The 56,173-nt window shown below is 72.4% G+C and carries 51 protein-coding genes and 3 pseudogenes (2 of these 54 running past the window's edge); 26 read left to right on the forward strand and 28 right to left on the reverse strand.

Translation table 11 applies throughout. The features are described from left to right. Positions 1-1,074, forward strand: partial view of a PP2C family protein-serine/threonine phosphatase gene (locus ACGFYV_RS02990; protein ID WP_393876561.1) — the 3' portion only. Its footprint begins 111 nt before the window's first position; the window shows 1,074 of its 1,185 coding nt (coding positions 112-1,185); its start codon lies beyond the left edge, outside the window; its stop codon occupies positions 1,072-1,074. Positions 1,075-1,229: 155 nt separating this feature from the next. Beyond that, positions 1,230-2,309, forward strand: a complete 1,080-nt coding sequence (locus tag ACGFYV_RS02995; RefSeq protein ID WP_393876562.1) for a glycerophosphodiester phosphodiesterase family protein — start codon at positions 1,230-1,232, stop codon at positions 2,307-2,309. A gap of 133 nt (positions 2,310-2,442) precedes the next feature. Here the strand turns inward: ACGFYV_RS02995 and ACGFYV_RS03000 are convergent, their stop codons facing one another. The 7 genes from ACGFYV_RS03000 to ACGFYV_RS03030 all read right to left on the reverse strand — a co-directional run bounded on the left by ACGFYV_RS03000 (position 2,443) and on the right by ACGFYV_RS03030 (position 9,584). After that, positions 2,443-2,943, reverse strand: coding sequence for a hypothetical protein (locus tag ACGFYV_RS03000; RefSeq protein WP_393876563.1), 501 nt, complete (start codon positions 2,941-2,943; stop codon positions 2,443-2,445). 271 nt (positions 2,944-3,214) lie between these two features. Beyond that, positions 3,215-3,691, reverse strand: coding sequence for an SRPBCC domain-containing protein (locus ACGFYV_RS03005; protein ID WP_393876564.1), 477 nt, complete (start codon positions 3,689-3,691; stop codon positions 3,215-3,217). A gap of 4 nt (positions 3,692-3,695) precedes the next feature. Continuing rightward, positions 3,696-4,715, reverse strand: coding sequence for an acyl-CoA desaturase (locus ACGFYV_RS03010; RefSeq protein WP_393876735.1), 1,020 nt, complete (start codon positions 4,713-4,715; stop codon positions 3,696-3,698). A gap of 151 nt (positions 4,716-4,866) precedes the next feature. Next, positions 4,867-6,153: a beta-ketoacyl-[acyl-carrier-protein] synthase family protein gene (locus tag ACGFYV_RS03015; protein WP_393876565.1), complete on the reverse strand. Its 1,287-nt coding sequence runs from the start codon at positions 6,151-6,153 to the stop codon at positions 4,867-4,869. A gap of 101 nt (positions 6,154-6,254) precedes the next feature. Further along, positions 6,255-6,515 carry a hypothetical protein gene (locus tag ACGFYV_RS03020; protein WP_393876566.1) on the reverse strand — a complete coding sequence of 87 codons (261 nt, stop codon included), beginning with the start codon at positions 6,513-6,515 and terminating at the stop codon, positions 6,255-6,257. A gap of 164 nt (positions 6,516-6,679) precedes the next feature. Continuing rightward, on the reverse strand, positions 6,680-8,875 hold the full coding sequence (locus ACGFYV_RS03025) for a hypothetical protein (protein WP_393876567.1): 2,196 nt from the start codon (positions 8,873-8,875) through the stop codon (positions 6,680-6,682). A gap of 250 nt (positions 8,876-9,125) precedes the next feature. Beyond that, a complete protein-coding gene (locus tag ACGFYV_RS03030; protein WP_393876568.1) occupies positions 9,126-9,584 on the reverse strand; it encodes a flavodoxin family protein in 459 nt (152 codons plus the stop codon). A 208-nt stretch (positions 9,585-9,792) separates the two neighbouring features. Between ACGFYV_RS03030 and ACGFYV_RS03035 the strand changes: the two genes are divergently transcribed. The 4 genes from ACGFYV_RS03035 to ACGFYV_RS03050 all read left to right on the forward strand — a co-directional run bounded on the left by ACGFYV_RS03035 (position 9,793) and on the right by ACGFYV_RS03050 (position 14,091). Continuing rightward, positions 9,793-10,434 carry a class I SAM-dependent methyltransferase gene (locus tag ACGFYV_RS03035; RefSeq protein ID WP_393876569.1) on the forward strand — a complete coding sequence of 214 codons (642 nt, stop codon included), beginning with the start codon at positions 9,793-9,795 and terminating at the stop codon, positions 10,432-10,434. Positions 10,435-10,525: 91 nt separating this feature from the next. Continuing rightward, complete coding sequence (locus tag ACGFYV_RS03040) at positions 10,526-11,230, forward strand: lipoprotein (protein ID WP_393876570.1); 705 nt, start codon at positions 10,526-10,528, stop codon at positions 11,228-11,230. A gap of 149 nt (positions 11,231-11,379) precedes the next feature. Next, on the forward strand, positions 11,380-12,483 hold the full coding sequence (locus tag ACGFYV_RS03045; protein ID WP_393876571.1) for an NlpC/P60 family protein: 1,104 nt from the start codon (positions 11,380-11,382) through the stop codon (positions 12,481-12,483). Between the two features lie 243 nt (positions 12,484-12,726). Continuing rightward, entirely contained in the window at positions 12,727-14,091 is a 1,365-nt protein-coding gene (locus ACGFYV_RS03050; protein WP_393876572.1) for an FAD-dependent oxidoreductase, read from the forward strand. Between the two features lie 279 nt (positions 14,092-14,370). On the opposite strand, the gene ACGFYV_RS03055 is transcribed toward ACGFYV_RS03050, so the two are convergent. Then, complete coding sequence (locus ACGFYV_RS03055; protein WP_393876573.1) at positions 14,371-14,589, reverse strand: helix-turn-helix transcriptional regulator; 219 nt, start codon at positions 14,587-14,589, stop codon at positions 14,371-14,373. A 9-nt stretch (positions 14,590-14,598) separates the two neighbouring features. After that, the gene (locus ACGFYV_RS03060) at positions 14,599-15,006 is read right to left on the reverse strand and encodes a hypothetical protein (protein WP_393876574.1); all 408 of its coding nucleotides are present in this window, start codon (positions 15,004-15,006) and stop codon (positions 14,599-14,601) included. Between the two features lie 160 nt (positions 15,007-15,166). On the opposite strand from ACGFYV_RS03060, the gene ACGFYV_RS03065 reads away from it, so the two are divergent. After that, positions 15,167-16,333, forward strand: a complete 1,167-nt coding sequence (locus tag ACGFYV_RS03065) for an alpha/beta hydrolase family protein (protein WP_393876575.1) — start codon at positions 15,167-15,169, stop codon at positions 16,331-16,333. Between the two features lie 65 nt (positions 16,334-16,398). Here ACGFYV_RS03065 and ACGFYV_RS03070 read toward each other — a convergent pair whose 3' ends face one another. Both ACGFYV_RS03070 and ACGFYV_RS03075 read right to left on the reverse strand, forming a co-directional pair. Beyond that, positions 16,399-17,475: a hypothetical protein gene (locus tag ACGFYV_RS03070; RefSeq protein ID WP_393876576.1), complete on the reverse strand. Its 1,077-nt coding sequence runs from the start codon at positions 17,473-17,475 to the stop codon at positions 16,399-16,401. Further along, the gene (locus ACGFYV_RS03075) at positions 17,472-17,918 is read right to left on the reverse strand and encodes a PadR family transcriptional regulator (RefSeq protein WP_393876577.1); all 447 of its coding nucleotides are present in this window, start codon (positions 17,916-17,918) and stop codon (positions 17,472-17,474) included. Before ACGFYV_RS03075 ends, ACGFYV_RS03070 begins: the two co-directional genes overlap by 4 nt. A gap of 153 nt (positions 17,919-18,071) precedes the next feature. On the opposite strand from ACGFYV_RS03075, the gene ACGFYV_RS03080 reads away from it, so the two are divergent. The 3 genes from ACGFYV_RS03080 (at position 18,072) to ACGFYV_RS03090 (ending at position 23,004) form a co-directional block, all read left to right on the forward strand. Continuing rightward, on the forward strand, positions 18,072-19,259 hold the full coding sequence (locus tag ACGFYV_RS03080) for a hypothetical protein (RefSeq protein WP_393876578.1): 1,188 nt from the start codon (positions 18,072-18,074) through the stop codon (positions 19,257-19,259). A gap of 78 nt (positions 19,260-19,337) precedes the next feature. Continuing rightward, entirely contained in the window at positions 19,338-19,631 is a 294-nt protein-coding gene (locus ACGFYV_RS03085; RefSeq protein ID WP_393876579.1) for a DUF1232 domain-containing protein, read from the forward strand. 604 nt (positions 19,632-20,235) lie between these two features. Further along, positions 20,236-23,004, forward strand: coding sequence for a SpoIIE family protein phosphatase (locus tag ACGFYV_RS03090; protein WP_393876580.1), 2,769 nt, complete (start codon positions 20,236-20,238; stop codon positions 23,002-23,004). Positions 23,005-23,071: 67 nt separating this feature from the next. Here ACGFYV_RS03090 and ACGFYV_RS03095 read toward each other — a convergent pair whose 3' ends face one another. Next, positions 23,072-24,910, reverse strand: coding sequence for a glycoside hydrolase family 15 protein (locus tag ACGFYV_RS03095; protein ID WP_393876581.1), 1,839 nt, complete (start codon positions 24,908-24,910; stop codon positions 23,072-23,074). A 205-nt stretch (positions 24,911-25,115) separates the two neighbouring features. Between ACGFYV_RS03095 and ACGFYV_RS03100 the strand changes: the two genes are divergently transcribed. Beyond that, a complete protein-coding gene (locus ACGFYV_RS03100) occupies positions 25,116-25,322 on the forward strand; it encodes a hypothetical protein (protein WP_393876582.1) in 207 nt (68 codons plus the stop codon). A gap of 512 nt (positions 25,323-25,834) precedes the next feature. Next, complete coding sequence (sthA, locus tag ACGFYV_RS03105) at positions 25,835-27,241, forward strand: Si-specific NAD(P)(+) transhydrogenase (RefSeq protein ID WP_393876583.1); 1,407 nt, start codon at positions 25,835-25,837, stop codon at positions 27,239-27,241. A 69-nt stretch (positions 27,242-27,310) separates the two neighbouring features. Here the strand turns inward: sthA and ACGFYV_RS03110 are convergent, their stop codons facing one another. After that, positions 27,311-28,489 (reverse strand): HoxN/HupN/NixA family nickel/cobalt transporter, encoded by a 1,179-nt coding sequence (locus tag ACGFYV_RS03110; RefSeq protein WP_393876584.1) that lies wholly within the window; start codon positions 28,487-28,489, stop codon positions 27,311-27,313. A 347-nt stretch (positions 28,490-28,836) separates the two neighbouring features. On the opposite strand from ACGFYV_RS03110, the gene ACGFYV_RS03115 reads away from it, so the two are divergent. The 4 genes from ACGFYV_RS03115 to ACGFYV_RS03130 all read left to right on the forward strand — a co-directional run bounded on the left by ACGFYV_RS03115 (position 28,837) and on the right by ACGFYV_RS03130 (position 32,554). Beyond that, a complete protein-coding gene (locus ACGFYV_RS03115; RefSeq protein ID WP_393876585.1) occupies positions 28,837-29,496 on the forward strand; it encodes a DedA family protein in 660 nt (219 codons plus the stop codon). A gap of 118 nt (positions 29,497-29,614) precedes the next feature. Next, the gene (locus tag ACGFYV_RS03120) at positions 29,615-30,448 is read left to right on the forward strand and encodes a phosphatase PAP2 family protein (RefSeq protein ID WP_393876586.1); all 834 of its coding nucleotides are present in this window, start codon (positions 29,615-29,617) and stop codon (positions 30,446-30,448) included. Then, positions 30,402-31,067 (forward strand): response regulator transcription factor, encoded by a 666-nt coding sequence (locus ACGFYV_RS03125; protein WP_393876587.1) that lies wholly within the window; start codon positions 30,402-30,404, stop codon positions 31,065-31,067. The genes ACGFYV_RS03120 and ACGFYV_RS03125 overlap by 47 nt, the downstream gene beginning before the upstream one ends. A gap of 158 nt (positions 31,068-31,225) precedes the next feature. Continuing rightward, complete coding sequence (locus tag ACGFYV_RS03130; protein ID WP_393876588.1) at positions 31,226-32,554, forward strand: sensor histidine kinase; 1,329 nt, start codon at positions 31,226-31,228, stop codon at positions 32,552-32,554. A gap of 6 nt (positions 32,555-32,560) precedes the next feature. On the opposite strand, the gene ACGFYV_RS03135 is transcribed toward ACGFYV_RS03130, so the two are convergent. The 3 genes from ACGFYV_RS03135 to ACGFYV_RS03145 all read right to left on the reverse strand — a co-directional run bounded on the left by ACGFYV_RS03135 (position 32,561) and on the right by ACGFYV_RS03145 (position 34,695). Continuing rightward, entirely contained in the window at positions 32,561-32,701 is a 141-nt protein-coding gene (locus ACGFYV_RS03135) for a hypothetical protein (RefSeq protein ID WP_393876589.1), read from the reverse strand. Between the two features lie 56 nt (positions 32,702-32,757). Next, on the reverse strand, positions 32,758-33,612 hold the full coding sequence (prcB, locus tag ACGFYV_RS03140) for a proteasome subunit beta (RefSeq protein WP_393876590.1): 855 nt from the start codon (positions 33,610-33,612) through the stop codon (positions 32,758-32,760). A 75-nt stretch (positions 33,613-33,687) separates the two neighbouring features. Next, positions 33,688-34,695, reverse strand: a complete 1,008-nt coding sequence (locus ACGFYV_RS03145) for a lysylphosphatidylglycerol synthase domain-containing protein (RefSeq protein WP_393876591.1) — start codon at positions 34,693-34,695, stop codon at positions 33,688-33,690. A 296-nt stretch (positions 34,696-34,991) separates the two neighbouring features. Here ACGFYV_RS03145 and ACGFYV_RS03150 point away from each other — a divergent pair, with 296 nt between their 5' ends. Both ACGFYV_RS03150 and ACGFYV_RS03155 read left to right on the forward strand, forming a co-directional pair. Beyond that, a complete protein-coding gene (locus ACGFYV_RS03150) occupies positions 34,992-35,375 on the forward strand; it encodes a BlaI/MecI/CopY family transcriptional regulator (protein ID WP_393876592.1) in 384 nt (127 codons plus the stop codon). Continuing rightward, a complete protein-coding gene (locus ACGFYV_RS03155) occupies positions 35,372-36,265 on the forward strand; it encodes a M56 family metallopeptidase (protein ID WP_393876593.1) in 894 nt (297 codons plus the stop codon). The genes ACGFYV_RS03150 and ACGFYV_RS03155 overlap by 4 nt, the downstream gene beginning before the upstream one ends. Positions 36,266-36,459: 194 nt before the next feature. Here ACGFYV_RS03155 and ACGFYV_RS03160 read toward each other — a convergent pair whose 3' ends face one another. Continuing rightward, on the reverse strand, positions 36,460-38,802 hold the full coding sequence (locus ACGFYV_RS03160; RefSeq protein WP_393876594.1) for a glycoside hydrolase family 65 protein: 2,343 nt from the start codon (positions 38,800-38,802) through the stop codon (positions 36,460-36,462). Continuing rightward, positions 38,799-39,539, reverse strand: a complete 741-nt coding sequence (locus tag ACGFYV_RS03165; RefSeq protein ID WP_393876595.1) for an HAD family hydrolase — start codon at positions 39,537-39,539, stop codon at positions 38,799-38,801. Before ACGFYV_RS03165 ends, ACGFYV_RS03160 begins: the two co-directional genes overlap by 4 nt. 210 nt (positions 39,540-39,749) lie before the next feature. Between ACGFYV_RS03165 and ACGFYV_RS03170 the strand changes: the two genes are divergently transcribed. Beyond that, positions 39,750-40,421, forward strand: coding sequence for a nucleoside/nucleotide kinase family protein (locus tag ACGFYV_RS03170; RefSeq protein WP_393876596.1), 672 nt, complete (start codon positions 39,750-39,752; stop codon positions 40,419-40,421). A 250-nt stretch (positions 40,422-40,671) separates the two neighbouring features. On the opposite strand, the gene ACGFYV_RS03175 is transcribed toward ACGFYV_RS03170, so the two are convergent. Then, on the reverse strand, positions 40,672-40,893 hold the full coding sequence (locus tag ACGFYV_RS03175; protein ID WP_109497023.1) for a hypothetical protein: 222 nt from the start codon (positions 40,891-40,893) through the stop codon (positions 40,672-40,674). Between the two features lie 186 nt (positions 40,894-41,079). Between ACGFYV_RS03175 and ACGFYV_RS03180 the strand changes: the two genes are divergently transcribed. From ACGFYV_RS03180 to ACGFYV_RS03200, 5 genes and pseudogenes are all read left to right on the forward strand, one after another. Continuing rightward, positions 41,080-41,631 (forward strand): hypothetical protein, encoded by a 552-nt coding sequence (locus ACGFYV_RS03180; RefSeq protein WP_393876597.1) that lies wholly within the window; start codon positions 41,080-41,082, stop codon positions 41,629-41,631. A 321-nt stretch (positions 41,632-41,952) separates the two neighbouring features. Next, positions 41,953-43,500 (forward strand): ArnT family glycosyltransferase, encoded by a 1,548-nt coding sequence (locus tag ACGFYV_RS03185; protein WP_393876736.1) that lies wholly within the window; start codon positions 41,953-41,955, stop codon positions 43,498-43,500. Positions 43,501-43,559: 59 nt separating this feature from the next. Beyond that, complete coding sequence (locus ACGFYV_RS03190) at positions 43,560-44,501, forward strand: MurR/RpiR family transcriptional regulator (RefSeq protein ID WP_393876598.1); 942 nt, start codon at positions 43,560-43,562, stop codon at positions 44,499-44,501. A 428-nt stretch (positions 44,502-44,929) separates the two neighbouring features. Next, the gene (locus tag ACGFYV_RS03195) at positions 44,930-45,310 is read left to right on the forward strand and encodes a hypothetical protein (protein WP_393876599.1); all 381 of its coding nucleotides are present in this window, start codon (positions 44,930-44,932) and stop codon (positions 45,308-45,310) included. A gap of 103 nt (positions 45,311-45,413) precedes the next feature. Beyond that, positions 45,414-46,919: pseudogene (locus tag ACGFYV_RS03200) on the forward strand (polysaccharide lyase 8 family protein); the annotation flags it as partial. On the opposite strand, the gene ACGFYV_RS03205 reads toward ACGFYV_RS03200, so the two are convergent. The 7 genes and pseudogenes from ACGFYV_RS03205 to ACGFYV_RS03235 form a co-directional block, all read right to left on the reverse strand. After that, on the reverse strand, positions 46,906-47,754 hold the full coding sequence (locus ACGFYV_RS03205) for a hypothetical protein (RefSeq protein ID WP_393876600.1): 849 nt from the start codon (positions 47,752-47,754) through the stop codon (positions 46,906-46,908). The pseudogene ACGFYV_RS03200 and the gene ACGFYV_RS03205 overlap by 14 nt on opposite strands. A 119-nt stretch (positions 47,755-47,873) precedes the next feature. Continuing rightward, the gene (locus tag ACGFYV_RS03210) at positions 47,874-48,851 is read right to left on the reverse strand and encodes a hydroxyacid dehydrogenase (protein WP_393876737.1); all 978 of its coding nucleotides are present in this window, start codon (positions 48,849-48,851) and stop codon (positions 47,874-47,876) included. A 53-nt stretch (positions 48,852-48,904) separates the two neighbouring features. Continuing rightward, positions 48,905-49,870 carry a carbohydrate ABC transporter permease gene (locus ACGFYV_RS03215; protein ID WP_393876601.1) on the reverse strand — a complete coding sequence of 322 codons (966 nt, stop codon included), beginning with the start codon at positions 49,868-49,870 and terminating at the stop codon, positions 48,905-48,907. Beyond that, positions 49,867-50,721: a carbohydrate ABC transporter permease gene (locus ACGFYV_RS03220; RefSeq protein ID WP_393876738.1), complete on the reverse strand. Its 855-nt coding sequence runs from the start codon at positions 50,719-50,721 to the stop codon at positions 49,867-49,869. Before ACGFYV_RS03220 ends, ACGFYV_RS03215 begins: the two co-directional genes overlap by 4 nt. A gap of 267 nt (positions 50,722-50,988) precedes the next feature. Beyond that, positions 50,989-51,879 carry an extracellular solute-binding protein gene (locus ACGFYV_RS03225; protein WP_393876739.1) on the reverse strand — a complete coding sequence of 297 codons (891 nt, stop codon included), beginning with the start codon at positions 51,877-51,879 and terminating at the stop codon, positions 50,989-50,991. Further along, a pseudogene (locus ACGFYV_RS03230) lies at positions 51,855-52,304 on the reverse strand (ABC transporter substrate-binding protein); the annotation flags it as partial. The gene ACGFYV_RS03225 and the pseudogene ACGFYV_RS03230, both read right to left, overlap by 25 nt. Positions 52,305-52,497: 193 nt before the next feature. Next, positions 52,498-53,598, reverse strand: a complete 1,101-nt coding sequence (locus tag ACGFYV_RS03235) for a substrate-binding domain-containing protein (RefSeq protein ID WP_393876602.1) — start codon at positions 53,596-53,598, stop codon at positions 52,498-52,500. 230 nt (positions 53,599-53,828) lie between these two features. Between ACGFYV_RS03235 and ACGFYV_RS03240 the strand changes: the two genes are divergently transcribed. Next, positions 53,829-54,623 carry a TetR family transcriptional regulator gene (locus ACGFYV_RS03240; protein WP_393876603.1) on the forward strand — a complete coding sequence of 265 codons (795 nt, stop codon included), beginning with the start codon at positions 53,829-53,831 and terminating at the stop codon, positions 54,621-54,623. A gap of 194 nt (positions 54,624-54,817) precedes the next feature. Then, on the forward strand, positions 54,818-55,234 hold the full coding sequence (locus ACGFYV_RS03245) for a Zn-ribbon domain-containing OB-fold protein (RefSeq protein ID WP_393876604.1): 417 nt from the start codon (positions 54,818-54,820) through the stop codon (positions 55,232-55,234). Between the two features lie 72 nt (positions 55,235-55,306). On the opposite strand, the gene ACGFYV_RS03250 is transcribed toward ACGFYV_RS03245, so the two are convergent. Then, positions 55,307-55,696, reverse strand: coding sequence for a PPOX class F420-dependent oxidoreductase (locus ACGFYV_RS03250; protein ID WP_393876605.1), 390 nt, complete (start codon positions 55,694-55,696; stop codon positions 55,307-55,309). 93 nt (positions 55,697-55,789) lie between these two features. Continuing rightward, positions 55,790-56,173 (reverse strand): annotated as a pseudogene (locus tag ACGFYV_RS03255) (pyridoxal phosphate-dependent aminotransferase); its annotated part runs 54 nt beyond the window's last position; the annotation flags it as partial.

Raw genomic sequence — 56,173 nt, forward strand, 5'->3', positions numbered from 1 at the left:
ACGCCCACGGACGTCCACCTGGGCCCGGCCCTGGTCATCGCACCGGCCCTGACCCCCTCGTTCGCCGGCCCGCGGACCACCGCCTTCGTCGGCGCCCTCGCGGTCGCCGCCCAGACGCTCATCGCCGTCACCCACGGCGGGATCGCCACGACCAACCACATCGTGCAGATCATCACCCTCGCCGTGCTCTCGGCGATGTGCGTCGTCTACAGCGTCGTACGCCAACGCCGGCTGGCCCAGCTGGCGCAGGTCCGCACGGTCGCCGAGGCGGCGCAGCACGTGCTGATGTGGCCGCTGCCGGAACAGATCGGGCAGCTGCGGATCGCGTCCCTCTACCTCGCCGCCGAGGACGAGGCGCAGATCGGCGGCGACCTCTACGCGGCGACCCAGTGCGACGAGGGGATCCGGGTCCTGATCGGCGACGTACGCGGCAAGGGCCTGTCCGCCATCGGGGAGGCCGCGCTGCTGCTCGGCGCGTTCCGCGAGAGCGCCCACCGCCATCTGGAGCTGACGGATCTGGCCTCGACGCTGGACCAGAGCATCACCCGGTACGCCGCCGAGCTGGAGCCCGCGGAGGAGGCGGGCGAGCGGTTCGCCACCGCGCTGCTGGTGGAGATCCCGGACCACAGCCCGATCACCCTGATGACCAGCTGCGGCCACCCCCCGCCCCTGCTGCTGAGCCCCGGGAACGCGGTCACCGTCCCGAGCCTGCACCCCTCGCCGCCCCTCGGGGTGTACGGGACCGCCGAGCACACCCTGGACGTGTTCGCCTTCGAACCCGGGGACACGCTGCTGCTGTACACGGACGGCGTCATCGAGGCCCGCGACGCGCACGGCCGGTTCTATCCGCTGGCCGACCGGGTCGCCCGGTGGACGGACAACTCCCCCGAGGCGCTCATGCACCATCTGCGCCGGGACCTGCTCGCCCACGCCGGCGGCCGGCTCGGCGACGACGCCGCGCTCATCGCCCTGCACCGCACCGCCACCACGGAGCGGCGCCGCCACCACCACGGCCGCGACCACTCCGGCGACACCCTGCGGCACAACAGCGGGACTCCGTCCGGGGCGGGGTGAGGGGGCGGGACGGGACGGACAGGGTGACGGGGCGGGCGGGACGACGGGGCGGGTGGGGTGACGGGGCGGGCGATGCCACGCGCGTTCAACTGCCTTTGCGTCAAAGTTCAGTTCGTGAGCGGCCCGGCTGTCCCGGGCGTTGCGAAAATCCGCGCATGTCCCTACGCCATCTGCTCACCGGTCTGGCCCTGCTGCCGGCCCTCGCGCTCCCGGTCACCGCACACGCGGCACAGGACGACCCGCCGCAGGCCCGTTTCGGCCCCCAGGCCCGTTTCGACCTCCAGGCACACCGCGGCGGCCTCGGCATGACCACCGAGGAGTCGCTGGAGGGCTTCGGCAAGGCCCTGCGCCTCGGGGTGTCCACGCTGGAGCTGGACACCCATGTCACCAAGGACCTCAAGGTCGTCGTCAACCACGACCGGCAGATCAGCGGCGTCAAGTGCCGCGACACCGGCCCGGTCACCCCCGGTGACCCGCGGTACCCGTACGTCGGCAAGTTCATCAAGGACCTGACGCTCGCCCAGATCAAGACGCTGGACTGCGGCTACCAGCGACTGCCCGGGTTCCCGGACCAGGAGGTCGTCAAGGGCTTCCGCATGGTCGAGCTGAAGGACGTCCTGAACCTGGTGAAGAGCTATCACGCGCACCAGGTCGCGCTGAACATCGAGACCAAGGTCGAGGCGGGCGCGCCCGAGCAGACCGCGCCGCGCGAGCTGTTCGTCCGCCGGGTGTACGAGGAGATCCACCGCTCCGGCATCGAGCGCCAGGTCACCATCCAGTCCTTCGACTGGGGCGCGCTGAAGGCGATGCACCGCCTGGCGCCGAAGTGGCCGCTGGTCGCCCTGACCAACTACGACTTCCTGCAGGTCGGGCAGCCCGGCGCGTCCCCGTGGCTGGGCGGGATCGACGCCGACGACTACGACGGCGACTTCGTGAAGGCGGCCGCGGCTGTCCCGGGTGTCACGACCCTCTCACCCAACTACGGCTTCCCGCAGAACGGAAAGGTGGGCGACCCCGGCTTCCGCTTCTACTCGGACGCGGCGATGGTCGCCGAGGCCCACGCCCGCGGCCTCAAGGTGGTCCCCTGGACCTGCGACGACCCGGCCACCGTGGAGAAGCTGATGGGCTTCGGCGCCGACGGGATCATCACCGACTACCCCGACCGGGTACGGCAGATCATGGCCGACCGCGGAATGCGCCTGCCCCGGCCGTACGCCCCGCACGGCCGGGCCTGAGCGGAACCGGGCAGCCCCGTGTGATCCGGTGTGATCCGGTGTGATCCCGTGTGATCCCGTGTGAGGGTGAGCCGGGCGGTCGCGAGCCCCGCCCCGGGTGGGGGCGGGGCGGGAGCGCGCGTCCGTCGGCCGGTCAGCGCACCGGCTTCAGGTCGGTGATCTTCAGGGTCTTCAGGTCGGACAGGACGTCGATCCTGGTGACCTCCGGGTGACTGCCGTCGCTCCAGGTGAGGGTGACCCTGCTGGTGGCGTGGCCCGCGCCGGAACCGGTGTAGGCGACCTTCCACTTCACCGGCACGTTCTGCGCGAACAGGATGCCGTCGGCGTGGTTCTTCTTCTCGTACGCGTTGACCTTCTTCTGCGCGGCGGAGGAGAGGTAGAAGGCGCGCAGCGCCTTGGCGTTCGCGGCGGCGGCCGGGTCCTCGTCGGCCCAGACGGAGTCGATGTAGGCGCCGTAGAAGTCCGCCACGCGCTGGGTGACGTTGCGCGGGTCGCCCTGGGCGGAGGACACGGCGGCGGCGCGGGTGGTGTGGCTCGCGGCGGTGCCGGCGAGGGCGGGCGTGACGGCGCCGAGGGTCAGGCCGGCGGTCAGGGCGACAGCGGTCAGCAGGGTCTTGCGGCGACGAATGGACATGTGCGTCATTCCCCCGGATTCTTCGCGACCGGACCGATCCCGGCCGTCGACGGCCTTTAAGACCACATTCCCCTGCCCCCGGTTCCGCGTCTGCCCACCTTCTTTCCGCGCGATTCCCGCGCTTGGCGCAACGCGAAAGGTTGTGCCGGATTCCAGCCCCGTTCCCGGCCTTTCCAGCCACCTCGGCCACCTCGGCCACCTCGGCCAGAGCCTCCGGCCTGTTCCGCTCAGGCCTCCGGCCGGTTCCGCTCAGGCCCTGGGCCGGTTCCGCTCAGGCCTTCGGCGGGTTCCGTCCCTCGACCAGCCGGGCGAGATGGTCGACGGCCATGCGCATGCCCAGTTCGTTGTCGGCCGGGGGGACGCCGTCCGGGACGCCTTCGTGCACCATCTCGACCTCGGTGGCGCCGTCGTCCGTCCCGGTGAGCGTCGTCGTCATGGTCATCGTGCCGCGCACGGCCGCGTCGCCCGTCTCGAACGCGAACACCTCCACCACCTGGACGCCGGGGACGAGTTTCGCGAAGTGCCCGTGGTAGGTGTCCGTGTGCCCGCCGGACTTGCCGGTGTCGGCCGGGTCGTCGTAGGTGAGGGAGATCCGGAAGGCACCGCCCTCGCGGACCTCGAAGGTGTGCACGTGGGAGGTCATGTTCTCGGGGACCCGCCAGGCGGCGAGTGCGTCGGGATCTACCAGGGCCTCGTACACGGCTGTCGCGGGCGCCTGCACCCGCCGGGTGACTCGCGTGGTGTACATGGGCTCACGCTACCGGTCCGGGCCCGCCACCGGGGTCCGGCGAGCAGACCGCCGCCGACGCGGGCGCAGCGGTCTGCCCGGCCGGGTGCTCCTGGTGGCGGACACCGAGGCGGCGGCGGTCCGGCCAGCGCACGTCGTACGCCCAGCCGAGGCGCTCGAACCAGCGGATCAGGCGGGCGCTCGCGTCGAGTTGTCCGGTCAGCACGCCGTGCCGGGCGCTGGTGGGGTCGGCGTGGTGGAGGTTGTGCCAGGACTCGCCCAGGGACAGCGGGGCCAGCCACCACACGTTGCCCGAGCGGTCCCGGCTGCGGAAGGGCTGCGAACCGGCGGCGTGGCAGATGGAGTTGATGGACCAGGTGACATGGTGCACCAGGCAGACGCGGACCAGCCCGGCCCAGAAGAACGCGCTCAGCGCGCCCTGCCAGGAGCAGGTCAGCGCCCCGCCCAGCAGCGCCGGCAGCGCGAGCGAGACGAGGACCAGGACACCGAAGCGCCGGGAGACCAGCATCAGCGTGCGGTCCCGGACGAGGTCGGGTGCGTACCGGCGGGGCGAGGCGTGCTCGGTGTCGAAGAGCCAGCCCAGGTGGGCGTGGAGCATGCCCTTGGCGAGGGCGCGCGGGGAACGGCCGTAGCGCCAGGGCGAGTGCGGGTCGCCGTCGCGGTCGGAGTAGCGGTGGTGCTTGCGGTGGTCGGCGACCCAGGTGAGCAGCGGGCCCTGCACGGCGAGCGACCCGGCCACGGCGAGGGCGATCCGCAGCGGCCGGCGGGCCTTGAACGAGCCATGGGTGAAGTGCCGGTGGAACCCGACGGTGATGCCGAGGCCGCTGACGAGGTAGAAGGCGACGGCGAGCGCGAGGTCCGTGGGGCTCAGCCCGTGCCGCCAGGCGAGGGGCACGGCGGCGAGGAGCGCCAGGAACGGTACGCCGACGAACACTCCGATCATGAACTGCTCGCCGCTCGGCCAGGACCGCCCGCGGCCGACCGGCGCAGTGGATTGCGAGGACTCCGGCAAGGACAAGGGGATCCTTTCGGCGGGGGCATGTCCGCGGGGGCGGGGGCAGTTCACGGCGGAGGGAAGCCACGGCGGTGGGCGGGCCACGGCGGAGGGCAGTCCGCTGCGGAGGTCGGTCCACGGCAGAGGGCATCCCGCCGCGGAGGTCGGGCCACGGCGAGGGTCAGTCCACGGCGGTGAAGGCGAGCACGGCGTTCTGGCCGCCGAAACCGAAGGAGTTGCTGACAGCGGCTCGTATCCGCTGCGGGCGAGGCACCTTGGTGACGACGTCCAGGTCCATCGCCGGGTCCAGGGTGTCCAGGTTGGCGGTGGGCGGGATCAGCTGGTGGCGCAGGGTCAGTACGGTGCAGGCCGCCTCGATGGCTCCGGCGCCGCCGATGGCGTGCCCGATCGTGCCCTTGACGGCGGTGACGGGCGGGGGCCGGCGGAAGACCTGGTGCAGCGCGTTGTGCTCGGCCGCGTCGCCCTGCGGGGTGGCGGTGCCGTGCGCGTTGACGTGGTCGACGTCCTCGGGTTCCAGTCCGGCGTCGGCGAGCGCGCCGCGGATGGCGCGGGCGGCGCCGTCGCCGTCCGGGTGCGGGGCCGTGAAGTGGTGGGCGTCGCAGGAGGCGCCGAACCCGGAGAGCAGGGCCACGGGCCGGGTGCCCCGGGCGCGGGCGTCGGCCGTACGCTCCAGGACGAGGACGGCGGCGCCCTCGCCGAGGACGAAGCCGTCGCGGTCCCGGTCGAACGGCCGGGAGGCCGCGTGCGGGCTGTCGGCGCGGCGGGACAGGGCGCGCATCTGGGCGAAGCAGGCCGCGGTCATCCGCAGCCGTGCCGACTCGCTGCCTCCGGCGAGAACGAGGTCACAGGCACCGGACAGCAGCCAGTCCCGGGCCAGGCCGAGCGCGCTGGTCCCGGAGGCGCAGGCCGTGCTGACGACCATGTTGGGGCCCGTCGCGCCGAGGTCCAGGGCGATCTCGGCGGCTGCCATGTTGGGCACACTGCGCGGCAGCGCCAGCGGCGAGACCCGTTCGGGCACCTGGTCGGCGAGCCGGTCGAACTCGGCCTGCCAGCCCTGCATGGAGCCGGTGCCGACGCCCATGACGACACCGACCCGGGCGCCGTCCCAGCAGTCCGGCGGGAGCCGGGCACCGTCCCAGCCGTCGGGGACGAGCCGGGCGTCGGCGACGGCTTCCCGCGCGGCGAGCAGCGCGAAGGTGGTGAAGCGGTCCAGGCGGCGGCTGAGCCGGTGGCCGAGCAGGCCGGCCGTGTCCAGCGCGGGTACCTGGCAGGAGAAGGCCACGGGCAGCCCGTCCAGGCCCGGGTCGACGGTCGCGGTGGACTCCCCGGCACACAGGCCTGCCCACGCCGCGTCCCGGCCGACACCGGCCGGCGTGACCAGTCCCAGCCCGGTGACGGCCACCGGGGCGCGCCGCGTCGCGCGGCCTGCTGCTTTCACGAGCTGCATGAGCGGTGATTATCCGGGCGCCGACCGCCCGCGACGGGCCGCCACGACTCGTTCGGCCCAGTACGGCCCGCGCGACCACCCGTATGCGGGAACGTTCGCGGTCAGCCGCCGGCCCGCATATGGGCGAGCAACGCCTCGGCGGCGGTGCGCAGTTGCTCCGCCGCCGTGGTGCAGGCGGCCGCCTGCTGTTCCAGCGTGGGCCGGCCCCACACCGGCGCCACCGCGCGGTCGGTGAGTGCCCCGGCGGTGGCGAGCAACCGCTGCGCGTAGCCGTCCATCAGGGCGGCGTCGGTGCGCAAGGTGGCCACGCGGTCGAGGAGTTCGCCGGTCGACGGGATCGTTTCGAGGGTCTCGGTCACCATGGCTGCTCCCGGTCGCGCGTGTTGGTGGCGGTCGTATGGGCTGGTGGCGGTCGTCTGAGCTGGTGGCGGTCGTCTGAGCTGGTGGCGGTCGTCTGAGCTGGTGGCGGTCGTATGAGCTGGTGACGGTCGTATGGATTGGTGGCGATCCCGGGCCCCTCGGGGGTTCAGCGTGGCAGGACGGCGCCGGCGCTGCGGTGGGCCATGAACTGCGGGCAGGACAGGACGAAGAGCGGCCGGGCGCCGCTGATGCCCAGCCGGCGCAGGTGCCCGGCCATGGGTTCGGCGGCGGCGGTGTCCAGGCGCGGGAGCACGCCGGCTCCGGTGTGCAGCCGCAGGTGCCCGTGGGCGCGGACCAGGGTGCGTACGGTGCTCCGGTCGCGCCGCCCGTACAGGACCCAGTCCGCCTCGGGGCAGCGGATGCCCGGTCCGAGGCGGCCCTCGACGGTGATGCCGAGGTCGGGCGACATGAAGCGGAGGTCCCGGCCGATGAGGTCCGCCTCGGCCGTGGTGCGGACAGCGGGCTGGCCCCAGATCTCCCGGGCGACCGTACGGGCCTCCTCGCTGGTGACGGCGAGCGAGAGGATCTGACGGCCGGTACGGCGCAGGTCGACGCGGCGCAGCAGGTCGCCGGCGATGTCCCGTGGGCGTGGCCGCCACAGGTCGTCCACCAGGACCGACAGGGCGATCTCGGCGTACGGGCCGATGGTGGTGCACCGGTGCTCGTACAGGGAGAGCACGGCCAGCGCCCTGCCGCGCAGCCTGCTGGGCACCATCCAGGTGACGTCGGGCAGGAGAGACCGTACGGTGCCCGCGTCGACGCGATAGCACAGGTGGGCGGCGGAGGAGTCGTAGTAGCGGACCGGCACGTCGACCGGGCCGGCCGTGGTGGCGACGGAGGTGGTGGGCACGGTGAGGAAGGGGTAGCCCTCCGGCGGGCGGGCGCGGTCCTTGAGCCGGTAGGCCTGGGTGCGCACGACGGGGCCGCGGTATCCGCCGAGCGCCTCGTCGACGTCCTTGCGGGCCTCGGGGACGACGGTGCGCAGGTGCTCGATGTACTCGCGCAGCATGTGGGTGAGCGGGAACTCGTGGGTGGGGCCCGCGTAGTGGACGTCGTACCGGTTCGGGTGCGGGTCGGTCGCGGAGTCCGTGTCCCTGCCGTCGAGGACGGGCACGATGTCGTGCTGATTGGTGATGCGGGCGACCCAGGTGCGCGGATCGGCGGGCTTCCTGCCGTCGGCCGGGGCACCGACGGCGACCAGGTGGGTGACCCGGTAGGCGCGGCAGAACGCGTCGTCGCGTGCGACGTTCATCAGCGCGATGCCGCCCTCGCCGTGCCCGATCAGGGCGAGGTCGGCGCCGCGCGGGATCCCGTGGGCTTCGAGGGCCCGCAGGATGGAGCGGGTGCCGGGCGAGTCGGCCATGAAGAGGTTGCGCCAGGCGCCGACGAGGTCCGGCGGGGAGTCGTTGCGGGGGCGGCCGGGGGCCATGCCGGGGACCTGGACGACGTACCGGACGACGCCGTCCCGGCCACGCACGTTCTGTACGAGGATGCGCCCGTCGGTGGAGAGCGTCTCGATGTTGCGCAGGAAGCCCAGGAAGGAGCCTTCGGTGGCGATGGTCTGCTTCTCCTGGTCGGTGAGGTCGACGGCGTCGGCGGCACCCTCGCCTCGGGCCGTGCCCGTGTCTGTACCTGTGCCTGTGCCCGCGCCTGTGGCTGTGCCTGTGTGCACGTTTGTCTGCGCATAGCGGGAGGCGTCCGGTTCCTCGTCCAACAGGGCGCGGACGGTGAGGAGTTCGGCCATCAGCGGGGCGAGCCCGGACAGGGCTCGCTGGGCACCCGGGTCCCTGAACAGACCGCGCAGGGCGCGTACGGCCGCCGGGGGACGGTCGGTGGTGAGGGCGTTGGTCAGCCGGCGCATGCCCGGGTCGCGTTCCAGCTCGGGGTGGTCGACCAGCACGGCGGCGATCCCCAGCCGCAGCGAGGTGACCCCCACCATCGCGGCCAGGCTCTCCCTGCCCAGCACCTCCCCGGCCGCGCCGAGAACGTGCCGTATGCCCTTGGGGGCGGCGATCGCCGAGTCGCCAAGACCCCGCTTGCTCGTCAGGGCCCGCAGCAGCGCCCACTGCGCGGCCAGGCCGGTACGGGGATGCCGGCGCGCCGCCCCGGTCAGGGACGGCGCGAACAGCGTGCTGCCGGTCCGCGCGGACACCGCGCGAATGCCCTCGGCGACCTCGACGACGTCCTGCGCGCACCGGCGCAGCAGTTCCCGGGCGTCCCGCTCGTCCTTCCCGTCCTGTCCGGGCCGCCCGTCCTGCCTGGGCCGCCCTGGCCGACCGGGTGCGTGGCCGTCCGCTCGCATCCGACGCTCCTCGACTCGACGACGTGCGACAGGGTGCGACCGCGTCCTGCGGGGCGCGGCCTCGGTCCCATCGTGGGCGAGAGACACCGCGCCCGCACCTCCATCCCCCGGGCAGAGGACCCTCTCGGGAGTTCTGGTGGCATATGGCATCCGCATAACCGCCACACACTCCACCTTGCCGCCGATGGGCCGAACGGGCTACCCGCCCCCTCTCACCCCGCGCCCATCGGTTCACCTCGCCTCCGTCGCTTCACCCCACGTCCATCAGCCCGGCCGCGACCGTGGCCCCCAGTTCCCAGCAGGCCTGGACATCGTCCTTGCCGGGCTCACCGATGACGGTCACCGGCTCGGCCGCACGGCGCCATCCCAGGCCTGTGGTGATGGCCTCGATGGCGCGGACCGCGCCGGTGACGTCGTTGCCGCCGTGGACGTAGTAGCCGAAGGGCCGGCCCTGGGTCTGGTCCAGGCACGGGTAGTAGATCTGGTCGAAGAAGTGCTTGAGGGCACCGGACATATAGCCGAGGTTCGCCGGGGTGCCGAGGAGACAGCCGTCGGCGTCGAGGACGTCGGAGGCGGTGGCGGACAGGGCGGCGCGGCGCACGACGCGGACACCCTCGATCTCCGGTGTGGTCGCGCCGGACACGACGGCCTCGAACAGCGCCTGGCAGTTGGGCGACGGGGTGTGATGCACGATCAGCAAGGTAGGCACGCCCGAAACCCTGCCCTGCCGGCGCGACGGCCCGCAAACGGTGCCCGGATCGACGCACCGTTGTCGGCTCCCGGCCGGACTGCGAGGATGCCGACACCTGCCGGAACACGGTCCCCGTACGGGACGCACACCCGTACAGGACACATACCCGTACAGGACGCACACCCATCGGGGCGCGCACCCGTCGGGACGGACGAGAGGAGACGTCGTGGCCGAGGACGACCGCCGGGCACCGGCTGCCGTGGTGTTCGACGCGCTGGGACTCGACTACGAGAAGGCGTTCGCCTCCTCCGAGGCGCACCAGGCCTCGCTCCGGTGGCTGCTGGAGCGGCTCGCGCCGGGTAGCCGGGTGCTGGACGTGGGCAGCGGAACGGGACGGCCGACCGCACAGACCCTCGCGGCGGCGGGACACCGCGTGCTCGGCATCGACGTCTCACCGGTCATGGTGGACCTCGCCGCCCGGCAGGTGCCCGAAGCCGAGTTCCGGCTCGCCGACATCCGTGAACTGCCGCTTGCCGAGGGCTCGTTCGACGCGGCGTGCGTGTACTTCTCCCTGCTGCAGATGACCCGCGCCGAGCAGTCGGCCGTCGTGAGCGGGGTGGCGCGTGCGTTGCGGCCCGGCGGGCTCGCCGTGCTGGCCACCGTGCCCCTCGATCTGGAGGCCGTCGACGGGGTGTTCATGGGGCAGCCGGTGCGGGTGACAAGCTTCGCCGCCGGGGACTTCGTCCGCCTCGCGGCGCAGGCGGGCCTGACGGTGCTGGCCGAGGAACACGCCCTCTTCTCCCCGGCCCACCCCGACGCCGTCCCCGAACCCCACCTCTTCCTGCACTGCCGCCGCGAGCCGACCTGAAGCGTCCGGCATCTCGCATACGCCGCCTCGCACAGGGCGATGCCGTTCCCCTCGGTTACAGTGACCGATCCGAACAGGAGGGGAGACAACGGTGCAGGTCAGGGTAGGGTACGGGGTCGGGGTGGCGGTTCAGGCGGTGGTGCTGACGGCGGTGCTGGCAGGCTGTGGGCAGTCGTCGGACGGTGACCGGAAGGCTTCCGCGAGCGCGGCGGCGACGGCGACAGCGGACGGCGCGGGGGGCAAGGGGACGGCCGCGGAAAGCGGTGGCACGGTCGGCGCCGCGGATTCGGCCTGCGAACTGCCTGTCAGTTTCGCGGTCGCCCGGCACTGGAAGGCCGAGAGCATCGACACCGGCGAGGAGTCGGCCAAGGCGTCGGACGGACCCGATGGCGGCCTCTCCAAGGCGCTCGCCGACAGTCTGCTGCGTCAGGGCCCGGTGACCGCCGCCTGCGAGATCGACGCCAAGCCCGCAGGCCACATCGGCTTCCTGCGCGTGTGGACCGGCGAGCCGGGCGACGCGGACGCGCGGAGTGTGCTGCGCGCGTTCGTCGCCGCCGAGGACAACGTCAGCGAGGAGCGGTACCGCGACGTGAAGACGGGTGGTGGCGTCGCCGGTGTGGAGGTGGAGTACCTCTACACGAGCAAGCTCCTGGACGAGACCAAGAAGGAGCGCGCCCTCTCCGTCGCCACCCCCGACGGCCCGGTCGTGCTGCACCTCGGTGGGATGGACACCGAGGAGCACGAGGCGATGCTGCCGGCGTACGAGCTGGCCAAGCGGACTCTCCGGGTCACCTGACGAACGCAACGGCGGGCATCGCACGCACGCGTCGGGCATTCCCCTCGTCAACCTTCACACGAGGGACACGAGTTCGTTAGGTTGACGCCAGGCCGCGCGGCCGCAGGTCGGCCCGACTGCCTTACGGGGCAAGGAAGGAGACGTCTCCCATGGCGCCGGAGCACGACGAGGTGCGGCAGCGGATCGACTCCCTCTACGACCGGGCCGAGAGGGCGACGGGGAACTTCAACGCGACCCGGGCGACGGCGATGGCCACGCGCAGGAGGGCCGCGCCGCCCGCGCGTCGGCAGGACCGTCCCTCGGATCCCGTGCTCGACGCGGTGGCCCGGCAGTGGTTCGACGCGGCCCGCGCGAAGTACGGCCCCACGGTGCCCGCGGTTCTCCCGGCCGACCGACTGCCCGCCTCGACCGCCAAGCCCGACCTGGCCGCCCTGCCCGCCGCCCCCGCGGCTCCGGCTCGCGGCGGGGACCGGTCGGCCATCGGGCGCCCGGCCGGTGAGCGGGAGATCACGACGACCGATCGGCCCGCCTTGCCCGCCCCGCCCGCGAACTCCCCGGAACTCGGCGGAAGACGACCACCGCTCGCCCTGGAGGCGGGCGGCGCGGGTCTGACGGGCCGACGCCCCGCCCCGCTGCCCGCAGGGCGATCGGCAGGGCTACCGGACTTCAAGGCGGGCAACCGGCGCAAGCTCGTCGTCGCCCAGGCTCTGCTGTCCAGGCACACCACTCCACCGGGGACCCTTCCCCCAGCACCCCACACCCCGCTCGCGGAACCCACGCCCGCACAGATCCCACCCGCGCAGATCCCACCCGCGCAGGACGCGTGGACCACGCCGGACGCGTGGACCACGCCGACCACGCCGCCCGCGACGACCACCACCGCCCCCACCCCCCTCGCACGAGCCGCCAAGGCCATCGCCTTCGCACGGGCGCAGATCGGGAAGCCCTGCGTCTGGGGAGCGACCGGGCCGGACTCCTACGACTGCTCCAGCCTCACCCAGGGCGCCTGGAAGGCGGCGGGCGTCACGCTGCCGCGAGCCGCGCACCGGCAGGCGCTCGCCGGAACCCCGGTGACGCTCGAAGCGGTCCGGCCCGGTGACCTGGTGCTGTTCTTCGACGACGACCGGCACGTGGGCCTGTACGTCGGCGACGGCATGATGGTGCACGCCCCGGGCCCGGGGTCGTCCATCCGCGAGGAGTCGGTCCACGGCGCCGGCGAGCGGGCGATCCACCGGGTGATCCGGCCCGCGTGACGTGCGACGTGCGCCACCCTCCGGGGCCGGACGCCACGGCTCCGGGCAACGCCTGTTCCGCCGAACTCTGTTGACCTCCCCCGCCCGCTCCCCGTACGAACACACCCGGCCCCATAAGTGACACCTGGACATGGCATAAGATCGACTTATGAGGTCATAGACCGGACCCGCGTACTAACTTAGGGCTGCCTTAGCTTAGGGTTTCCGACGAGTCGCCTGTTTCACGCTCGAAGGGAACTGATCATGCCGCGCCCCCTGCGGGTAGCCATCGTCGGAGCCGGCCCCGCCGGGATCTACGCCGCCGACGCCCTGCTCAAGTCCGAGGTGGCCGCCGGCCCCGGCGTGTCCATCGACCTCTTCGAGCGGATGCCCGCCCCGTTCGGCCTGATCCGGTACGGCGTCGCCCCCGACCACCCGCGCATCAAGGGCATCATCACCGCCCTGCACCAGGTGCTCGACAAGCCGCAGATCCGCCTGTTCGGCAACGTCGACTACCCGACCGACATCAGCCTGGACGACCTGCGCGCGTTCTACGACGCGGTGATCTTCTCCACCGGCGCCATGGCCGACCGCCAGCTGTCCATACCCGGCATCGACCTGGCCGGCTCCCACGGCGCCGCGGACTTCGTGTCCTGGTACGACGGTCACCCGGACGTGCCGCGCACGTGGCCGCTGGAGGCCGAGAAGGTCGCCGTGCTCGGCGTCGGCAACGTGGCCCTCGACGTGGCCCGCATCCTCGCCAAGACGGCGGACGAACTGCTGCCGACCGAGATCCCGGCGAACGTCTACGACGGCCTGAAGGCGAACAAGGCGCTGGAGATCCACGTCTTCGGCCGCCGTGGTCCGGCGCAGGCGAAGTTCTCCCCGATGGAGCTGCGGGAGCTGGACCACTCCCCCACCATCGAGGTCATCGTCGACCCCGAGGACATCGACTACGACAAGGGCTCGATCGAGACCCGGCGCGGCAACAAGCAGGCCGACATGGTCGCCAAGACCCTGGAGAACTGGGCGATCCGCGACATCGGCGACCGGCCGCACAAACTGTTCCTGCACTTCTTCGAGTCGCCCGCCGAGATCCTCGGCGAGGACGGCGAGGTCGTCGGGCTGCGCACCGAGCGCACGGCCCTCGACGGCACCGGCAACGTCAAGGGCACCGGCGAGTTCAAGGACTGGGACGTCACCGCGGTCTACCGGGCCGTCGGCTACCTGTCCGAGGAACTGCCCAAACTGCCGTGGGACACCGCCTCGGGCACGGTCCCGGACGAGGGCGGCCGGGTCGTCGAGGAGAGCGGCGCGCACCTGCGGTCCACGTACGTCACCGGCTGGATCCGGCGCGGCCCGATCGGTCTCATCGGCCACACCAAGGGCGACGCCAACGAGACCGTGGCCAACCTGCTGGACGACCACGCGAACGGCCGTCTGCACACCCCCTCCTCGCCCGAGCCCGAGGCGGTCGACGCCTTCCTCGCCGAGCGCGAGGTCCGCTTCACCACCTGGGAGGGCTGGTACAAGCTGGACGCCGCCGAGCGGGCACTGGGCGAGCCGCAGGGCCGTGACCGCGTGAAGATCGTCGAGCGCGAGGACATGCTCCGGGAGAGCGGCGCGTAGGTCTCGCCTCCACCAGCCTCTCCAGCACCGCTGGACCTCGACCGGGCCCCTGGCCCGCCTTCGCCTCAGGCCTGCCTTTGGTCTGACTTTGGTCTGACTTTGGTCTGACTTGTCGGGGTCCAGCGGTGTTCTGCGTCCATGAACCCGCGGTCTGCGGCGGTGTTCTCCATCCATGAACCCGCGCGGCCTGCGAGCGCGCGCGGGCCAGGTGACTCACGGACCAGGAACCGCCCGACACCGTCCACGCCCCCCGAAGGGTCCGGCCGAGAAGACGCGATGTCAGGCCGGGTTGTCCGTCGTTTCCGTCCGGTCGGGACGGAAGATTTCCTCGATGGTCAGGCCGAAGACGTCAGCGATGGTGAACGCCAGAGGCAGGCTGGGGTCGTGCCGCTCGGTTTCGATCGCGTTGATGGCCTGCCGGGAGACTCGGCACCGGTCGGCCAGGTCGGCCTGGCTCCACCGTCGAGCCGCACGCAGTTCACGTAGTCGGTTCTTCACAGTGTGCCGTCACCGGTTCAGGCGGGTACGCGGGTCGGCGATCGTCATCCAGATGGCCACGCCGCCGAGGAGGATCACCTGCGCGAGCTGATGGAGCTGGATGATGCCAGCGGCATCGAGCAGGGTAGCCGCTTGCAGCCCCACGAGGACTGCGGCGAAGGCGATGGCCATGCTCTCCAGCTGAATCCTGCGCAGGTATTCGTCCGTGCGCCGGAAGGCCCGCAGCAGCACCCGGGCGATCGCGAGGGTGAAGACGGCGGTGGTCGCGATCCACCAGGCCTTCTGGGCGGTGCTCGGATCGGGGTTGCTACCCAGGGCCAGGGCTACCACGCCCAAGGCGGACACGGGTATGCCGTCGATGAGTACAGCGCGGCGAGCCGCGCGCGTCACCTGGTCCTGCTGTACCTGTTTTGTCATGCAACGAATGTAAGGTGACCTTTCCATCACGTCAAGCAACCTTTACTTGATGGAAAGGTCACCTTACATTTTGGCCATGTTGGACGAGAGACAGCTCCCGACCCGCCGAGCACTGCTCCGTACCGCTGCGGCGTTGGCGTCAGCCATCACTTCCGTTTCGATGGCCACCGCCGCATCCGCCCGGTCGCGCCCCTCCGCGATCTCGCCGATCGCCGCCGGCCCCACGCCGGCTCCGGTGCGGCTTCGCCTGCCCGCGCCAACCGGCCCGCACCCCCTGGGCACGGTCTCGTTGCACCTGGTCGACCGCGCGCGCGTCGACCCCTGGCAGGATTCCCGCCCGGCTCGGGAACTCATGATCCAGCTCTGGTACCCGGCACGCGCCACCCGTGGCCACCCGCCCGCGCCGTGGATGTCACCCGGCACCGTCCCCTTCTTCGAGCGGGAACAGGGCATCCCGTCCGGCACGCTGCTGTTACCGACCACGCACGCCCACCTGGCCGCACCGGTGGACCACGGCCGGCGCGGGAGGCCGATCGTCCTGTACTCGCCGGGCCTGTACGGCAACCGCAGCCTCGGCACTGTTCTGATCGAGGAACTGGCCAGCCACGGCTACCTGGTCGTGGCCATCGACCACACCTACGACGCCGACCACGTCGAGTTTCCCGGCGGCCGGGTGGAGACCTTCGCCCTTACCGGCGACATCGACGACGCCCTGATCGCCAAGGCCCTCGCTGTCCGCACCGCGGACACCCGGTTCGTGCTGGACCAGCTCACCGCGCTCGACGCCGGACACGACACCGACGCCGAACGTCGACCCCTGCCACCCACCCTCGCCGGCGCGTTCGACCTGTCCCGCGTCGGCATGCTCGGCCACTCCCTCGGCGGCGCCACAGCCGCTGCAGCCCTCCGTGCCGACCGGCGCCTGCGGGCGGGCATCGACCTGGACGGCAGCCTCCTGGCACCCGTCACCACCGGCACCGACCGGCCGTTCCTCCTCTTCGGCAGCGACCCCGGCCCAGGCCCGGAGGATCCCAGCTGGGACCGGTTCTGGATCAGCCAGTACGGCTGGAAACGCGAACTGGCCCTCATCGGCTCCACCCACACCTCGTTCACCGACCTGGAAACACTGCTGCCCCAGGCCGCGCCCGTCCTCGGGCTGACGCCGAGCCAGGTGACGCAGGCAATCGGCGCCCTCGCCCCGCACCGTGCCATCCACGCGCAACGCGACTACGTACGAGCATTCTTCGATCTTCATCTGCGCCACCTCGACAACCACCTGCTCCAGCGCCCCTCAGCCCGCTACCCGCAGATCCGGTTCATCCGATGAGGCACCGCCCACACCCGCACCGACCCGGGTCCGCCGAGTCAGCCGAGTCAGCCGAGTCAGCCGAGTCAGCGTGCGGCGAGATCCCGGCGGCCGACCACCGCCAGGGCGAGGGTGAGCAGTGCGAGCGCGGCGGCCTGGGCGAGGGCACCGCCGATGAAGGCGCCGGGTACGGGCACGTGGAGCCAGGGATAGAGGCTCACGATCCGCACGACGAGGACGAGCAGTCCGAGCGCGGCCAGCGCGAACGCGCCACCGGCCGGAGCACCGCCCGACAGAACACCGTCCGACCGAGCGCCGTCCGACGGAGCACCGCCCGGCCGAGCGCCGTCCGACGTGGTGCCTTCCTCCCGGCGGGCCCGCCACAGCAGCCAGCCGAGCGCGCCGACGACGAAGCAGTTCGCGGGCGCCCAGGCCAGGTCGGGGAAGGCGGGAAGCAGCACGATGGACATGCCCATCACCACGCAGCCGGCCATGAAGACCAGCCCGGGTGAGCCTGCGGGCAGCCGGGCCGGGGGTGCGTCGCGGTGGTGGGCGGCGCACAGGGCGAGGGCCGGCAGCCAGGCGAACAGCGCGAACACGACGGCGAACACCGGGTCCGACGGAGCCGTGTCGCTCACGAGCGGGCCGAACAGGGGCCAGAGGGTGGGCAGTGCGGCGATCAGGGCGCTGACCCCGGCGAGCCGGCGGCGGTCGTGGAGGAGGGCGAAGTACGCGACCGTCCACAGCAGCGGCAGGAACCACTGCGCGGCGTTGACCGCCCCGGCAAGGACGCCGTGGTCGGTGAAATCCGACAGGACCATGTGCCGGCCCGCCCCGCCCCGGCCGATCGCCCAGGCCACTTCCAGGACGAGTTCGACGACCGCCGAGGCCGCCTGGAGCAGGACGGCGGACAGGGCGAAAAGGCGGACGGCCGAGCCGAGGGTGGCGTAGCGGCGGGGTGCGCCCGGCGCCCCGAGCCGGCTGCGCACGGCGAGGGCCGCGATGCTCGCCACCTCGCCCACGGTGGGACGGCTCTGGTCCTGGGTGTCCTGGTCGACGTCCCACAAGTACGTCTCGACCATCTCCTCCTCCCGGTCACGCCGGTAGTAGGCGGGAAGCAGGCGGAGAACGGCCCGGTAGCGGGTTTCCAGCAGCGTGGTCATGCGAAGCCTCCCGCGAGTCCGGGCGCCGTGGGGGGTTCGAGGCCGGTCGAGGACCCGGCGGCCGGATCGACCGGATCGACTGGACCGGCCGGACCGCCCGGACGGGCCGGGGCGCCTGCGCGGCGGCCCTGGGCGATGCGCCGCTTGGCGGCTCCGGCGCCGGCGGCCATGCGTTCCGCCTCCGCGTCGAGCGCGGCCACCCCGTCCTCGGTGAGCCGGTAGTACCGCCGCAGGCGGCCCTGGCGCACCTCCTCCCGGTCCAGCACGATCAGTCCGTCGGCGGTGAGCCGGTCCAGCACCCCGTACAGGGTGCCGACCCTCAACCGCACCTCCCCGTCGGACAGTTCCTCCACCTCGCGCAGGATGCCGTAGCCGTGCCGCGGCTGGTCGGCGAGAGCGGTGAGGACGAAGAACGCCGCTCGGGTCATGTTCCTCGATGCCATACGACCATGATATCTCGGCAGCCGATATATATCGAGTGGGCGCGAAGTCCGCCGCACCCTGCGCGACGCGCCGCCCGCGGGCCCCGGCCGACCCGCCACGTCCCCGAGCGGTGATACTGGAGGACGCATCCGCCCCCATCAGCAGATTGGCTCATGTCGAACTCCGCCACCGACCGCGCCGCCATTCCCGGGACCCTGTGGGCGGCCCGCGGCCGCCACACGGGCCCCGCCACCGAGGACGTCGTCCGCCGCACCCTGCGCCGGCACAGGGAGGGCGGGGACATCGACGACTTCGCCGAGCCGCTCATGCCCGAGGGCTCCGAACACCGGATCTTCGAGGCGCGCTGGCGTGCCGTCGGCACGGTCATGGTGCGCGCCCGGCTCACCCTCGTACCGTGGCAGAGCCGCCCCGAGGGGTACGCATGGACGCTCGTCGCCGAGGCGGAGCAGCCGTGGGACGAGGCGTGGCCCTCGCCGGCCACCCTGTTCTGGCCGGAGGGCGGCTCGGCGCCGGGCTACGACGGTGACTGGGACCACCACCCCACCGTCGCCGGCCTGCGTTTCCGGCAGGCCAACGCGCTGCCCGAGGACGACAAGGAGATGCGGCGCCTGTTGCGGGAGGCCGCCCGCGAGGCCTGGTGCGTCAACCTGGTCGTGCACGAGGCGATGACCCCCGACGAGCGCGGCAGGCTGCCCCTGGCGCGACTGCTGCCGCCGGGGCTGCGCCACCGCGTGCTGGAGCACCGCGCCGCACCGCAGCAACTGCGTGCCGTGAACTGGGCGCTCAAGGTTCTGGACGTCGAGGTGCCGCGCGGTGGAGCGGTCCTGCTGGCCCCGGACCCCGCGCCGGACGGCTACGACCGCGGGACGTACAGCGTGCGCAGCGTCTTCCTCGACGGCTCCGAGCCCACCGAACTCTTCGGCGCCGTACGGCACTTCGTCGCCCTTCCCCGGCCCATGCCGCGGGACATGGCGCAGGCGCTGACGGATCTGCGCGAGAACTGGACGCTCTTGACCGTCCGGGAGGAGCTGGAGCGCGAACGCCGGCGGGTGGCGATGTACGCCGATGCGCTGGAGGCCATGACGAAGTCCCGGGACCTCTACCGGCAGGCTGCCGAGGAGGCCCACGAGGCGCTCGCCGCCTACCGCGACCAGCCCGCCCCGGCATTGCCGTTGCCGCATCAGCGTCCCGACGCCACGCGGACGCCCTCCGCGCTGCACCAGCTGACGCGGACGTTCGAGCGGCTCAAATTCTCGCCCAGGACACCACGTGCGGCACCGCCGCCGGACGACGCGCCCGGCGGCCACGACAGAACCGACGGCGCCGACCGGCCGTCGTAACCGGGACGGGCGCAGACTCGTGAGGGAGAACGGTCCGGCGCCCGCCGGACCCGAGGAAGGACCGGAGACCGGGACCGCATGGACACGACCACGATCCAGCTGTTGATCGCCGCCGCCGTCGTCGTCGCGGTACTGCTGCTGACCGGCGCCGTCGTCCTGCTGGTACGGCTGGTCCGCGCCCGGCGCACCCTGCGGCGGGCGGGGCTGCCGACCGGGCCGCGCTGGGTCTTCTGGGGCGCGGTCCTCTACCTCGTCCTGCCCACCGACCTGCTGCCCGATCCGGTCTACCTGGACGACATCGGCGTCCTCCTCCTCGCCCTGCGCAGCCTGCGCGCCGCCCGGCCGCTGCCGACGGAGACCGGCGAGTTCTGAACACCGGTACACCCCGCCTCACGGCCCCGGCCCTGCCATGCCGCATGCCGCATGCCGCATGCCGCATGCCGCATGCCGCACGATGGGCCGTTCGCCATGGCGACCGCCCGCGAGGACGGCCACCTGGTGCTGCGGCCTGCCCGTACGGACTGCGACAGGTGGCGGGTGACGGGTGACGGGTGACGGGTGACGGGCTCAACTCCCCTGGTCGCGGTGGAGGTTCGCCGCGGTGAGGCCCGTCCGCAGGAAAGGCGACCAGACGGGTGACGTCCTCCAGGCCTGACGAAGGGTGCGGTCTCGCCGGCGCCCCCGCGTCGTGCACGCGGCATCGCGTTGCGCACGCGGCATCGCGTTGCGCACGCGGCATCGCGTTGCGCACGCGGCATCGCGTTGCGCACGCGGCATCGCGTTGCGCACGCGGCGTCACGTCGTCCATGACCAGGAGTCCTTTCGGGGGCCCGCCACTCGGGTGAGGCAGTGGTGCGGGAGTGAGCCGACCGGGTCACCGTCCGCGCCCTGCTCCCCGCCTCCGGAACTCTCCGGTCCCACCCTCACCTCGGCCAACTCCCTCGCCTGACGCGGCCGGGCGGTGTAGACATGGCTCATGGTCCGAATGCCCGGCCGGCCCGACACACGGCCGCCCCGTCCGTTCGGGCGGCCGCGTCCGCCGGTCGCCGCGCCGAGACCGGGCGGGCCGGACAGACCAGACCGGCCGGACGGGGACGGTGCGAGCGGCGCCCGGCCCGGGATGCTGCGCGCGGCGGTGACCGGGCGCAGCGTCGCGGGCCAGGTGTTCGTCCTGCAAGTGGTGATCGTGCTGCTGCTGGTCGTGGCGGCCGTGGTGGCGCAGGTCCTCCAGGTACGGCACGACAGCGACCAGGAGGCCCGCAACCGCTCCCTCGCCGTCGCCGAGACGTTCGCGAACGCGCCCGGCACGGCCGCCGCGCTGAGCGCACCGGACCCGACGGCGATCCTCCAGCCGCACGCCGAGGCCGCCCGCAAGGGATCGGGGGTGGACTTCGTCGTCGTGATGAACACGGACGGCATCCGCTACACGCACCCCAAACAGGACCGGATCGGCAAGAAGTTCGTCGGCACGATCGGACCCGCCCTCGCCGGAGGCACGGTCGTCGAGGAGGTCGACGGCACCCTCGGCCCGCTCGTGCAGGTCGTGGTGCCGGTGAAGGACTCCGCCGGCAAGGTCGTCGGTCTGGTGTCGGCCGGCATCACCACCGCACACGTCGGCGGGGTCGCCGAGCAGCAGGTGCCGTTGCTGTTCGCGGCCGCTGCCGCGGCCCTCGCGCTGGCCACCGGCGGCACCGCCCTGGTCAGCAGACGGCTGTTGCGGCAGACGCACGGGCTCGGCCCGTACGAGATGACCCGGATGTACGAGCACCACGACGCGGTGCTGCACGCGGTGCGCGAGGGTGTGCTGATCGTCGGCGGCGACGGCCGGCTGCTGCTGGCCAACGACGAGGCCAGGCGGCTGCTGGAGCTGCCCGAGGACGCCGAGCGGCGGCATGTGCTGAAGCTGGGCCTGGACGACGAGACGGCCGGGCTGCTCGCCTCGGGGCGGGTCGCCACCGACGAGGTGCACCTGGTCAAGGACCGGCTGCTGGCCATCAACCAGCGCCCCACCGACCTGCGCGGCGGCCCGCCCGGCAGCGTCACCACGCTGCGCGACTCCACGGAGCTGCGCGCCCTGTCCGGGCGGGCCGAGGTGGCACGCGAGCGGCTGAACATGCTGTACGACGCCGGGGTCGGCATCGGTACCAGCCTGGACGTCACCCGGACGACCGAGGAGCTGGCGGAACTCGCCGTCCCCCGGTTCGCGGACTTCGCCACGGTGGACCTGTTCGACGCGGTGCTGAACGGGGAGGAACCCAAACCCGGCACCGCGCTGCGCCGGGCCGCCCTGACCGGTGTCCGCAAGGACGCCCCGCTGTACCCGGTGGGCGAGCGCATCCGGTTCGTGGCGACCTCGCCGCAGGCCCGCAGCCTGACGACAGGGCAGTCGGTGTCGGAGCCCAGGCTGGAGGAGGCGACCGGCTGGCAGGCGCAGGACCTGGAGCGCACCGAGCAGATCGTGGCGTACGGCATGCACTCGCTGATCACGGTGCCGCTGCGGGCGGGCAGCCTGGTCCTCGGGGTGGCGACCTTCTGGCGGTCGGAGAAGCCGCAGCCCTTCGACGCGGAGGAACTGGCCCTCGCCGAGGAACTGGCCGCGCGGGCCGCCGTGTCGATCGACAACGCCCGCCGCTACACCCGCGAGCACACCATGGCGGTGACGCTCCAGCGCAGCCTGCTGCCGCGCACGCTGCCCGAGCAGGACGCCCTGGACATCGCCTACCGGTATCTGCCGGCGCAGGCGGGAGTGGGCGGCGACTGGTTCGACGTGCTGCCGCTGTCGGGCGCCCGGGTGGCGCTCGTGGTGGGCGACGTCGTGGGGCACGGGCTGCACGCGGCGGCGACGATGGGCCGGCTGCGGACCGCGGTGCACAACTTCTCCTCGCTGGATCTCGCTCCGGACGAACTGCTCGTCCTGCTGGACGAGTTGGTGGGACGTATCGACCAGGACGAGACGCCGGCGGACGGCGAGGCCGCGGTCACCGGCGCGACCTGTCTGTACGCGGTGTACGACCCGGTGTCCCGGCGCTGCACCATCGCCCGTGCCGGTCATCCGCCGCCCGCGCTGGTGTTCCCGGACGGCCGTGTGGAGTTCCCGGACGTGCCGGCCGGGCCTCCGCTGGGCCTGGGCGGGCTGCCGTTCGAGACGGTCGACCTGGAGCTGCCGGAGGGCAGCAGGCTGGTGCTGTACACCGACGGGCTGGTGGAGGACCGGGACCGGGACATCGACGAGGGTCTGGAACTGCTGCGTGACGCGCTCGGCCGCGCGCGGGACGCCTCACCGGAGGACACCTGCCGGACGGTGCTCGACCGGCTCCCGGCCCGGCCCAGCGACGACGTCGCGCTGCTCGTGGCCCGCACCCGGGTCCTCGGCTCCGACCAGGTCGCCGAGTGGCAGGTGCCGTCCGACCCGGCGGCCGTCTCGGAGGTACGGGCCGCGGTGACCCGGAAACTGTCCGCATGGGGTCTGGAGGAGCTGTCGTTCACGACCGAGCTGATGCTGAGCGAGCTGGTCACCAACGCCATCCGCTACGCACGTCCCCCGATCGGAGTACGGCTGCTGCGCGCTCGCACGCTGATCTGCGAGGTCTCCGACCACAGCACCACCTCGCCGCATCTGCGGTACGCGGCGAGCACGGACGAGGGTGGCCGGGGGCTGTTCCTGGTCGCGCAGCTCGCCGAGCGCTGGGGCACCCGCTACACCCCGACCGGCAAGATCATCTGGGCTGAGCAGCCGCTGCCGTGAGGGCCGTTCGGCCAGGCCGGTCCGGGCTTGGTTGGGACGGTCCGGGCCGGACGGTCCGGGGCCGTGGTCAGCCGAGGGCGCGGTCGAGGTTGAAGGCGGCGCTGATCAGGGACAGGTGGGTGAAGGCCTGCGGGAAGTTGCCCTGTTGCTCACCGGTGCGGCCGATCTCCTCGGCGTACAGGCCGAGATGGTTGGCGTAGGTGAGCATCTTCTCGAAGGCGAGCCGGGCCTCGTCCAGCCGGCCGGCCCGGACCAGTGCCTCGACGTACCAGAAGGAGCAGATGGAGAAGGTGCCCTCGTCGCCGCGCAGGCCGTCGGGGCTGGCCTGCGGATCGTAGCGGTAGACGAGGGAGTCGGAGACCAGGTCCTCGGTGAGGGCGTCCAGGGTGGACAGCCACTTCGGGTCGGTGGGGGCGATGAACTTGGCGAGCGGCATCATCAGCACGGAGGCGTCGAGTACGTCGCCGCCCTCGGTCTGCATGAAGGCCCTGCGCGACTCCGACCAGCCGCGGTCCATGATCCGCCGGTAGATGGCGTCGCGTGCCTGGCGCCAGCGGCGATGGTCGGCGGGCAGCCCCCGGTGGGTGGCGAGGCGGATGGCACGCTCGATCGCGACCCAGCACATCAGGCGCGAGTACAGGAAGTTCTTGCGGCCGCCGCGGGTCTCCCACACGCCCTCGTCGGGCTGGTCCCAGTGGTCGCACACCCAGTCGACGAGCTGGCACACGTCGTCCCACTGGTCGCTGGAGATGGGCTGGGCCCACTTGTCGTAGAGGTAGATGGAGTCGATCAGGGCGCCGTAGATGTCGAGCTGGAGCTGGTCGGCGGCGGCGTTGCCGACCCGGACCGGGGCGGATCCCTCGTGTCCCTCCAGGTGGGGCAGTTCGCACTCGGGCAGCTCGGTGCGGCCGTCGATGCCGTACATGATCTGCAGCGGGCCTGAGGCGGCGCCGTCGCCGGGGCTGATGTGGGTGGTCAGGAACTTCATGAAGGCTTCCGCCTCGCCGCTGAAGCCGAGCCTCAGCAGTGCGTAGACGGCGAAGGCGGCGTCGCGCACCCAGACGTAGCGGTAGTCCCAGTTGCGCTCGCCGCCCATCTGCTCGGGCAGGCTGGTGGTGGGCGCGGCGACGATGGCGCCGGTGGGGGCGTAGGTGAGGAGCTTGAGCGTGAGCGCGGAGCGGTGGACCATCTCGCGCCAGCGGCCCCGGTAGCGGGACTGCTGGAGCCAGCGCCGCCAGTAGGCGACGGTCGCGCTGAACTCGTGCTCCGCCTCCGCGTGGGCGCAGCCGCGCGGGGCCACCTGTTCGCCGACCTGGTCCAGGGCGAGTACGGCGGTCTCGCCCTCGCTCAGCTTGAAGTCCGCCCACGTGTCCCGGCCGTCGTGCTCCAGGGCGACCGTGGAGGTCAGCGCGAGGGACAGCTTGGGGGACTCGAAGACCACCAGGCCGTCCCGCTCGGCCACGGTGTGCCGGTCGGCGCCGTAGTTGAAGCGCGGGGCGACCAGGGCGCGGAAGGGGACGGTGCCGCGGACGCACACCACGCGCCGGATCAGCCGGTGCCGGACCGCCGCGCCGCACTCCGCCCCGCTGACCGGCATGAAGTCCTGCACCTCCCCGACGCCGTCCTCGGTGAAGAACCGGGTGATCAGCACATTGGTGTCGGGGAAGTAGAACTGCTTGGTGCGTGCGGGTACGGCCGCGGCCAGCTCGAAGCGTCCGCCGCGCTCGGCGTCCAGGACGGCCGCGAAGACGCTGGGGGAGTCGAAGGACGGGCAGCAGTACCAGTCGATGGTGCCGTTGCTGCCGACCAGGGCGACCGTGCGCAGGTCGCCGATGAGGCCGTGCTCGGCGATCGGCAGGTAGCGGGGGATCCCGGACAGGTCCTGCTGGAAGCGGATGTCGGCCATCGCTGCGGCCTCCCCGGTGTGGTGGGCGGGCTGTATCCAGCTTAGGGGCGCGTGAATTCTTCCGGCCTGGGCAGGAACTCATCGCCCGGCGCGCCGCGTCCCCGTCCCCGGGATGCAGGGTGGGCCGCGGCGGGCAATGGTGAGAGTGTGCCCCGTTCGGCGGCACCGGCACGGATGCGGTCATCCGGACCGAGGAGGAGGCATCATGTCGACGTCAACACCCGAAGGATCCCGGTCGCCCGACGACCACATCACCCCGGACGCCCTGCTTCACACCGCTCCCCCGCGAGACGTCACGCTGGAGGACGTGGTGATGGCGGCAGGCAGGGACGTCACCCCGAAGAACCTCGACTGGGCGCGTCGCAAGCTGGAGACCGAGGGTCCGGCGGCCATAGAGAAGCTGCTGCCGTAGGGCAGTCCGGGAATCGCACGACAACGGGGGCCGGCCGAGCGGACGCAGGGGGTTCCGGAGAACGGGGGAACGGTTCTCCGGTTCCGGGTCCGGGTCCGCTCGGCGCATTGGTGTGCGCGGGGGCGGTCGGTGGGTGTGGGCGCCAGTAGCCGGTGACGTGTGCGCTGGTAGTCCGTCGGTGCGCGCGTCGACCGCCGGTCCATACGGTCCGTGTACGCGCCGGTAACCGGCCGGTGTGAGCGGCGGCAGCGGTCGGTGTGCGCGCCCGCAGTCGGTCCGCGCGCGTCAGCGGCCAGTCCATGGGTGGGCCGTATGCGCGGCAGCCAGTCCGTATGCCCGGCGCCAGCGGTCTCTGTTCGCGCCGGCAGGCGGTCCGTGCGCGTCGGTGGCCGGGCCATGCGGGCTCCCTGCACCGCGGCGGCAGCCGGTCCGCACGCGGGCCCGGTGCCCCGTGGGACTGTGCGGCGCAGGGGCCTTCCGTGGGGGTGTCAGCGGCTGTCAGACTCCCGAGCGTGCCCGACTTCGACATGCTCGTCATCGGATCCGGACCCGGCGGGCAGAGGGCCGCCATCGCCGCGGCCAAGCTCGGCCGCCGGGTCGCCGTCATCGACCGCCCCGACATGGTCGGCGGTGTCTCCCTGCACACCGGCACCATCCCGTCCAAGACGCTGCGCGAGGCCGTGCTGTATCTGACCGGTCTCACCCAGCGTGACATGTACGGGCAGAGCTACCGCCTCAAGGAGGAGATCACCGTCGCCGACCTGACCGCGCGCACCCGGCACGTGGTCGGCCGCGAGGTGGACGTCGTCCGCAACCAGCTCTCCCGCAACCAGGTGACCCTGTTCCCGGGGACGGCCCGGTTCACCGATCCCCACACGCTTGCCCTGCGCGACGACGTGACGGGCCACGAACGGCTGCTGAGCGCCGAGCACATCGTCATCGCCACCGGCACCCGGCCGGCCCGCCCGGACAGCGTGGCGTTCGACGGGCGGACCATCATGGACTCCGACAACGTGCTCTCGCTGGCGAGGGTGCCCCGCTCCATGGTGATCGTGGGCGCGGGCGTGATCGGCATGGAGTACGCCTCGATGTTCGCCGCGCTGGGCAGCAGGGTGACGGTCGTCGAGAAGCGGCCCGGAATGCTGGACCTGTGCGACATCGAGGTGGTGGAGTCCCTCAAGTACCACCTGCGGGACCTGGCCGTGACGTTCCGCTTCGGGGAGACCGTGGCGGCCGTCGAGCGGCATCCGCGGGGCACCCTGACCGTGCTGGAGAGCGGCAAGAAGATCCCGGCGGACACGGTCATGTACTCGGCGGGCCGGCAGGGGCTGACCGCCGGTCTCGGCCTGGACAAGGCGGGTCTCACGGCCGACGCGCGCGGCCGGATCCGCGTCGACGAGCACTACCGCACCGAGGTCGGGCACATCTACGCCGTCGGTGACGTCATCGGCTTCCCGGCGCTCGCCGCGACCTCGATGGAGCAGGGCCGGGCGGCCGCGTACCACGCCTGCGGGGAGCCGGTCAGGCAGATGCACAACCTGCAGCCGATCGGCATCTACACGATCCCCGAGATCAGCTTCGTCGGCCGGACCGAGGACCAGCTCACCGAGGACCGGGTGCCGTTCGAGGTGGGCATCGCCCGCTACCGGGAGCTGGCGCGGGGGCAGATCATCGGCGATTCCCACGGCATGCTGAAGCTGCTGGTCTCCCCGGTGGACCGGACCCTGCTCGGCGTGCACTGCTTCGGCTCCGGGGCGACGGAGCTGATCCACATCGGGCAGTCCGTGATGGGGTGCGGGGGCACGGTGGACTACTTGGTGGACGCGGTCTTCAACTATCCGACGCTCGCGGAGTCGTACAAGGTGGCCGCGCTGGACGCGACCAACAAGCTGCGGCAGATCGGCCGTCTCGAGGAGTGAAACGACCGCGACCGCCTCCGGGAAGGGGGTGTCGGCCGTCTGTGGCAGGAGGTGAGGACGCCTCCGGGGTCAGTCGGCGGGCCGCTGCTCGGCCGAGGCGGCTGCCAGGCCCGCCGTCCACTTCTCCTCGACGCGGGCCGCCTTCCACACGACCAGGGCGAGGAGCCAGGTGGCGACGAAGAGGCCGACGATGACGAAGCCGACGGTGTTGAGGTCGAGCCCGGCGATCCAGTCCCAGAACGGGCCGTGGAGGTCCAGTTCGTCGGCGAGGAGGCCGAGGAGTTCGACGGTGCCGATGAGGAGGGCGGCGGCGACGGACAGGCCGGTCACGGTGAGGTTGTAGTAGACCTTGCGGACCGGCTTGGAGAAGGCCCAGCCGTAGGCGAAGTTCATGAACGAGCCGTCGATCGTGTCCAGCAGGGACATGCCGGCCGCGAACAGCACGGGCAGGCAGAGGATCGCGTACCAGGGCAGTCCGGAGGCCGCGCCCGAGCCCGCGAGGACGAGCAGCGCGATCTCGGTCGCCGTGTCGAAGCCGAGGCCGAACAGCAGGCCGAGCGGGTACATCTGCCAGGGCTTGGTGATGGATCCGGTGACCCTGCCGAGCAGCCGGTTCATGAAGCCGCGGTTGTCGAGGTGTGCCTCCAGGGCGGCCTCGTCGTACCGGCCGGTGCGCATCCGGCGGAACACCTTCCAGATCCCGGCGAGGACGACGAGGTTGATCGCGGCGATGAGATAGAGGAAGGCGCCGGAGACCGCCGTGCCGATCAGGCCGGTGATGGCGTGCAGCCGGGAGTTGTCGTCGCGGACGGGGCCGGCCAGGGCCTTCATGCCGAGGGACAGCAGCAGGGTGAGGCCGAAGACGACGCTGGAGTGGCCGAGGGAGAACCAGAAGCCCACCGACAGCGGGCGCTGCCCCTCGCCCATCAGCTTGCGGGTGGTGTTGTCGATGGCCGCGATGTGGTCGGCGTCGAAGGCGTGCCGCATGCCCAGGGTGTAGGCGGTCACGCCGATCCCGATGCCGAAGTCCGCCGCGCCTGCGGCCGACCCACCGCCGGCTTCGAAATGCTGTGGTGCGACGATCCCGACGAGGGTGCCCCAGCCGATGAGGTGCAGGGCGAGCACGAAGGCGGCCATCCCGCCGGCCCTGGTCCACTCCTGCCGCGTCATGGAGCCCCGGACGCGTTGCCAGGCCGAGCGCTCGGCCTGGGCGGGGAGGGACGGAGCGGAACCAGGGGCGGCCGTCATCGGGTGGGTCGTCCTTCGGTGGTGTGGGTGCGGGTGGGTGTGGGTGGGTGTGGGTGCAGATGTGGGTGGTGGGTGCGGGTACGGCTGCGCGGCGCAGCTTGCGCCATCCTTCCGCACTTGCAATCTATGTGCAGTAAAGGCGGCGACAGGCCTTCCCCATGAGGAGGAAAAGACCCGCGCGCCCTCCCGCGCCCCCCGCGTCCCCCGTGCGGGTGAAGCGGCGACCGGCGGCCGAAGGACGGGAACCACGACCCGGCTCCGATCGTCTAGAGTTCAGTCGGTCGTCTACAAATGTGTAGTCGAAATCAGTCGGAGCAGGATCTAGCCGAAGGAAAGGGCGTGCGGCGATGGCCACCCCCTCAGACCTGACGTCGCAGCTCGCGGTCAACGTGCTCGACGCCAACTCGCTGCTGGCCGCCTTCGGCGTGATCGGCGTCGGCGTGGTGCTCTTCGCCGAGACCGGCCTGCTGATCGGCTTCTTCCTGCCCGGGGACTCCCTGCTGTTCACCGCCGGCCTGCTGTGCACCGGTACCTCCGACCGGAGCGTGCACCTGTCCCTCGGGCCACTGCTCGTCGCGGCGGCCGTCGGCGCCCTGGCCGGCGCGCAGTGCGGGTACCTGATCGGCCGCAAGGCCGGTGGAACGCTCCTGGCCCGCAGCCGGTCGGCCCGGCTGCACGAGGGCGCGCAACGCGCCGAGGAACTCCTTGAGCGCTACGGGTACGCGAAGGCGATCGTGCTGGCCCGCTTCGTGCCGGTGGTGCGGACGGTACTCAACCCGATGGCGGGCGCGCTCGGCGTGCCGGCCCGCACGTTCACGCTCTGGCAGGTCCTCGGCGGCCTGGTGTGGAGCCTCGGTCTCACCCTCGGCGGATACGCGCTGGGCTCCTCGATCCCGAACGTCGACAAGTACCTGCTGCCGGTCATCGCCCTCATCGTGCTCGTGTCGCTGATCCCGCTCGCCGCCGAGGTGGTGCGCTCCCGCCGGGCCGCGAAGGAGGCCCGGTGACGACGCGGCGGCGGTACGGGCCCCGGCCCGGAGGGTGGGCCGAGCCGCGGACGACGGTGGAGCGGCGGACGGCGGTCAGGCGGCGGACGGCGGCCGGGCGGCGGACGCGGTGGGTGTCATGAACCGCAAGGGCGTCGCGGAGCTGGCGGGCAGTGTCGCGCTCGGCGCCTGGGCCGCGTTCGGGGTGCTCGCGCTGGTCGTCTCCGGCCGCGGCGGCGCACCGCTCTTCCTCGATCACGGCCTGCTGAACTGGTCCGTCGGCCACCGGACTCCGGTGACGCAGGCTCTGGCCCGCGGGCTGACCGACACCGGCACCGGGGTCGTCCCCTACGCGCTGGTCGCCCTTGCCGGGCTGCTCGCGGGCCGGACCCGGCGCCGGCGCGTGGTGGCCGCGCTGTTCGGGGTCGCGTGTCTCGCCGTCGGTCAGGCGGCGCGGTACGGAGTCATGCAGTTGGTCGCCCGGACCCGCCCGCCGCACGAGTACTGGCGTACCGAGGCGTCCGGCTGGTCCTTCCCCTCCGGGCACACCACCACGTCGGCCCTGACGGCCGGTCTGGTGATCCTCGCGCTGTGCGTGCGCATGCCCCGAGGCCGGCTCCCCCTGTGCCTGGCGGTGGGCTGCTGGGGGGCGGCGGTCGGTCTGACCCGGATCTTCCTCGGCGTCCACTGGTTCACCGACGTGCTCGGCGGCTGGCTGTTCGCGATCGGCTGGCTGGGCACCTGCCTGTGCGCGGCGGCCTGGTGGCTGCCCGACCGGCTGATATTCGGCACGGACACGGGCACGGGCACAGACACTGGCAGCGTCAGTGGCAGGGGCACCAGCACCGGCACCGGCACCGGCACCGGCACGGACGAGCCCGGCCCCCTGCCCCTCACCGACTCGGCCGACGCGCCGCTGGAGAACCATGCGCCCCAAGATCCTGGTCGTCGAGGACGATCACGCCCTGCGTGACGTGCTGCGGCGCGGCCTGCACGACGAGGACTTCGACACGCTGACCGCGCCCGACGGCGCCACCGCCCTGCGGCTGGCCACCGCCGACGTGGCCGCCGCCGTGCTGGACGTCGGGCTGCCCGACGCGGACGGCCGGGACGTGTGCCAGGCGATGCGCGCGAACGGCTTCCTCGCCCCGGTGGTGTTCCTGACCGCGCGGCACGGTCTCACCGACCGGCTGTCCGGCTTCTCGGCCGGCGGGGACGACTATCTGCCCAAGCCGTTCCACCTGGCCGAGCTGGCCGCTCGGCTGCGCGCCGCTCTGCGGCGGTCCGCTCCCGCGCGGGCGTCCGCCGCCACGAGCGGCCTGGTCCTGGACGCCGTCCGCCACAGCGCGAGCGTCGACGGTACCCGGATCGAGCTGACGCCCACCGAGTTCCGGCTGCTGGCCGCGCTCGCGGCGGCCGGCGGCGAGCTCGTGCGCCGCCGTGACCTGGTACGGGCGGGCTGGCCGGAAGGAGCGCAGGTCAGCGACAACACGCTCGACCAGTACCTGACGCGACTGCGGCGCAAGCTGCGGGCCGCCGGCAGCGAGCTGACGGTCGGCACCGCACGCGGGATCGGCCACAGGCTCGTATGACATCCGCTGACACATCCCCCGATCACCTGGGGCGTCCGGCCCACTCCGGGCACGCTCCCCTCACTGGGCACGCTCCCTTCACCGGACGCGCTGTCCTCGCAGGGCACGCTCCCCTCACCGGGCGCCCTGCCCTCCTCGGCCGTCTCGCGCCGCGCACGTTGCGTGGGCGCCTCTCGCTCGTCGCGCTGACGACGGCCGCGCTGCTGATGCTGATCCTCACGGTGGCCTTCAACACCGTGGCCAGGCACCGGCTCGAACGGGAGGCGGACGACGAACTGCGCACGCGCGCCGCGGCCGTCGCCACCACGGTCGACTCGCGCGGCCCGACGGCGCACGTCCTGGAGACCGCGAACGACCGGCTCCTGGACAGCAACGCGTGGATCTACACGGGCCACAGACTCCTGGAGAGCCCGCCGTCCGTCTCCCCCACCGGCGTGCTGACCCGCACGGCCGGCACGCTCACCGCGGCGGGCGGGCGCCGTTGCGCGACCGTCGACGGCCATGACCCGGTCCGGCTGTGTGCCGAGCCCCTGCCCGGTCACGGGGCACCGGCCACCGTGGTGACGGCGCTGGACCTGTCGCCGTACCGGAGTTCGGCCGAGACGCTGCTCCTGGGCTCGTTCGCACTGGACGCGCTGATGCTGGCCTGCACCTACGCGCTGACCCGGCTCGCGGTCGGCCGGGCGCTGCGGCCGGTGCGCACGATGACGGACCAGGCGACGCAGTGGAGCGCCGTGGCCTCCGGGGAACGCTTCGCCGGCACCGGCCGGCCCGCCGAACTGGCCGCGCTGGGCTCGTCGCTGGACGCCCTGCTGGACCGTATCCGGGCCGTGCTGCGGCACGAGCGGCAGCTGACCGGCGAGTTGTCGCACGAGCTGCGCACCCCGCTGAGCCGGATCGTCGCCGAGCTGGACTGGTGGGGTTCACGGCCCCGGACGGAGGCGGAGACCCGGGCCACGCACGAGGTGGTGGCCGAGGCGGCCCACTCGATGCGGACCATCTGCGACACCCTGCTCCAGGAGGCCCGCGAGGGAGTGCCGACGGCACCCGGCACGGCCGGTGTGCTGCCCGTCCTGCACCACCTGGCCGCCGCCGTGGACTCCCCCGCCCGGGTGCGCGTCGACGTTGCCGCCGCCGACGGACAGCCGCTCGCGGCGGGCGTGCGGCCCGAGCTGCTCGAACGGATCGTCAGCCCGCTGCTCGCCAACGCCGTGCGCTACGCCCGTACGACCGTCACGCTGACGGCGCGCCGGGACGCCGACGGGATACGCCTGGAGGTGGCGGACGACGGCCCGGGGGTTCCCGAGTCCTTCGCCGGCCTGCTGTTCCAGCCGGGCAAGCGGGCCGAGCCCGGCGACGGACACGGCGGAGCGGGCCTCGGGCTGCCGCTGGCGCGACGCCTGGCCCGCTCCGCCGGCGGTGAGGTGTCCCACGACCCCGGGCACGCCCCCGGAGCGTGTTTCGTGGTCCACCTGCCCGCCGGGTGAACGCCGTCAGCCGGTCTGCTCCACAGCGGTCTGCTCCACGGCGGTCTGCTCCACGGCGGTCTGCTCCACGGCGGTCTGCTCCACGGCGGTCTGCTCCACGGCGGCCTGCTCCACGGCCCGCTGTTCCGTGACGTCCTTGCAGGTCACCGACAGCGGCGTTCAGGCCGAGGCCCGCCTGATCACCGGCAGACGCTCGGGCCCGTTCAGGCAGTGGCGTGCGGGCCGTCCGGGCGGTCCTGGCGCTGGGCGACCGTCTCGCGGCTCAGCTCCTCGGTCTCCGACTCCGGCAGCCGTTCGAATCCGTCCTCGGTGATGACGGCGAGGATCGGGTAGATGCGGCGGTTCAGGTCGGGGCCGCCGGTGGCCGAGTCCTCGTCGGCGGCGTCGTAGAGCGCCTGCAGTGCGGCCGGGGCGGCCTGCCGGCGGGACATCCCGGGCACGAACAGCTTCTTCAGGGCGCCCCGGGCGTACGGGGCGCCGGAACCCTCGGCGTGGAAGTCCCGCTTCTCGTACAGGCCGCCGGCGACGTCGTAGCCGAAGATGCGGCCGTTACCGCCTTCGCCGGCCGTGCGGTCGTAACCGACGAGCAGCGGGACGACGGGGAGGCCCTGCATGGCCTGTCCGAGGTTCTGCCGGATCATGGTGGCCAGGCGGGTCGCCTTGGCCTTGAGGGACATGGGGATGCCCTCGACCTTCTCGAAGTGGGTCAGTTCGACCCGGTAGAGCTTCACCATGTCGACGGCGAGTCCGACGGTGCCGGCGAAGGCGACGGCGGTGTGGTCGTCGGTCGGGTGGACCTTCTCCAGGTCGCGCTGGGCGATGAGGTTGCCCATGGTCGCGCGGCGGTCGCCGGCGATCAGGACGCCGTCGCGGAAGGTCAGGGCGAGCACGGTGGTGCCGTGCGGGAACCGGTCGGGGGCCGCGCGGACGCCGTCGGGGAAGGGCGGTGCGGTCGGCAGCAGTCCGGGGCGGTGGGCGGCCAGGAACTCGGTGAAGGACGAACTCCCGGGTGTGAAGAACTCCTCGGCCGGCAGGCCCGCGATGTCGTGTTCCGCCATGTCACTCCCCCTTGTGTGGCGCACCGGGACACCGGTGTCCTACCTGGTTCGGGCGGGAGGGAAACTCCCGTCCGCTCACAGGGCCTTGCGGCGCATCAGTACCGTCAGCACCAGCAGGCCCGGCATCAGCGGCAGCCACACGGTCAGCAGCCGGTAGCCGAGGACGGCGGACGCGGCGGTCGCGGCGGGGGCGCCGGACGCGGTCAGCGCGAAGGCGAGCGCGGCGTCCAGCGAGCCGAGGCCGCCCGGGGTGGGCAGCAGGGCGGCCGCGCTGCTGGCGGCGAGGTACAGCAGGGCCGTCTGCTGCGGGGGCAGGGGCAGTTCGACGGCCTGGGCGACGGCGACGACCACCGCGCAGTGCAGGGCGGCGAAGGCGAACGAGCCGCCCCACAGGGCCGTCGCGCGGGCGGGGCAGACGTGCACGGCGCGGATGTCGGCCAGCAGGCTCGTCACCGCGCGGTGGCAGCGCGCCCACAGCGGTCCGGCCACGAGCACGGCGAGCAGGGCGACGGCGCCGAACCCGAGGACGAACGCGGCCGGGGAGACGTGCGGGACGCGCAGCAGACCGGGGCAGGCGAGGGTGAGCAGCACCATCAGGGTCAGCCGGGCCACGGCGCCCGCACCGGCCTTGACGGCGAGCGCGCCGGCCGAGCGGCCGGCGGGCAGTCCGCAGCGCATCAGGAACCTGAGGTTCACCGCGCCCGCGCCGAGCCCGGCGGGCAGCAGGTGGTTGGCGGCCGAGGCCGCGAACTGCGCTGCGAGCAGCCGCGATCCGGGCAGCCGCAGGGTGACGGCGCCCTGCTGGGCGAGCGCCGAGGCGGCCCACGTGCCCAGGGCGGCGACCGCGCCGACGAGCAGCCACCCCGGGTCGGCCACGGCCAGCCGGCCCGCGCCGGTCCGCACGGCCGACCAGTGCCGCCGGCCCACGTAGAGCGCGCCGAGCAGCACCGCGAGGCAGAGGGCACTCTGCCAGCAGGCCCGCCGCCCGACGACGGCGGCGAGACGCACCGGGTACGCGACGAGCGGCCTGCCGGGAGACCGGACGTCGTCACGGGCGGCCTCCGCCGCGACGGGCCCGCTCATCCGCCCGCCTCCGCCGCGACGGGCCCGCTCATCCGCCCGCCTCCGCCGCGTAAGGAGTCATGCGTACCCGCCACCGTGCGCGTGCGGGGTCGCGCCGGGTGGGGTGCGGGTTGCCGGCCATGATCACCCCTCAGCTCCTACGACTCTTGCGACATGGAGGGACATCGTCACCCTACAGTCTGTAGGGGTAGAGGGGAGGGCCTGGGAAAACAGGGACAAACTACCGTGGATCGCGAGGGCGTGCCGGGTACGTACCGCCATCCGGGCGACGGCCCTACGCGCTGTAAGGTTGGGGCATGGCTGGCACAGGGTCCCGCGACAGGGCGGAGCGGCGCGGCGCCGGGGCGCTGGAGAGCGAGGTACTGGCCGCTCTCTGGGCCACCGAGCGGCCGTTGACCCCTGCGGAGATCCAGACCGACATCGGTGGCGGGCTCGCCTACAACACGGTGCACACCATCCTCAAGCGCCTGTACGACAAGGGGCTGGTGTTGCGGGACGCCGACGGGCGGCGCGGCGCGTACCGGCCGGCCAAGAACGCGGCGGAGCTGACCGCCCAGGCGATGCACGAGGCCCTGGACCGGGGTCCTGATCCGATCGCGGCGCTCCAGCAGTTCGTGACCGGTCTGAGTCCCGAGGAGGAACGGGCGCTGCGCGAACTGCTCGCCGGGGGCGGCGTATGAGCTTCGACGTCTACACCCCGCTGCTGCTGTCCGTGCTGCTCGCCGCGGTCGGCCCGTCGATCGGCCGGCGCATGGCGCCCGCGCTCGCGGCGCGCGTGCTGACCTGGACGGCCGTGCTGACCGCCGCGGCCACCACGTGGTCGCTGGTGCTCCTGGCCACCGCGCTGCTCGGCGACGCGCCGCCGCTGGTCGCGGAGGCCCGGGAGGACGGCCGCCGGCTGGTCGACCCCGTGCCCGAGCTGATCGGGATCGCGGCCGGTGCCGCTCTCCTGGTCGTCGCCGGTCGGGTGTACCGGGTGGTCCGGAGTGAGCGTGCCACGCGGCGGGCCCTGCGGAGCCTGTGCGCGGGGCATCCGGCCGGCACCGAACTGGTCGTCGCCGCGTCGCCGGCGGCGCGGGCGTTCGCCGTTCCGGGGCGGCCGGGCCGGATCGTGGTGACCTCCGCGATGCTGGGCGCGCTGGAGCCGGCCGAGCGCCGTGTCCTGCTCGCGCACGAGCGGGCCCATCTCGCGCACCGGCACGGCATGCTGGTGACCGCCGCGAGGCTCGCCGCCGCGGCCAACCCGCTGCTCGGCCCGGTCCGTTCCGCGGTGACCTTCCTGGTGGAGCGGTGGGCGGACGAACGAGCGGCGGACGAGGTCGGGGACCGTCGCACCACCGCCCGAGCGCTGGCCCGCGCCGCGCTCAGCGCGCACGACGCCCGCCCCTGCGGCGCCCTGCACTTCTCCGACCGCGCCGTCACCCGCCGCATCGCGGCCCTGCAGACGGCCCCGCCCCCGCACCTGTGGTCCGCGGCCCTCGCCGTCCTCGCCCTCGGCACCCTCCCGGCCCTCGGCGCCGCCGACGCCACCAGCGACCTGCTCGGCCTGCTGTCGGGCGTGCCGATCTGAGGCGTGCCGACCTGAACGGACGGTGGTCCCGGCACCGGCGGCCCCGAGCGGACGGCGGCCCCGGCACCGACGCCACTGAACGGACGCCGATCCCGAGACCGCCGTACCTGAGCAGGGGTCGACACCGGCACCACCAGACCTGAGCGGACGCCGATCCCGAGACCGCCGTACCTGAGCGGACCCCGGCGCGCGGTTCAGCCGCCGTTCGGCACCCGGTGCAGGGGCTGTTCGGGGGCCGGGCGGGACGGGAGCGGGGGTACGGCGCGCACCAGTGGCTCCTCGGTGCGCACCGTGAACGTCTCCCCGTGGTGGCGCAGGGTGAGCGGCGGGCCGTCGAGGAGCGTGTACGTCGCCTTGTCCTCGCCGATCTCCACCCTCAGGCGACGGCCGCGGAACTGCAGGTGGAAGGCGAGCCGACGCAGCCGCTCCGGGAGACGCGGCGCGAAGCCCAGCCCCTCACCGCCGCGGCGCAGCCCGCCGAAGCCCGCGACCAGTGCCATCCAGGTCCCGGCGAGCGAGGCGATGTGCAGTCCGTCCCTGGTGTTGTGCTCCAGGTCGTGCAGGTCCATCAGGGCGGCCTCGGTCGTGTACGCGTAGGCGAGCCCGAGATGGCCCGCGCGGGCGGCGATGACGGCCTGGCAGCAGGCGGACAGGGAGGAGTCGCGGACGGTCAGCGGCTCGTAGTAGGCGAAGTTGCGGGCGATCTGCTCCTCCCCGAAGAAGGAGTCGCAGGTGTACATGGCCAGCACGAGGTCGGCCTGTTTGACGACCTGCTTGCGGTACAGGTCGAAGTAGGGGAAGTGCAGGAGGAGGGGGTACTGGTCGGCGCGGGTGCCGTCGAAGTCCCAGCGCTGGTAGCGGGTGAATCCGGCGTGCTGCTCGTGCACCCCGAGTTCGTCGTTGTACGGGACGTGCATCGCCTCGGCCGCGTCCCGCCAGCCCGCGCTCTCCTCCTCGTCCACGCGCAGCCGCTCCGCCTCCCGCGGGTGCCGCAGGACGGCGTCGGCCGCGGCCAGCAGGTTCTGGCGGGCCATCAGGTTGGTGTAGGTGTTGTCGTCGGCGACCGCGCTGTACTCGTCGGGGCCGGTGACGCCGTCTATGTGGAAGACGCCGTGGTGGTCGTGGTGGCCGAGCGAGCGCCACAGCCGGGCCGTCTCCACCAGCAGCTCGACCCCCGTCTCCCGTTCGAAGCGGGTGTCGCCGGTGGCCTCGACGTAGCGGACGACCGCGTCGGCGATGTCGGCGTTCACGTGGAAGGCGGCGGTGCCCGCCGGCCAGTACGCCGACCCCTCCGAGCCCTCGATGGTCCGCCAGGGGAACGCCGCCCCGCCGAGCCCGAGCTGCGCCGCCCGCTCCCGGGCGGCGTCCAGGGTGTTGTACCGCCAGCGCAGCGCCTCGGCGACGGCCCCCGGGGCGGTGTGGGTGAGCACCGGGAGCACGAACATCTCGGTGTCCCAGAAGGCGTGTCCGTCGTATCCGGAGCCGGTCAGGCCCTTGGCGGGGATCGCCCGCTGCTCGGCGCGCGCCCCTGCCTGCAGCACATGGAAGAGGGCGAACCGGACGGCCTGCTGGATCTCCTCGTCGCCGTCCACCTCGACGTCCGCGCCGTTCCAGAAGTCGTCGAGGTAGGCCCGCTGGTCGTCGAGCAGGCCCTGCCAGCCGTCGTGCGCGGCAGCCGCGAGCGCCGCGTCGACCTGGTCGGCCATCGCGGGCAGCGAGCGGGCGGCGGACCAGCCGTGGGCGACGAGCTTCTCCACCCGGAGCGTCTGGCCCGGCTCCAGCACCGAGGTCACGGTCAGCCGGGCGACGTCGCTGCCGCTCTCGCTGCGCGTCGAGGTGCGTTCGGGACCGGAGACGGCGTGGTCCGCGGCCACGGCGACCCGCAGGCCGCTGCGCCGGGTGCGGTGCACCAGGCGGAGCCGGTTGCCGGAGGCGAAGCCGTCCTCCTGCTCCAGCGGCGAGCGCACCACCATCGCCGTGCGCGGGTCGCCGTCGGATTCCGGCAGGCTCTCGTTGGCGACCAGTTCGGACTGGACCACGATCCGGCTGGGCCGGTCCACGGCCTCCACCTCGTAGGCCACGGCGGCCACCGCCCGCTGGGTGAGCGACACCAGCCGGGTGGAGCGCACCCGGACCGTGGAACCCGCCGGTGACGTCCACTCGCAGGTCCGCTCCAGCACCCCGCGCCGCAGGTCCAGGACGCGTTCATGGGCCACGAGCCGGCCGTAGCGCAGATCGAACGGCTCGTCGTCCACCAGCAGCCGCAGGATCTTGCCGTCGGTGACGTTGATGACGGTCTGCCCGGACTCCGGGTAGCCGTAGCCGGCCTCCGCGTACGGCAGCGGGTGCACCTCGTGCACCCCGTTGAGGTAGCTGCCCGGCAGCCCGTGCGGTTCGCCCTCGTCCAGGTTGCCGCGCCAGCCGACGTGGCCGTTGGACAGCGTGAACACCGACTCGCTCTGGGCCAGGACGCCGAGGTCGAGTGCCGTCTCGCGCACCGCCCACGGCTCGACCGTGTAGGACCGGTCCGTGATCACCGCTTGCCTCCCAGCTCCGCGAGGTCCTTCACGACGACGCTCGCGCCGTGCGCGTACAGCGCGTCGGCCTGGCCGGTGCGGTCGACGCCGACGACGTAGCCGAAGCCGCCCGCGCGCCCCGCGTCCATGCCGGCGAGCGCGTCCTCGAAGACGGCCGCCCGCTCCGGTTCGACGCCGAGGTCGCGGGCGGCGGCCAGGAAGGTGTCGGGGTGGGGCTTGCCCGGCAGGTGCCGCTCGGCGGCCACGACACCGTCGATCCGCACGTCGAAGTAGTGCTCGGCGCCGACGGCACGCAGCACGTCCCGGCAGTTGGCGCTGGAGGACACGATCGCGGTGCGCAGGCCCTGCGCACGGACCGCGTCCAGATACCTCAGCGTGCCCTCGTAGGCCTCGACCCCGCCGGTGCGGATCTTCTCCAGCAACAGGACGTTCTTGCGGTTGCCGATTCCGTGCACGGTGAGGGCGTCCGGTGGATCGTCGGGACTGCCCTCCGGCAGATGGATGCCGCGCGAGTCGAGGAAGGCGCGGACCCCGTCGGCGCGTGGACGTCCGTCGACGTATTCGTCGTAATCGGCGACCTCGTCGAACGGCCGTGCCCCCGCGCCCTCGTGGGCGCGCAGGAACGCGTCGAAGGTCTCTTTCCAGGCGGCCGCGTGCACCACGGCCGTCTTGGTGACGACTCCGTCGAGGTCGAAGAGGCAGGCCTGGATGGCGTCGGGCAGACCGAGCTGAGTCATACCCGGCACTCTTCCCTGCACGCCACCCCGCGGGGCGCGGAACGGGCAGACAAGTGGCGAGCGCCACATCCGGTGGGCTCAGCGAGGCGGTGGGAGGTGGTGCGGTGGGAGGTGCGACGGCGGAAGGTGGAACGGTGGGAGGTGGAACGGTGGGTGGCCGGCCGACCCGCACCGTATGCCGCCCGGCTCGCCGGTGACACACTCTCCTGTGTGCCCCTGACCTTCGACGACCTCCTCCTGCGCGCCCGTGCCCTCGCCCGGGGCGGCCGGCGCGCGATCCTCGGCATCGCGGGCAGTCCGGGCTCGGGCAAGACGACGCTGGCCGAACACCTGGTGCGCGCCCTGAACGACGGAGGCCCGCCCTGGGCGGCGCACGTGCCCATGGACGGCTTCCACCTCGCCGACGCCGAGTTGGACCGGCTGGGTCTGCGGGACCGCAAGGGCGCGCCGGACACCTTCGACGCGGCCGGCTACGCGGCGCTGCTGCGACGGCTGCACGAGGACACCGACGACGTGGTCTACGCGCCCGGCTTCGAACGGGTGCTGGAGCAGCCGATCGCCGGAACCATCCCGGTGCCGCCCACCGCCCGGCTGGTGGTGACCGAGGGCAACTACCTTCTCCTGCGAGAGGGTTCATGGGCCCGGGTACGACCGTGCCTGGACGAGGTGTGGTTCTGCGAGATCGACGAGCAGGAGCGCGTACGGCGTCTGGTGGCCCGGCACGAGGAGTTCGGCAAGGAACACGACACGGCCGTGGCCTGGGTCCTGGGCACGGACCAGCGCAACGCCGACCTGATCACGACGACCCGGGACCGGGCCGACCTGATCGTGCCGGCAGCCGCGCTGCCCTCCCCGAGCCAGGTACCGGGCATCGAGGCCTGAACTAAGCCGCCTTGGGCCGCTCCTCACGCATACGCGGGTCGGACTCGTCCGCGCCCTCGAAGGGCAAGGTCTCGTCGTGCCCGAAGTCGGGAGCCTGGAAGGGGTTTGTCGTCGGAGGCGGCGTTGCTGAACCGGAGCACCGGGGTTGCCCCTCCAGAGCGGAGAACAGCGGCGTCAGATCGATGGGAGGTCTCTTTTCCGTTACAGGTCCCTGACCGGGCCTGGTGTGCCGTGACCGGGCACAGCGGTCCTACAGCTTGGTCATCTTGGAGTACGGGCTCAGGATCCGCATCTGCGCCGAGCCGAAATCCACCAGCGCGGCGATGCCGTCCTCGATGCCGATCACCCGGCCGAGGCCGTACACGTCGTGCGTGACCTGGTCCCCCATCGCGAAGTGCTTGGGAGCCGGTGCGACCGGGGCCTTGAACGGGCTGGTGGGCAAGTGACGCTTCGGTGCAGCGGGTTTTGTCATGGCTCAGTATGCGCCTTCGAGCGACCCGCTCGCTGTGGCCATCGGCACAGATCCAGCCGGAGACCACCGCGTCACACCGCTGACCTGGGGTTTCACCCTTCCACATCACCGCGAGTTGTCGTCCCTGATACGTAACCGCCGGACCGTAGGAGTTGCGCGCCATCGGACAGCACATAAGGGGAGATCGTGAGCCGACCACTGCTGTTCCTCGACGTGGACGGGCCCCTCAACCCTTACGCGGCCAGGCCGGAGCGGCGCCCCGACGGCTACACCACACTCGGAGTGCCCCAGGGCGGTGGGGCGCCAGAGGGTCATCGAGGAGTCTCGCTCCGTCGGGGGCCCCTGCGGGTCTGGCTCAATCCGGAGCACGGGCGAGCCCTGCTCCGGCTCGACTACGAGCTGTGCTGGGCCACCACATGTACCGATGCCAACCGGTGGATCGGCCCGGTGCTCGGGCTTGCGGAACTGCCGTTCGTCGATTTCGGCGACGCCTTGTCCCAGGACCGCCCCGACGGAGTCCACTGGAAGACCGCTCCCGTGGTGGACTACGCCAACGGCCGTTCCTTCGCCTGGGTGGACGACGAGCAGAGTGATCCGGACCAGGCGTACGTGGCCGCCCATCACCGCGGACGTGGACTTCTGCACCACGTCGACCCGCGGATCGGTCTGCGCGAGGACGACTTCCGGGCCCTTGCCGACTTCGCCCGTTCCGGGGGCACTTGGCCTCCGGGGCGGTGAACACCGGCCGGACGCGGGCCGTACTCGTATACGCGGCGGAAGGCCTGCCGGTACGACGCACAGGGGCGGATGATGGCGAGCGAACGGCGCGCGGCCGCCACGACGGGACACACGGACCTGGCACCGGGGACACCTGAGGTATCAGGGACACCTGAGGCACCTGAGGCATCAGCAGGCGTGGCGCCTCGGGGACCCGCCGATGCGCCCGGCGGCGGGACCGCCCGGAGCGCTGTCCGGGCCCGGCTGCGTGCCGCGTACGACGGGCTGGGCCGTCGGAGGCGATGGCTGGTGGCCGTGGTCGTGGTGTTGCTGCTGGCGCAGATGGCCGCGGCGATGATCACCACGGCCGTCGAGCAGACGCCCACCATCGACGAGCCCGTGTACGTGGCCACGGCCACCGACTATCTGCACGAGCACCGGCTGCGCTACAACCCCGAACACCCGCCGCTCGGCAAGCTGTTGATCGCGGCCGGGGTCGCGGTGGCGGACCCGCGCATGGACCCGCCGTACCCGGGCACCCAGCAGGACGTGGGCCGGCATCTGCTGTACGAGTCCGGGAACGATCCCTGGCGGCTGATGCTGTGGGCGCGGTTGCCGGTGATCGTGCTGACGCTGGTGTTCGGGCTCGTCGTGTGGGCGTTCGCGCGTGAAGTGACCGGTACCGCCGGTGGGTTGGCGGCGCTCGGGCTGTACGCCTTCTCCCCCGACGTGATCGCGCACGGCTCGCTGGCGACGCTGGACGTACCGGCGGCCGGTTTCGTGCTGACCTCGGCCTGGCTGGTGTGGCGGGCGCGGCGGCGGCCGGTGCTGTTCCTGCCGCCGGCCGGTGGTGCCCTGGGGGCGGCCGTGGCGACCAAGATGAGCGCGCTGCCCGCGGTCCCGGTGGTCATGCTGCTCGCGGTCGTGTCGGTCCGGGCCGCCCGGCCGGGCACCGAGCGGTGGCGGAAGGTACTGGTGGGGCTCGCGGGGGCGGTGGTCCTGGCGGTGGTGGCGGGCGCCGTGGTGTGGGCCGCGTATCTGGTGGTCGATCCCCGGCTTCGGTTCGACCCGGCCGAACCGGTGCCGTCCGTGCACGGGCTGCGCGCGCGGCTGACCGGCCTGCTGCCGCTGCCGCCCGCGTACCGGGCCGGGATGGGGATGCAGTTCGCCCTGGAGGACCGCCCGTGGCAGGGCTATCTGTTCGGACATCTCTACACCGGTTCCCGCTGGTACTACCTGCCGGCCGCCCTCCTGGTGAAGACGCCGCTCGGGCTGCTCGCGCTGGGTGCGGCCGGTGCCGTCGCCGCCCTGGCGGTACGGCGACTGCGGCCGGTGGCGCCGTACCTGCTGCTGCCGCCCGCCGTGCTGCTGGCCACCGCGATGACGGGCTCGCGGGACTTCGGAACGCGGTACGCGCTGTTCGTGCCGATGTTCCTCGCGGTGACGGGGGCGTGCGTGCCGGCCCTGCGCCGGCGCTGGGCGGGACCGTTGGCCGCGCTCGTGGTGCTGGGCGTGGCGGTGAGTTCGCTGCGCACGTTCCCGTACTACCTGCCGTACTCCAACGAGGCGTTCGGCGGGCCGGCGGCCACGCATCGGCTGCTGCACGACTCGAACGTGGACTGGGGGCAGGATCTGGGCCGGCTCGCCGACCGGCTCCGGGAGCGCTATCCGGGCGAGCGGGTGTGGCTGGTCTACAAGGGCAGCGGGGTGCCGTCGTACTACGGCGTCCACGGCGACGATCCGCGCCAGGTGCCCCCGGACCGGGTGCACGGGCTGCTGGTCGTGTCCGACTCGGCGGTCGCCAAGGCACGCGGCCGGCTGGCCGGACTGATCGACACCAGCAGAGCGATCGATCAAGTGGGCGATTCGATCACCGTGTATCGCAGGTGAGGCGGCCGGCGGATCACAACTCCCTGGTCACCGCGGTGGGTGAGCTATGTTGATTGGTCGTGGGAGACAAAGTTGACGGGCCAGTACCCTCACCGCAGCAGGCACGCGCCCAGGCATCGGCGATCACTTCGGGCAAGACCGCCCCGGAGGTCGAGGCCGCGCCGACCTCCCAGCTCAGAGAGCTCTTCGACGGCCCCCGGCTGTCCCCGGGGCAGCGCCGTGTCGCCCAGTACCTGATCGAGCACATCAACGAGGCAGCGTTCCTGTCGATCACGGAACTGGCGGACCGCGTCGGCGTCAGCCAGCCCTCGGTCACCCGCTTCGCGGCGGCCGTCGGCTTCAGCGGCTACCCCGCGCTGCGGGAGAAGCTCCAGTCGATCTCCCTGTCGACCCTGGCCGGCGCCCCGGGCGAGGTGAACCGCGCCAATGAGCTCCAGGCGGCCATCGACGCCGAGATCGAGAACCTGGAGAACCTGCGCCGCGACCTCGCCGACCCCGACCGGGTGATCCACATCGGCCGGGAGCTGTCCCGCTCGACCCCGCTGACCGTGCTGGGCCTGCGCATCTCGGTGTCGCTGGCCGAGTACTTCGGTTACGCGGCCCGCCGTATCCACCCCGATGTGCGGCTCGTGACCCGGGGCGGCAGCGTGGCCTACGACGCGCTGCTGCAGTCCCGCGAGGCCGGCGGCACCTGGGTGCTGGCGTTCGCGATGCCGCGGCACGCGCAGGAGACCCTGACCGCGCTGCGGGTCGCGCGCGAGGCGGGTCTCAAGGTCGCGCTGATCACCGATCTGGCGCTCGGCCCGCTCGCCGACGAGGCCGACGCCGTCTTCGCCTCCGGCACCGGCTCCCGCCTGGTCTTCGACTCCTACTCCGCGCCCGGTGTGATGGCCGCGGCACTGCTCCAGGCCATGACCGACGCCGATCCCGAGCGCACGCAGGGCCGTCTGGAGAAGTACGAACAGGTCGCCGACCAGCAGCAGTTCTTCCTGAAGGACTGACGATCCAGCTCTGTGAGCGCTTCGGACCGCCGACCGGGAGCCGTCACGTAGGGGGATCATCCGCCATAAAGCACGCATGAATGTTTTCATACGCCTTGCAAAGCCGACGGCATATATAAATACTGCTCACGGATCGCGCCCGGCCGACTCCGGGCACTCCACCCATCCGCGAGCCCACCGCTCGCGGACCGCCCCGAGAAAGCCGACGGACCGCCGATGCGCACGCACACACACCCGCAGCGCCGGTTCCTGACGCCCGGGGCCCTTGTACGGACACCCGAAGCCGCCGTCCCCTACCCACGTCGGTGCCCGGGGTGTCCGATGGCGCGTCGCCCAGGCGAGGCGCCCGTGGCGGCCCCGGTCATCCCCTAGACCGGGGCCGCCCCAAACCCGTCGGACCACCCCCACGACGACGCACACCGGAAGCGATGGCCATGCCCCTGACCACCACGCGCATCAGCCCCGACTGGCCCTGCCAGGTCAAGACGCCCGGAAGCTACGACTGGGAACGCTCGGCGACCAAGTGGCTGCGCGACCTGATCCCGGCCCGCTACTCCAGCTACCCGGCCCTGATCCGGCACCCCGTGCTGCTCGCCCGGCACGCGCAGATCCAGGTCCAGCAGGAGATCCGCGTGGCACGGACGGCCCTGCAGACCGCGCGCGCCGAACTGCCCGTGCTCGGGCTGCCCGAGTCGGTGATCGAGCACACGATCAAGCTGTACGCCGCCGAGGTCATGCAGCTCCAGCACATCGCACGCAGCGTCCGCGCGGTCTCCGAGGCGCTCGCCTCCCACAGCACCGGCCGCTGAGCGACACCGCCCACCGGACAGTTCCGGCCGCTGAGCGACACCGTCCGCCGGGCGGGCAGGCCGCCCTCAGTCGTCCCTACGTTGTTGGTCGGGCTGAGCGAGCGCGGTGGAGCACGCCCGGGCGCCGTTCCTCCACAACGGCCTGGTGATGGACGCGGTGGCGGGCCGGGCGATCAGCCGGGGGCTCACGGCGTCGGACCCGAAGGGGATCCAGCAGGACGACCACCTGCGCGGGCATCCGATCCTTGCCTCGATCGTGCTGCTCGGGCAGGGCGCGAGCGCGGCGGAGAACACCCGCTGGCGGGGCCTGGTGAAGGGCTGGATGGAGCGCGACCGCTACAGTCCTCCGCTGGCCGACCCGGTGCTGAGCCTGCCTCATCTGTCCCGGCTGAAGGGCGTCGCCGACGACACGTCCGTACGGGCGGTGGCGGAGCCTGCCGGGCACCGGCTGTTCCCGAGCATGGCGCGGGCCACGCACCGCGCGCCTGGCTGGGCGGCCTCGCTGAGCATGGCCGATCGCCGGATCACGTACTACGAGACCGGCAACGGCGAGAACCTGCGCGGCTGGCACACCGGTTCGGGAATGCTGTACTGGTGGGCCGACAGGTCTACGGACGGCCAGTACAGCGACGCCTTCTGGCCCACCGTCGACCCCTACCGGCTGCCCGGGACGACCGTCTCGCGCAAGGCGCTGGCGGACGCGGCGGGCGGCGACTGGGGTGCCGCGAAGCCGGACGTGAACTGGGTGGGCGGCGCCACCGACGGGCAGCGGGCCGCCGTCGGGCAGTACCTCAAGGGTCCGCAGTCCACGCTCGTGGCGAAGAAGTCGTGGTTCTTCCTGGACGACACGGTCGTCTGCCTCGGTGCCGGCATCGGCTGCACCGACGGGACGGCCGTGGAGACGACGTTCGAGAACCGCAACCTCGGCCCGACAGGCGGCGCCCCCTTCACGGTCGACGGCAGGGCCGAGCCTGTCTCCTACCCGTGGTCGCGGACGCTCACCGACGCCCGCTGGGCACACATCGGCGGGCACGGCGGCTACGTCTTCGAGGGCGGGACGACCGTGCGGGCGCTGCGCGACGCCCGGGACGGCAGCTGGAGCACGATCAACAAGGGCGGTTCGGCGACCGTCCTGAACCGCACGTACCTGACGATGTACGTCGACCACGGCACCGATCCGGCGAACGCGTCGTACGCCTACCAGCTGATGCCGGGTGCCACGGCCGCGCACACGCGGGCACGGGCCGCCAACCCGCACTGGCTGACCCTGCTCGCCAACACGGACAGCCGGCAGGGCGTGGCCGTGCGCTCGCTCGGCTTCACCGCGGTGAACTTCTGGTTCGGCGGAACGGCCGGAACGCTCACCGCGAGCGATCCGTGCTCCGTGATGATCAGTGAGAGGAAGGACGGGACCGCCGTGATCGCCGTGAGCGATCCGATGCGTATGCGGACGGGTCTCACCCTGACGTGACGGCGGGCGGTCGCCGCGGTGACCGAGGCTCCGGCCACGCTCACCTCGGCGGCCACTGGTAAGTCGCTGACGCTGACCTTCGGGGATCTGACCGGGACGACGGGCGCGACCCAGCGGATCACCGTCAGGCTCGGCTGACCGCCCCCCGGACGAACCGGGTCAGGGACGCCGTCAGCGCGGTCACGAAGGCGTCCCTGGCCTCCTCCGAGAGGGCGTCGAGCGACAGGTACGGATTGAGGTCCTCCAGCTCGACCAGCAGGAGGCCGCCGTCGGGGGCGCGGCAGGCGTCGACGCGCTGGATGCCGTGGCCGAGCCCGTTCCAGTCGATGAACCGGCGCGCGAACTCCAGGTCGGCGGCGGTCGCCGCGTACGGCCTCAACTCCCAGCGGCGCTCGGGGTCGGGGGCGTACAGGGCGTACTGGAAGTCGTCGTCGACGAAGTAGAACGACACCTCGTGGGTGAAGTCGACGCGGGGCTGGACGAGGACGCTGCCGTCCGCGGCGGGTGCGTCGGCGACCCGGCCGGCGGGTACGGTCCGCAGCCCCAGGGAGTCCGCGCCGAACTTGGGCTTGACCACGTAGCGCGAGGCCGGCGGCAGCCGGTGCAGGTCCGCGGCGCTGTCGACCGTGGGGATGACCGGGAAGCCCGCCGCGGTCAGGTCGACCAGGTACTGCTTGCCGGCCATGTCGGCCTTGCCGGTGAGCGGATTGTAGACCAGGGTGCCGCTGCTCAGCGCGCGGGCGCGGAAGGCGTCGTACTCCTTCTGGTAGCCGAGGACGGGCCCGCTGTTGCGGACGACGACGGCGTCGAAGCCGTCCATGAGCGCGGCAGCGTCCAGCGGGTGGCACAGCGCCAGGTCGAAGCGGGCGCGCAGCCGGGAGGTGAGGAAGACGTCCTCGTCGCCGTAACGGCGCCCGCGGGCCGGATACGCCAGGTCGGTGACGTAGAGCAGGCGGGAGCGGTCGGCGGACATGGAGATCTCCTCGGGCGGGCCGGTGGGCGCGGCGCCGGGTGGCGACGGTGGTGCAGAAAGGTTACGTCGCAGGCGGACGGCGCTCACCGGCGGGCCGGGCCGGCGGAGATACGACCGTCTCAGGCGGAGCGCGTCAGCTCCTCGGGGCCGACACCGTGGGCGAAGGGCAGACCGCGCGCGTAGCGGGAGACCTCGTCGATGGCCCAGTCGGTCATACGGCCCAGTTCGTTGCCGAGGGAGCCGGCGATGTGCGGGGTGAGGAGCACGTTCGGCAGTGTGTACAGGGGTGAGTGGGCGGGGGGTACGTCGGGGTCGGTGACGTCGAGGACGGCGTGGAGCCGGCCGGTGAGCAGGTGCTCGGTGAGGGCGTCGGTGTCGACCAGGGAGCCGCGGGCGGTGTTGACGAGGGTCGCGCCGTCCTGGAGGAGGGCGATGCGCCGGGCGTCGAACATGTGCCGGGTCTCGGGGAGTTCGGGGGCGTGGATGGTCACGACGTGGCTCCGGGCGGCGAGTTCGTCCAGGCCGACGGGCTCGGCGCCAAGGGCGCGGGCGTCGGAGGGGTCGACGTAGGGGTCGTGGAGGAGGACGTGCAGGTCGAAGGGGCGCAGCAGTTCGATGACGCGGCGGCCGATGCGGGAGGCGCCGACGACTCCGACCGTGCGGCGGTAGTTGCCGTGGCCCCTGAAGTACGGCAGCAGGTCGGGCTGTCGGCGGGCCCGGCCGTAGTCGCGGGCGGTGTCGAGGACGCGTTTGCCCGAGAACAGGATGGCGGCGATGGTGAATTCAGCGACCGGCAGGGCGTTCGCGGCGGCAGCGGAGGACACGGTGATGCCGCGGTTCCAGACGGCGTCGGTGACATGGTGCTTGACGGAGCCCGCCGCGTGCACGACGGCTCGCAGCCTGGGCATCAGGTGCAGGGCGTCCTCGGTGAGCGAGGGGGCGCCCCAGTGGGTGAAGAGCACTTCGGCGTGGGCGAGTTGCCGTGCCTGCGCCGGGCTCGCGTCGGCGAACGTCGTGGTCGCATCGACGCGGGCGACCGTGTGCAGCCGGTCGAGGGCGGTGTCGGAGAGCAGGGTGCGGTGGATGTCGCTGCCCATGGCGAGGACGGTGCGTGGGCGGGGGGCGGGGCGGGGGTGGGTCACGTGCACCTTCACTTCACCGCACCGGCGGTCAGGCCCGAACGCCAGAAGCGCTGCAGGCAGACGAAGGCGGCGATCAGCGGGAGTACGGCGACGAGCGAGCCGGTGATCACCAGCGCGTAGTACTCGGGTTGCTGCTGGGTGACGCTGTTCCACATGAACAGGCCCAGGTTGACCGGGTAGAGGTGATCGTCGTCGAGCATGACGAGCGCGCCGAAGAAATTGTTCCAGCTGGCCGTGAAGGAGAACAGGAAGATCGTCATGAAGCCGGGGGCGAGCATGGGCAGTCCGATCCGGGCGAAGGTGCGCAGTTCCCCGGCGCCGTCGACACGGGCGGCCTCCAGCACCTCGTCGGGGACGTACCCCTCGGAGAAGACGCGGGCCAGGTAGACGCCGAACGGGTTGACCATGGCGGGCAGCAGCAGCGCCCAGTAGGTGTTGACGACACCGGCCTTGGTGGCGAGCAGGTACATGGGCAGCTGGATGACGGTGCTCGGGACGAGGACGCCGCCGAGGACCAGGGCGAACAGCTTCTCCTTGCCCTTGAAGTCGTACTTGTCGAAGGCGTACCCGGTGGCGACACACAGGAGGCTGGAGGCGGCGGAGCCGACCACGGAGTAGAGCACGCTGTTACCGAACCAGCGCAGGTAGATGCCGTCGTTGAAGGTGAACAGGCGGTGCAGGTTGGGCAGGAGGTTGAAGTCGCCGAGGGCGAAGCCGGAGGTGGCGAAGAGGTCGCGGTGGTTCTTGGTGGCGGCGATGAGCAGCCAGCTGACGGGCATCAGGGTGTAGCAGGCGGCGAGCAGCAGCAGGCCGTTGACGACGCCCTTGGAGAGCAGGACGTTCGCCGGGGGGCGCCGGCGGGTGCCCGGCTCCGGACGGGTGTCCGTGGTGGGGTCGGAGGGCCGGGCGCTTCGGGTGCTTCGGGTGCTTCGGGTGCTTCGGGTGCTTCGGGTGCTTCGGGTCAGGGTGGTCATGCCGCGGCCTTCCAGCGGTTTCCGAGCCGGGTGACGATGAGGGAGAGGGCGACGCCGAGGGCGGCGAGCATCAGGGAGGCGGCTGCCGCGAGGCCGTAGTCGTGCTGCACGAATCCCGCCTTCCAGATGAACAGGGTCGGCGACCACTCGGTGTCGATCGAGGGTGCTCCGCGCTGGTTGAGCAGTTTGGGTTCGGTGAAGATCTGGATCGCGCCGACGCAGGTGAACAGGACGGTCAGGACGACCGCGGAGGCGATCATCGGGATCTTGATCCGCACGGCGGTGCGCAGTGCGCCGGCTCCGTCCATGACGGCCGCCTCGATCACTTCGCGCGGTACGGCCTGGAGGGCGGCGTAGAAGATGACCATGTTGTAGCCGGTCCACTGCCAGGCGGACAGGTTGACCATGGAGAGCAGGACGTGGTCGTTCGCGTAGAAGTCCCAGCTGCCGCCCGCCCCGTGGATCCAGTCGATCACGGGGCTCAGACCTGGTGTGTAGAGGTAGATCCAGATGATCGAGGCGATCAGTCCGGGGATCGCGTGGGGCAGGAAGAGCGCGAGCTGGAAGAACCGCTTCGCGTGGGCGAGGGCGGAGTCGAGGAGCAGGGCGAGGGCCAGGGAGACGCCGATCATCAACGGGATGTAGAGGGCGCAGTAGAGCGCGATGTGGATGAAGGAGGCGCGGAAGCCCGCGTCGGAGAGGGCGCCGGTGTAGTTGGCGAGCCCCGCGAACACCCGCTGGGTGCCGCCGAATCCGAGCCCGGAGGAACGTTCCCGGAACAGGCTCATCCACAGGGCGTAGCCGATGGGCGCGACCATGACGGCGGCGAACAGGACGAAGAACGGGGTGATCAGCAGGGCGGCGGCCCGGCGCTGACCGCGCCTGGACCGCCCGGTGCCGCTCGACCCGGCCCGGACGCGGCGGGCTGCGTCCGGCGGACCGGCGGTGCGGGCCAGGGACTCTGCCACTACGGCTCCTTCACGGTCGGAGCGGCGGGAGGGGCGGGGCGCTGCCGGTACCGGCGTCGCGCCCTCACCCCTCCCGCCGGGTGCTCGTCGGCCGTCGTACGGCCTGGGTCATTCGGTGTGGTCACGCGGACCGCGTCACGACGACGCGGGTCACTCGGCGAGCTTGAGGCCGCGGTCCTTGATGCCGGACCTGGCCTTCTGCTCGCCGGCATCGACGCCCGCGGTGAAGCCGGACTTGGCGGTGGCGTCCTGGATGGCGGTGTAGACGTCCATCTGGTCGGGACCCCAGGTCCAGCCGGGCACGATGGTCCCGGCCTGCTGGGAGGCGAGGGCGTACAGGTCCTGGCCGTTGAAGTAGGACGTGTCGAACTTGGCGGCGGCGACCTTGCGCATGTCGAGGTCGGCGGGCAGGGCGCTGCTGGGCGACTCGAGGTCGGCGAGCCGGGCCTCGACACCGGCCTTGTTGGTGGTCAGCCAGGTGATGAACTCGGTGGCGGCCTCGGTGTGCTTGCTGCCCTTGAGGACGCCGTACGAGCTGCCACCGAGGTTGCCGCTGGCGGCGGTGCCCCAGTTGGGCATGGGGGCCGCGGCCCACTCGCCCTTGAGGTCGGGCAGGGCGGTCTTCATGCCGCCGGCCGACCAGGAGGCGCCGAGGTAGGAGAGAGTGGTGCCGTACGCGCGGGCCTTGGTCTCCTCGGGGGTGTAGGCGGTGAAGGTCTGCACGAGGTCGTCCTTCACGAGGCCGTCCCAGTAGGCGGCGACCTTCTTGGTGGCCGCGTCGTTGACGCCCGTCGACCAGGCGTCGCCCTTGATGCCGAACCACTTGCCGCCGGCCTGCCAGGCCAAGGCGGCGAGTTGACTCGCGTCGCTCTTCGGGAAGGAGGCCAGGCGGACGTCCTTGTCCTTCTTCTTGACCTTCTCGGCGGCCTTGCGGAACTCGTCCCAGGTCTTCGGGACGGTGATGCCGTAATGCCGTACTTCTTGAACAGGTCGGTGCGGTAGTAGTAGAGCTGCGGCGCCACGTCGTAGGGGACGGTCCAGGTACGGCCGCCGAAGGTCACCAGGGACTGGACGGGCTTCGGGAACTTCGTCCTGACCGTTTCACCGGCGTACTTGGTCAGATCGACCAGATTGCCCTGGCTGGCGAACTCGGGGACCATCTGGTACTCGATCGTGGCCACGTCGGGCGCGTTGCCCGCCTTCACGGCGTTGGCCAGCTTGCTGTAGCCCTCGGTGGAGCTGGGGATCTCGGTGAACCGGACCTTGACGTCCTTGTGCGTCCTGTTGAAGGCGTGGACGGTCGACTTGGCGCCGAGGGTCCACGTCCAGTAGTCGATGGTCTCCGGCTTGCCGTCCGACGCCGCGTCTGCCGAACCGTCGCCGCCGCCGCAGGCGGTGGCGAGCAGGCCCAGCGCGGCGACGGCGGCGGTGGCGGCTATCCGGAACGAACGTGACGTACGCGTCATGGCACGGCTCCTACGAGACCTCGTACGGGAAGAGGCGGTCGCTGGACATCTTTTGCGCACACACGATCAACGCCAAGAGCGTTCGCGCGAAATAATCAAAACGATCGCTATACGATCGGTTCGCTCGCGGCGGTGGAGCGTCCCCGCTCAAGAGCGGTGGAGCATCCGGCTCAAGGGCGGTGGAGCCTCCGGCTCAGGAGTCGCCGACGCCCGCCGTGCCACCCCCGCACGAGTTGCGGATCCGCAACTCCGGGAGCAGGTCGAGGTGTTGTCGCGGGCTCACCGGCTCGGCCCCCGTCCGCTCGGCGATGCGGCGCAGCAGCAGCTTCGCGGCGAGTTCGCCCACCGAGCGCTTGGGCGGGGCGATCGCGGTGAGCGGGACGTCGGCGAGTCCGGCGACCTCGTCGTCGTACGCGATGAGCGCGAGGTCGTCGGGGACGCGCACACCGCGCGCCTGGAGGCGGGGCACGAGCACGATCGCGTCCTCGTCGCTGTGCACGAGGGCGGCGGTGACGCCGCGCTTGCGGACGGCCTGGACGAGATACTCGACGGAGGCGTCGTAGTCGCCGTGCTCGCGCACGCTCGGGGCGTCGGTGTCGACGTGGATGCCGCGCGAGCGCACGGCGGCCTCGAAGCCCGCGCTGATCTGGTCGGCGTGGGGCCCTTCCTGGAGGACGGCGGCGATGCGCCGGTGTCCGAGGGCGGCGAAGTGGCCGACGGCGACGGCGGCGCCCTGGGCGCGGTCGGTGCGGACCCGGTCGAGCTCGGCGGCGGGGTTGCCGGGCAGTGCGGAGCGCTCGACCAGGACCGTGGGCACCGGGCACTCCATGAGCCACTTCTCCTGGCCGTCCGCGGGAACGCCGCCGAACCAGCTGGGCGCCACCAGTAGCCCCTGGGCACCGCCCGCGACCAGGTGTTCCGCCTGCACGGGGTCCTCGGTGTCGACATAGCCGGAGACGCCGAGGACCAGCCGGCCGCCCAGGGCCCCGACGGCCTCGCGGGCGCCCCGCACGATCTCGGCGAAGATGTAGTTCGTGGTCGGCACGATCATCCCGATCACGATGCCCTCGGCGGACTCGGGCCGGCGCTCGGGGGCGGGTTCGCCGTCCCCCGGCCAGACCACGGCGCCGTGCAGCCGCTGCACCCGGCCCTGACCCGCCAGGGTCTCCACATCACGCCTCGAAGTGACTGCGGACACCCCGAGTTCCGCCGCCAGTTCGGCGACGCGGATACTGCCCCGCTCCCTGACGAGTTCGAGCACCCGCTCGTGGCGCTGGTCGACGTGCAGTCGCATGGGCTCCCCCTGGGGCAGTGGTCCCGAGTGGCTTACTCTACGCACACAATCGTATCGATCGTTTCCAATCAATTCGATCGAACCGGGGTGAGGGCCGGCGCCCGGACGAGTGCGGACGCATGCGCACGCACGTGACCGAATGAGCGTTTGCACAGCACTCAGTTCCCCACCTTCCGGGCGATGACTGCACTGAGTGTCATGAGGGCGTCCCGGGTGCTACGTTCCCGTTCATGAGCTCCAGCAGCGCGGAACCGACCGAGAAGCCGCCGATGCGGGACGCCCTGGTCGCGGCGGCTTTCCAGCTCTTCGTGGAACGCGGCTACGAAGAGACGACCGTGGACGACATCGTGGCCCTGGCGGGGGTCGGGCGCCGCTCCTTCTTCCGTTACTTCCCCTCGAAGGACGACGTGGTCTTCCCCGACCACGAGCGATGCCTCGCCGACATGACCGCGTTCCTGGCCGGGAGTCCCGAGGACGCCGAGCCGGTGCGCCGGGTGTGCGACGCGGCGCGGCTGGTGTTCCTCATGTACGCGGAGAACCCCACCTTCTCCGTGCAGCGTTACCGCCTCACCAAGAAGGTGCCGGGGCTGCGCGCCTACGAACTGTCGGTGGTGTGGCGCTACGAGCGCGCGCTCGCCCAGTACCTCCGGGGGCGCTTCTCCGGCCGGCCCGACGGGAACCTGCGCGCGGACATGATCGCCGCCGCGGTCGTCGCCGCGCACAACAACGCCCTGCGTTCCTGGCTGCGTTCGGACGGCAAGGGTGACGCCGCCGCCACGGCGGATCATGCCCTCGGCTATGTGCAGAGCGCGTTCGCCCCGTCGGCGCGCGCGGTCTCCGCCTCCGTACCCGCCGCAGTACCCGCACCCGCACCCGTCCCCGGCTCCACCTCCGCCTCCGCCTCCGCCTCCGACACCCACCGCACCGCCGAACTCCCGGACGACGTGGTCGTGCTCGTCACCCGGCGGGACGCTCCGCTGTGGCGCGTGGTGCAGGAGTTCGAGTCCACGGTGGGCCGCGGCTGACCTCCCGCACCGGATCTCCTCACAAGGGAGCCCTCACCCCGGAAACTCCACAGATTCGGGGTACGCAGTGCCTTTACGAGTGACACTGAGTGCCATACTCTGTCGACGTGCACGGAGGCACGACAACCGGGCACACACGTGCGCGGTTCGCACCCGCACGTGGGATTCCGGCCGAGCGCAGGGAGTTGAACAGCGTGTACCACCACTCAGCAGGCGTCTCGTTTCCGGCGGCCGGCTTCGCGACGGGTCTCCTCGACCCGGCTCACGCGGACTCCAGGGACGCCATCCACTTCCAGCGCTGCACCTGGTGCGGCACGGCCATGTACCACCGGCTGCTGTGTCCCGTGTGCCAGGGAAGCGAGCTGCGCACGGAGCGCAGCGAGGGCACCGGCACGGTCCGCCACTCCACCGTGGTGCACCGGAACACGCCCGCCGCGCGCAACGTCTCCCTGATCGAGATGAGCGAGGGCTTCGTCGTGCGCGGCCGTGTCATGGGGCCGCCGGTCGGTATCCACAGCGGCGACCGCGTGCGCCTGTCCACGGCCAAGGACACGGTCCGCGGCGAGCCGGTCTTCCAGCTGGTCGACGAGCCGTACCGCGCCTGGACCTGATCGCGGCTCACGCTCCCCGGGCCTGTGCGGAACTGGCGCCGCCCTCGGAGGAGTCGGGCCGGCATCAGGGCATCAAGGCTTCAGGGTCACCCGGATCCCGACGGTGCCGTCCAGGCCCCGCCGCAGCCTGCTGCCCAGCAGGGTGAGGCGGCCGACGATGCCGTACTTGCGGGCGATGAGGGAGCGGTAGCGGGCGGTGGTGGCCGCGTCGGTGATCTCGGCGGTGGCCGGGGTCCCGTCACCGGTGGGGCGGCCACGCAGGTCGCAGGGGCCGACGAGGACGTCGGAGCGGCGCCGGATCCGCTTCACCTTCCAGCTGTCGGAGGTCGTCCACACGCCGAGACCGTCGCCGTCCCGTACGACCCACACCGGGGTGGCGACGGGCGTGCCGTCCTTGCGGTAGCTGGTGACCAGCAGGTACTTGCCGGCGCCGAGCCCGGCCAGGCGCGTGTCGTCATCCATGTGCGCAGTCTAGGAGGCGGCACGCCGCGGCCGTGGGGGACCGTGCCCCCGTACCCATGCCCCGTACCCATGCCCCGTACCGGGCCGGGCCGTTCAGCCCAGTGCCTTCGCCATGCGCCGTACCGCCTCGGTGAGGATCTCGGGCGAGGTTCCCAGGTTGAGGCGTACGTGCCCGGCGCCGCCGGTGCCGAAGGGGATGCCGGGGCTGAGGGCGACGCGTCCGCGGTCCAGGAAGGCCGTGGCCGGGTCGTCACCGAGGCCGAGGGCCCGGCAGTCCAGCCAGGCGAGGTAGGTGGCCTCGGCGGGGCGGTGGCGGATCGCGGGCAGGTGCTCGGCGAGCAGGTCGCCGAGCAGGTGCCGGTTGGCGTCGAGGCCGGCCAGCAGGGCGTCCAGCCAGCCGGTGGCCTCGCTCAGGGCGGCGGTGTGGGCGATGACGCCGGCATGGCTGGCCCCGTGCCCCACCTCCTCGGGCATCCG

It is taken from the genome of Streptomyces sp. NPDC048297 (assembly GCF_043201585.1).
In the GTDB taxonomy this organism is placed as follows: domain Bacteria; phylum Actinomycetota; class Actinomycetes; order Streptomycetales; family Streptomycetaceae; genus Streptomyces.

Coding starts and splice junctions, on each gene's coding strand:
- ACGFYV_RS03215 (WP_393876601.1), bottom strand. CDS start 49,870: ATGACCACCCTGACCCGAAGCACCCGAAGCACCCGAAGCACCCGAAGC.
- ACGFYV_RS03090 (WP_393876580.1), top strand. CDS start 20,236: ATGGTCCGAATGCCCGGCCGGCCCGACACACGGCCGCCCCGTCCGTTC.
- ACGFYV_RS03195 (WP_393876599.1), top strand. CDS start 44,930: ATGGCCATGCCCCTGACCACCACGCGCATCAGCCCCGACTGGCCCTGC.
- ACGFYV_RS03110 (WP_393876584.1), bottom strand. CDS start 28,489: ATGACGGCCGCCCCTGGTTCCGCTCCGTCCCTCCCCGCCCAGGCCGAG.
- ACGFYV_RS03150 (WP_393876592.1), top strand. CDS start 34,992: ATGGCTGGCACAGGGTCCCGCGACAGGGCGGAGCGGCGCGGCGCCGGG.
- ACGFYV_RS03015 (WP_393876565.1), bottom strand. CDS start 6,153: ATGCAGCTCGTGAAAGCAGCAGGCCGCGCGACGCGGCGCGCCCCGGTG.
- ACGFYV_RS03205 (WP_393876600.1), bottom strand. CDS start 47,754: ATGTCCGCCGACCGCTCCCGCCTGCTCTACGTCACCGACCTGGCGTAT.
- ACGFYV_RS03000 (WP_393876563.1), bottom strand. CDS start 2,943: ATGTCCATTCGTCGCCGCAAGACCCTGCTGACCGCTGTCGCCCTGACC.
- ACGFYV_RS03155 (WP_393876593.1), top strand. CDS start 35,372: ATGAGCTTCGACGTCTACACCCCGCTGCTGCTGTCCGTGCTGCTCGCC.
- ACGFYV_RS02995 (WP_393876562.1), top strand. CDS start 1,230: ATGTCCCTACGCCATCTGCTCACCGGTCTGGCCCTGCTGCCGGCCCTC.
- ACGFYV_RS03045 (WP_393876571.1), top strand. CDS start 11,380: ATGGCGCCGGAGCACGACGAGGTGCGGCAGCGGATCGACTCCCTCTAC.
- ACGFYV_RS03020 (WP_393876566.1), bottom strand. CDS start 6,515: ATGGTGACCGAGACCCTCGAAACGATCCCGTCGACCGGCGAACTCCTC.
- ACGFYV_RS03095 (WP_393876581.1), bottom strand. CDS start 24,910: ATGGCCGACATCCGCTTCCAGCAGGACCTGTCCGGGATCCCCCGCTAC.
- ACGFYV_RS03120 (WP_393876586.1), top strand. CDS start 29,615: ATGAACCGCAAGGGCGTCGCGGAGCTGGCGGGCAGTGTCGCGCTCGGC.
- ACGFYV_RS03050 (WP_393876572.1), top strand. CDS start 12,727: ATGCCGCGCCCCCTGCGGGTAGCCATCGTCGGAGCCGGCCCCGCCGGG.
- ACGFYV_RS03005 (WP_393876564.1), bottom strand. CDS start 3,691: ATGTACACCACGCGAGTCACCCGGCGGGTGCAGGCGCCCGCGACAGCC.
- ACGFYV_RS03145 (WP_393876591.1), bottom strand. CDS start 34,695: ATGAGCGGGCCCGTCGCGGCGGAGGCCGCCCGTGACGACGTCCGGTCT.
- ACGFYV_RS03250 (WP_393876605.1), bottom strand. CDS start 55,696: ATGGATGACGACACGCGCCTGGCCGGGCTCGGCGCCGGCAAGTACCTG.
- prcB (WP_393876590.1), bottom strand. CDS start 33,612: ATGGCGGAACACGACATCGCGGGCCTGCCGGCCGAGGAGTTCTTCACA.
- ACGFYV_RS03165 (WP_393876595.1), bottom strand. CDS start 39,539: ATGACTCAGCTCGGTCTGCCCGACGCCATCCAGGCCTGCCTCTTCGAC.
- ACGFYV_RS03125 (WP_393876587.1), top strand. CDS start 30,402: ATGCGCCCCAAGATCCTGGTCGTCGAGGACGATCACGCCCTGCGTGAC.
- ACGFYV_RS03085 (WP_393876579.1), top strand. CDS start 19,338: ATGGACACGACCACGATCCAGCTGTTGATCGCCGCCGCCGTCGTCGTC.
- ACGFYV_RS03025 (WP_393876567.1), bottom strand. CDS start 8,875: ATGCGAGCGGACGGCCACGCACCCGGTCGGCCAGGGCGGCCCAGGCAG.
- ACGFYV_RS03065 (WP_393876575.1), top strand. CDS start 15,167: ATGGCCACCGCCGCATCCGCCCGGTCGCGCCCCTCCGCGATCTCGCCG.
- ACGFYV_RS03100 (WP_393876582.1), top strand. CDS start 25,116: ATGTCGACGTCAACACCCGAAGGATCCCGGTCGCCCGACGACCACATC.
- ACGFYV_RS03080 (WP_393876578.1), top strand. CDS start 18,072: ATGTCGAACTCCGCCACCGACCGCGCCGCCATTCCCGGGACCCTGTGG.
- ACGFYV_RS03210 (WP_393876737.1), bottom strand. CDS start 48,851: ATGGGCAGCGACATCCACCGCACCCTGCTCTCCGACACCGCCCTCGAC.
- ACGFYV_RS03075 (WP_393876577.1), bottom strand. CDS start 17,918: ATGGCATCGAGGAACATGACCCGAGCGGCGTTCTTCGTCCTCACCGCT.
- ACGFYV_RS03060 (WP_393876574.1), bottom strand. CDS start 15,006: ATGACAAAACAGGTACAGCAGGACCAGGTGACGCGCGCGGCTCGCCGC.
- ACGFYV_RS03185 (WP_393876736.1), top strand. CDS start 41,953: ATGGCCGCGGCGATGATCACCACGGCCGTCGAGCAGACGCCCACCATC.
- ACGFYV_RS03235 (WP_393876602.1), bottom strand. CDS start 53,598: ATGCGACTGCACGTCGACCAGCGCCACGAGCGGGTGCTCGAACTCGTC.
- ACGFYV_RS03070 (WP_393876576.1), bottom strand. CDS start 17,475: ATGACCACGCTGCTGGAAACCCGCTACCGGGCCGTTCTCCGCCTGCTT.
- ACGFYV_RS03240 (WP_393876603.1), top strand. CDS start 53,829: ATGAGCTCCAGCAGCGCGGAACCGACCGAGAAGCCGCCGATGCGGGAC.
- ACGFYV_RS03175 (WP_109497023.1), bottom strand. CDS start 40,893: ATGACAAAACCCGCTGCACCGAAGCGTCACTTGCCCACCAGCCCGTTC.
- ACGFYV_RS03115 (WP_393876585.1), top strand. CDS start 28,837: ATGGCCACCCCCTCAGACCTGACGTCGCAGCTCGCGGTCAACGTGCTC.